The organism is Paenibacillus sp. GCM10012306, from assembly GCF_042649265.1.
Taxonomy (GTDB): domain Bacteria; phylum Bacillota; class Bacilli; order Paenibacillales; family Paenibacillaceae; genus Paenibacillus_AQ.
This window is the reverse complement of sequence record NZ_JBHRYW010000014.1, coordinates 1-57,671: the sequence shown is the minus strand read 5'-3', so window position 1 is coordinate 57,671 and position 57,671 is coordinate 1. Positions and strand designations below refer to the sequence as shown.

Below are 57,671 nucleotides of genomic sequence, written 5' to 3'. Positions count from 1 at the left end.
GGCGATGCTGACTGGCGACCGGGCCGCAACGGCTGAAGCCATCGGGGCGAAGACGGGAGTGGACCTGATTTTTGCGGATCTGCTGCCAGAGGATAAAGTGACTCATGTTAAGGCATTGCGCGAACAATACGGGCATGTGGTTATGGTTGGTGATGGTGTGAATGATGCGCCTGCACTGGCAACGGCCACAGTTGGCCTCGGGATGGGCATGAAGGGCAGCGGGGCTGCGCTGGAGATTGCCGATGTTGTTCTGATGAACGACAATATCGAAGAAATTGCATCGACCATTGCTTTGGCCCGGCGTTCTCAGCGCATTGTGAAGCAAAATATGATTTTTGCCGTAATGGTAATTGCCACACTCGTGATCAGCAACTTGATTCAAGGTATCGCCCTTCCACTGGGCGTCGTGGGCCATGAAGGTAGCACCATTCTGGTTATTCTGAACGGACTGCGGCTGCTGCGCTGAGATCAAGAGTGGATGAGATTTTATAATAAGGATCTTTAATGAGGTCTAAATTAAGGCGCTGCCCCAACATCAGTGCTTGCTTTATGGAGCAACGACCCCAGAGGCTTTATTTCCAACAGATTTCACCGTTTAGGAGGATAAAGGACCGTAGGGACCTTATCGGTAGAATACCAGGTCAAAATCCACGGGTTGGGATTGAAATAGCGTCTCCTGAGTCCATTGCATATTCTAGTGAGCAGCTTCAAGTATCAATAAGGACTATACTGTCCGTTGGCTTTCAAGCGTGAGACCGAGCTTTCTAGTCTGCTGCTTTTGGCAAGTACTGATTCTGACATTAATCCTAAATTGAATTTGTAAAAAGCATAGGAGCGTCTTGTTCAGCCTATTAATTTCTAGAAATTGAATTGTTCACAAAATAGTCCGTGAGGGAGGAGTCTGGCATATTGACAGATTCCTTTTCTTTTATCATAATAAGTACTACATTATAATTATTTTAAATAAGAACTGACGCTAATGCCGTCCGTCATAAGGAGGATATAGTCATGTATAAATCTATTATCGTGGGTACTGGACCTGCCGGATTGACTGCTGCAATTTACCTGGCCCGTGCCAACCTGAACCCATTGGTTATCGAAGGACCGCAACCGGGCGGACAATTAACTACAACTACTGAAGTAGAGAATTTCCCGGGGTTCCCGGAAGGAATTATGGGTCCAGAACTTATGGACAATATGCGCAAGCAGGCTGAACGCTTCGGTGCGGAATTCCGCACTGGCTGGGTGAACAGCGTGGAACTGGGCGAGCGTCCGTTCAAGCTGAATGTGGAAGGGCTGGGCGTTCTGGAGACAGATACCCTGATTCTGTCCACAGGTGCAACAGCTAAGTACCTCGGCATTCCTGGAGAACAGGATAATGTTGGACGGGGCGTTAGCACATGTGCTACTTGTGACGGATTCTTTTTCCGTGGCAAAGAGATCGTGGTTGTCGGCGGCGGCGATTCCGCGCTGGAGGAAGCAGGCTTCCTGACCCGTTTTGCCTCGAAAGTAACGCTGGTGCATCGCCGGAATGAACTGCGTGCCTCCAAAATCATGCAGGATCGTGTCCGCGCTAACTCTAAAGTAGAATGGGCATTGAACCGTAGTCCGCTGGAAGTGACCGCTGGCGACAACGGCGTGAACGGGCTGAAGGTTCTGAACAATGAGACCGGACAAGAAGAGATCATCGAAGCTAGCGGCGTGTTCGTGGCAATTGGCCACCACCCGAATACATCGTTCCTCGGCGGACAGATTACTACGGATAGCAACGGCTATATCGTGACCAACCCTGGTACTTCCGAAACAAACATCCCAGGCGTATTCGCTTGCGGCGATGTACAGGATACACGCTACAGACAAGCCATTACAGCAGCAGGCAGCGGTTGTATGGCAGCGATGGATGCTGAGAAATATATCGAAAGCCTGGAGCACAGCGCAGTAATTCTGTAACTTGGTACATTACGCACTGCGGTGCTACAATAGATGATGCTATATTTGGTATACAAGAGGGCTGACGCCCCATTTTGAACAGGAGGAGATCATACGATGGAAAACGTAATTGTGTACACATCCACCAACTGTCCGCATTGCCGTCAGGTAAAAAGCTTTCTCGGCGAGAAAGGTATTTCCTATGAGGAGCGCAACATCGAGCAAAACGATGATTATGCTCAGCAGGTCTGGGATATGGGGATGAGAGCTGTGCCTGTAACTGTGATTGGCGATTTCAAAATCGTAGGCATGAACAAGCTCCAATTTGACAAGGCCTTGGCAACTTTATAATAGACGGCCATTTGGCCGGAGAAAAAGCCGCTTCCGTTATGGAGGCGGCTTTTTTGCGGGCGATGAAACAGCAGGCGGTGGAGCAGACGCAGCGTGTTTCTTTTACCCTATTAAAAGTTAATGGGCTTCATTAGTTCTTCTTAGTTGTTAAACTAAAAACATAATCACTTGAAAAACCACGTATACGGCAACACCGCCGCCGATTAGCATGAATCCGGATTTTTTTCTGGACTGGAATAGGCGCAACACACCGAGACTGACTAAAGGCGCGATAATGAGCAGAAATAGCAGTACAGTGATGAACATTTGTGCCGAAATATCAGACGTATCCACATAGGTCATAGACGCTCTCTCCATTTCAGAAAAAAGGGTGATGGTGATAAATATCACACCGCGTACCCTTCATTATATAGGATTGACATTGTTTTTACTGCACCTGAGACCAAAATAAATAGGCGATTTTACGTCAATTTACATCTATGCGTTTCGTTCGGCTGCCAATCACGGATCTTGCTCGAAGAGATAGCAAGAGATCTCCTAAAGTGTTACACGAGTGTCTCCGAGAAAATGCATGACAGCGGCAAAAGCTGCGCCAATCATGGCTCCGCGGCTGCCCAGTTCGGAGAATACAATTTGTAGCTGCTGCTTGTGATAGGGCAGTGTTCGTTCCGCTACCACACGCTGCAACGGCTCGATCAGCCAGTCCCGGGCCACGGAGAGTGTCCCCCCGATGACAATCAGCTCCGGGTTGAAGCTGTTGATCACGTTGGTTAATCCAATGCCCAGCGCTTCGCCCATGACATTGAAATGACGCAGGGCATCTTCCTGGCCGCTCTCAGCGTACCGGACCAGTTCCGGCGTTGTCCGCGCCGGAAGGCGGAGATCAGGCTGATCATAGGTTTTCTCCGAAGCGTATAATTCCCAACAGCCGCGATTGCCGCAGCTGCAGGGCTGACCATCTGCCTCGATGGACATATGTCCGGTCTCACCGGCATAACCCCGTGCACCCTTGTACAGCTCGCCGCCGATAATAATCCCGGACCCGATCCCCGCACCAGCACTGATATAGAGGAGATGGCGGATATCTCGTGCCACACCAAAGTTCAGCTCCCCTTGGGCTCCGGCGTTGGCTTCATTGTCGATAGTGACCGGAACGTCAAACTCCTCCTCCAGCAAAGCCCGCAACTCAACCATTTCCCAGCCCAGGTTGGGTGCAAACAGGACAACGCCATTCTCATCGACCATACCAGGAACGCCGGCACCGATGCCGACGATTCCGTAAGGGGTGTCGGGTGCCTTGGCGATCAGGCTGGCGATCATGCCCTTCATCTCGCCAAGCACATGTGGCAGGCGGTGGTTGTCCAAGGGGGTATGGATCTCCTCAAGGATCCCTCCGCCCAGATCGCAGAGCACAGCCGTGATCTGCTTGACGCCCAGCTCAATACCGACAACGCTGCCGGCCATGCTGTTGAAGTGCAGGATCAGCGGCTTGCGGCCACCGCTGGAGATCCCTGGCCCGGCTTCCGTGACTAGCTGTTCGTTGCACAGCTCTGCTACCAGATTAGAAACGGTCGCTTTATTGAGTCCGGTCATTTCCGAGACCTTGGCCCGGGAGATGGGGGAATGCTTGCGAATGGTATGGAGCACAATCGATTTATTTATCTTTTTGACCAACGCCTGGTCACCGGTTACCTTCACGAATCACACTTCCTTCTTAAGAACGTTCCCACGAATAACATGCCATTTAGTCTAAAACGATAGTCGGCAAAATGCAACTTCCACCACGGACCCTAGGTTAGAGGAGTCAAGAAATGCAGTTCAAACAGTTAGCATAGGATGAGATAAACAGCAAAATAAAAACTTTGTTTAACCAATATACAAAGTCTAAAAGGTGTGTTAATATGATGCTGTAAACGCTTGCGAGCGAGCATAATTGATGAGGAGGATTACACAATGGCCTATTTTGAAACCGTGAATAAAATCGTTTATGAAGGAAGCCGTTCCACCAATCCATATGCATTCAAATTCTATAATCCCGAGGAAATCGTAGCCGGCAAAACGATGGAGGAGCACCTGCGCTTTGCTATGGCATACTGGCACACATTGACTGCTGGAGGTTCCGATCCGTTTGGCGCGGAGACCGCTGTGCGGAGCTGGGACAAATTGAACGGTCTGGACAAAGCGAAGGCACGGGTAGAGGCAGCATTTGAATTTTTGGAGAAAATGAATCTGCCGTACTTCTGCTTCCACGATGTGGACATCGCACCAGAAGGGGCTTCCCTGCGGGAATTCTATAGCAATCTGGATATCATTGTAGAACTGATCGACCAGGGTATGAAGTCTTCTGGTAAAAAGCTACTCTGGAACACAGCCAATATGTTCACCAATCCGCGTTATATGCACGGTGCAGGTTCCACCTGTAACGCAGATGTTTTTGCGCATGCGGCGGCCCAGGTGAAGAAGGGGCTGGAGATCGGCAAGCAGCTTGGCGCTGAGAACTATGTCTTCTGGGGCGGACGTGAAGGTTATGAGACGTTGCTGAATACAGACCTGGGTCTTGAATTGGATAATATCGCGCGTTTGTTTGGTTTGGCTGTGGATTATGCCAAGGAGATTGGCTTTGACGCCCAGTTCCTGATTGAGCCGAAGCCGAAGGAGCCTACCAAGCATCAATATGACTTCGATGCGGCGACAACGATTTCTTTCTTGCAAAAATACGGTCTCGATAAGCATTTCAAACTCAACCTGGAAGCGAACCACGCTACACTGGCTGGACATACCTTCGAGCATGAGCTGCGCGTAGCCCGTATCAATGGCATGTTGGGCTCGCTGGACGCCAACCAAGGCGATACCTTGCTGGGCTGGGATACCGATGAATTCCCGGTCAATATCTATGATGCTACATTGACTCTGTATGAAGTATTGAAAAATGGCGGCTTGGGCCGTGGCGGAATTAACTTTGACGCGAAGGTCCGCCGTCCTTCCTTCGAGCCTGAGGATTTGTTCTTGGCGCATATTGCCGGAATGGACACGTATGCCAAGGGTCTGAAGGTAGCCGCCAAGTTGATTGAAGACCGTGTATTCGATGACTTTATCGACAAGCGCTACAGCAGCTTCAAGGAAGGCGTCGGTGCTGATATCGTCTCCGGCAAAGCCACATTGGCTTCACTGGCTGAATACGCTTTGAACAATGAGAACCCGCGTCGCAACGAGTCGGGCCGTCAGGAACTGCTTAAGGCGACCCTGAACCAATACATTTTGGCTGAGTAGGAAGGGTTCGAACTCTAACGAGAGCTTTCTGGTAAAAGGCGAGCAACAGGCCGTACTGGCGAAATGTGAGTACCAACCCATACTGGCAAAAAGCGAGCACCAAACCATACTGTTAAAATGTGAGCATCAAGCCATACTGGCAAAACGAGAGTATCAAGCCATACTGGCGAAATGTGAGCACTAAGTCATACAGGAAAAAGGCGAGCACCAAGCCATATTGGCGAAATGTGAGCACCAAGCCAAACTGGCGAAATGTGAGCATCAAGCCATACTGGCGAAATGTGAGCATCAAGCCATACTGCCAAAGTGCGAGCACACAAGCCATATCGCAACGGAGGTTGCCGAAGGGGCATTCTTCGGCAACCTCTTTTTATACCGTATTTTGATAGAATAAACTTGCCTAATAGCAAACTAGGGGGATTATGATGAAATATGTAATCGGTGTCGACCTCGGGACCAGCGCGGTCAAGACCGTCCTGGTCAACCCGCAGGGAACGGTAGTTTGTGAGCATTCGGAAGCTTACCCGCTGAGCCGACCCCAACCTGGCTGGAGTGAGCAGAGTCCCGAGGATTGGGTACAGGGAACGTTTACTAGTCTACGCCGGTTAATGGAGAAATCGGAGATAGACCCTTTGGCGGTAGAGGGGCTTAGCTTCTCGGGACAAATGCATGGCCTGGTTCTGGTGGATGATGCAGGTCAGGTGCTACGTCCGGCTATTCTGTGGAATGATACTCGAACTACAGCTGAGTGTCGTAGGATTGAAGCAACGTTGGGCGCGCAGTTGACCGAGATTTCAAGAAACCGGGCGCTGGAGGGATTTACGTTGCCGAAGCTGCTCTGGGTGCAGAGCCATGAACCGGAGGTGATGTCCCGGGCTAGCCTGTTCTTGTTGCCGAAGGATTATGTGCGTTATCGGCTGACAGGAAATTATGCGATGGATTATTCGGATGCTGCCGGAACGCTGCTGCTGGATGTAGGTGCAAAAGAATGGAGTGCTGACATCGCTGGAGCCTTCGGTCTGCCGCTGTCACTCTGCCCTAAACTGGTCGAATCCTTTGAGCTGACCGGCACCTTGCTGCCCGAGAGCGCTTCAGCTTGTGGACTTCTGCCCTCGACGAAAGTATTTGCCGGGGGAGCGGACAATGCCTGCGGGGCACTAGGGGCAGGCATTTTGGGTGAGGGGAAGACCATGTGCAGCATCGGAACCTCCGGGGTGGTCCTCTCCTATGAGAGTAACAAGGATTTGAATTTGGAGGGGAAAGTACATTTCTTCAACCATGGGGAAAAGGATGCCTACTACATCATGGGGGTTACCCTTGCGGCGGGCCACAGCCTGACTTGGTTCAAAGAAACTTTTGCCGCAGACCAAAGCTTGGACGAATTGCTGCAAGGAGTAGCCTCCATACCGGCAGGAAGTGGGGGCCTGCTGTTCACACCTTACCTCGTAGGGGAACGGACCCCGCATCCCGATGCTACCATCCGCGGCAGCTTTATCGGTATGGATTCCGGTCATACGCTGGATCATTTTACGCGGGCAGTGCTTGAAGGTATCACCTTCTCGCTGCGCGAGTCCATCGAGATCGTCCGGGACTCTGGGAAGGCAATTACCGAGGTTATTGCTATTGGCGGCGGAGCGAAGAATGAGACATGGCTGCAAATGCAGGCAGACATCTTCGGCGCGGACATCGTGAAGCTGGAGAGCGAGCAAGGACCGGCGATGGGAGCAGCAATGCTGGCCGCTTACGGCAGCGGCTGGTTCGCTACACTTAGTGAATGTGCGGATGTCTTCATTCGCCGGGCGGAGGTGTACACGCCACAGCCACAGCAAGTCGAAACGTATGACGCGTTGTTCGGTCTTTATCAGGAAGTGTACGGGCAGACTCGCGAGCTGAACCGCAGCCTGGCTGCATACCGGCAATAATCGAGTCTAGCAAGTAAAATAAAGTCGGCTATAACAAAGGCCTACCAGTACTCTCCGGTTGACCTAATAAAACGAAGAGAATGTCCTAAGAGCCACAGGCGTAGGGACGTTCTCTTTTTGCATGATTCGCTCTAATGAGATGATGATGTGATTGATGGTTTGTGGGCGGTGATTGGTGAGTTGGTTGGTGATTGATGATTGATGATTTGTGGTTGATGGTTGATGGTTGATGGTTGATGGTTGATGGTTGATGGTTGATGGTTGATGGTTGATGGTTGGTGATTGGTGATTGGTGATTGGTGATTGGTGATTGATGGTTGGTGGTTGGTGGTTGGTGAGTTAATGATTAGTGTTGGTGGCTTGTGCGTCGTGACTGGTAAGTCATCACTAGTAGCTCGAAATCGGCAGTTCGGCAACTTAATTGAGCGTGAAATTACTACATCAGGTAAATAGGCTTATTAAGATACTATATATTCGCTAGTAAATCTTCTTTCAGGTTATATAGAACGCATTAAAATAACAAATAAAGCCTAGAAGTGAGTTCCCAAGTGTAATTAACGGCATTTTTGTACCTTAAATTATCAGTATTCAAGGTGATTTGGAAAATAAGTGCAATATTGTACATTAATTTTCCACAATAGCCCTCTCAGCGTACTTTTTGCAAAAATAAGGTACAGAAATGCTCTTATTCTCCCTATATACCTCAATTTCAGAAATATAAGGTACAAAAATGCTCTTAGTTGAGGAGGTAGGGCTATTTTCATTGGATGGAATGGCTCTTCGGCTCAACCTTGGCTTGAATTAGATGTAGGTTAGCACCTGGAGCGGACGCTCTGCGACCAAGCACCTGGGGATTCCGGTAATTTCTGTTGCACCAGGGACCTGGTGGTCTCTCGGGCGATGGTGAAATCCATGGGTTTGAGCGCAAATTCAACCTCCCCAAGATATCCCCTTGATCCTTTGATCTCCTGAGTTGATAATGAGAAGCAAGGGTTGCATAATCTTTTGTGTACATCGTGGAGATTGCAGTCGTGGAAACGGAGTTTCGGGCATTTAATATATAGTCAGGCTATTGAATTGCGTGCGTGCTCTATTTAAGATTAAAGATATACAAGTAATGAGGCGCGGGGGGCAGGAAAATAGTATGAGGAAGATTCGTATCACATTGGGAAAGGCTATTCTCGGCGGGATCATCATTGCTGCAGCTATACCTCCGGCGATTTATTGGGGCTGGGATTATGCCTACGCGGCTGACAAGCCCGCTGCGCTAGGTTCGATATCCCAAATGACCGAGAGACTAACGGGCGCAATGAACAATCGGAGAGAGACAATCACGTTTACTTACGAAGGCAAGACCTCTAATTTGAAAAATGGGATCCAAACTGCACTGGATCAGGCGATGGGCAGTGATCCTTACCTTTATTATATTGTGGATAGCTATGGCTTCACCTATCGGGGAAGCAGCCGCTCCGCTAATGTTACCGTACAGGTCAAATACCGGGAGACCCTGCAGCAGACCGCATACGTCAATAAACAGGTGGCAGCTGTGCTTAAAGATATCATCAAACCGGGAATGAACAATCATGAGAAGGTGAAGGCGATCCATGACTGGGTAGTACTGTATCTGAAATACGATACCTCTTACACCCGTTATACTGCCTATGAAGCGCTTCAGAGCCGTAATGCAGTCTGCCAGGGCTATTCGCTGTTGACCTACAAGCTGCTAAAAGGGGCCGGTATTCCGAACAAGATCGTGGAGGGAACCGCCAAACCAGAGGGAGGCTCGACCCTGTCGCATGCCTGGAACCTGGTCCAGCTTGATGGACACTGGTATCACCTAGATACCACTTGGGATGATCCGACACCCGACCAGGCAGGGGTAGCTAGCCACACCTATTATATGAGGACGGATGCGCAGATGCGCCGTGACCATACCTGGACGAAGCCTTATCCGGCAGCAACTAAGGGGTACCACAAGACACTTGCGGAGTTGGTTAGCCAAGGCGGGTCGAAAGTCGCTGTATACGAAAAGCTGCAGCAAGAGCTTCACTATGAACTGTATGATGAAGGACGAATCATCCGTTCGGTATCCGATCTGAAGGTGTTGGCTGAGAAGACTGTTGCTTCCGGGGAGCAATCGCTGTTGTTCCGCTACCGAGGCAGTGCCAAATCGCTGACAAACGATCTTCAGGTGCTGTATGCGCTGGGCTTGAGTAATCCTTCCTATTCCAGCAGCAAGTTCGATAATACCAGTGATCTTAGAGTGTATGTGGTTTGGAAGTAGCCTTGTATAAGAAATGGGCCGTCGCGGCATTGGTCACAGAATCATTTAGAGTGGACAGAGTCATGAAGAAGAGCAGGGTAATTCTAATGCTGTCCGCCATTGCTAAAAGAAAAGTGTACATGCATTAGCTGCAAAAAAAGGAAGAGGCGCTCGGGCCTCTTCCTTTTTAATATGTTCGTATTCTTTTATGTTCTTACTCCCTTGCGCTGCTTGAGTGAACGGTCGGGATCTATTTGGCCTCAGTGCTGAGGTCGCATTGATCCAGCGGCACGATGGAGCTCTTGCGGAACCAACGATAACCGATCCAGATCAGCAGGAACAACGGCAAGCTGATGTAGGAGACGAGAATGCCGTACCAGTCGATACGTTCACCTGTGAATGCGCCCATATTCTGACCCAGAATGGCGATCATGCACAGTACAAAGGCGAAGATTGGTCCAAATGGGAACCATTTTGCCCGATAGGGAAGCTCATCAAGTGAATGCCCCTGCGCGACAAAAGCGCGCCGGAAACGATAATGGCAGACAGCGATGCCGAGCCAGTTGATGAAGCCGCACATCCCGGAGGCGTTCAATAGCCAGTTATAGACGGCGCCGTCACCGAAAAAGGAAGCAAGAAAGGCCAGCATCCCAATGGCTGTAGTTACCAACAGGGCACCTACAGGTACACCGCGTCGATTAAGCTTACCCAGCGCACGCGGGGCCATGCCGTCCTTGGCCATGGCGTACAAGACGCGGGTGGAAGCATACATGCCTGAGTTCCCCGCCGATAGTACAGAGCTAAGGATGACGGCATTCATGACCGAAGCGGCAATGGCAAGGCCTGCCTTGTTGAAGACAATCGTGAACGGACTGACACCAATATCATCGATCCCGCCACGAAGAAGATCAGGATTCGTATACGGGATCAGCATTCCGATGACGAAGATGGCCAGAATATAGAAAATCAGGATGCGCCAGAATACTTGACGGATTGCAAGCGGCACATTGCGGCGTGGATTCTCACTCTCACCTGCGGCAACGCCGACAAGCTCAGTACCCTGAAAAGAGAATCCGGCTGCCATAAAGACCCCGACAAAGGCGAAGAATCCGCCATGGAAGGAGGTGCCTCCAAGCTGGAAGTTACTGAAGCCGACAACGGTTCCGTCACCGCCCATGATACCGAAGATCATGAGTACGCCTACAGCCAGAAAGACAACGACGGTAATGATTTTAATAATAGCGAACCAGTATTCTGATTCTCCGTAGCCCTTTGAAGACAGGAAATTCAGGCCGAACATCAGCAACAGGAATACCAAGCTCCATAGTACGGATGGGCTGTCCGGGAACCAGTATTTAATGATGACGGTGGCGGCGGACAGCTCTGCGGCGATCGTCACCGCCCAGTTGTACCAGAAATTCCAGCCGATGGCGAAACCGAAGGCAGGACTGATAAAACGAGTGCCGTATGTGCTGAAGGATCCGGAAGCTGGTAGGTACGTAGCCAGTTCACCCAGGCTAGTCATGAGAAAATAAACCATGATCCCAACAGCACTATAGGCGAGCAGCGCACCACCTGGACCTGAGGCGGCAATGGTGCCGCCGCTGGCGAGGAACAGCCCGGTTCCGATCGACCCGCCCAGTGCAATCATCGTGAGATGTCTGGCTTTGAATGATTTCTTCAGTTCGGTCGCAGGGCCGCTTCCGGTCGGTGAATGACTTGTTTCTTGCATGAAATGAACACTCCTTCTATTCGCATGTTTCTGTTCATGAACGGGGAGTGTGAAGGCCATGCACCGGATAACGGGGCATCTGCGTCAAATTATGAACGCAAAGAAACCGCAGACGGTCGCTGCGGCTTCTGGATAGACAGCTTCCGCATCATACTCCCTGAGAAGATAGCGCAACACAGTGCATTCCCCCATGACTATAGGAAAATGCTCCGTGACAGTTCCGTTCCTTTCGGAAACGGTCCCAGCCTGCGCCGCAGTGAGAGCGGCGGCACAGGCTTCGGCGGATAGTCCTTTCGGCGGCGTGTCATCGACGGCTCTTCAACGTCTCTACGCGCGTACTCTTCCTATCCGCGACCTCTACCTCATCCTAGGTATGATGAGGCTATCTTTACTACTTCATTCGTTTATAAACACAACAGCAATCAGTATAGATCATCTTCCAGCAGCGAGCAATGACAAAATACGGAAGTGTTGGCCTTATGTGCGGCGGCGCTCCGACATTTGTTGCCAGACCGTTCCGGCTGCTTCCTCGCCGGAAGCGATACGCTCCAGCGCCATGCGCGCTTGCAAGCCCACCTCAAACTCGGGGTCTTCTGCCGCAAGGGCCAGCGCATCCTGCGCTTCTGCGGTTCCGACCTCATAGAGGAACCGGGCAGCGCGCCAGCGGACCAGCTTGCTGCTGTCCGTCAGCGCCGCCGTCATGACAGGCGTGGCGGCAGGGTCACCGATGTCGGACAAGGTATCGCCCGCAGTACGCCGTACTGCAGGGGCGCTGTCCTTCATCGCTGCATAGAGCAGCTCCATTGCTTCTGGCGTGCGCAGGTCGCCTAAGTAGACTACCGCAAGCCGGCGAATATGCAGCTTGGGATCGTGCAGCGCCGCGCCCAGCTCCGGAAGCAGCTCTGGCGTTGGCGCTAGGGCTTCCAGCGCGGCGTAGCGGACGCGCCAGTCTTCATTCTTCAGGTCTTGCAGCAGTTCATCCCTGTCCTTGTCGGCCCGCTGCTCGACGAACTCGTCAGCAGTGCCGTGCGCGATGGCCTGCTGGATGAGGGAATTCAGGCGTTCCTGCGGGTACGCCGCCTCCAGTTCCTGCTCCACCTCGCGCGCGATATCGGCGGGCTCACCGTAGCGGACGCCGTAATCTGTGAGCTTGCGCTCCTTGATCATCACGGCGCTAGCCACTGCGGTGACCGCCTCGGTGAAGCGGGAGGACAAGCCAATGCGCTCTTCATTCGCGCCGGTCTTGACGCGGATTTGTATCGGAATGCCGCGGAACATTTGCACGAATACCTGGGCTTCCCCGAAGTGGGCCCCGGCATTCTCGTCGGTTAAACTCCAGTCGTCGGTCAAGCCTTCTCCGCCGCCGAAGCGGGATTGAACCTCCCGGAGAATGGCTGCCCAGTCGGCACTGCCCTTGCGCTCCAGCGCGGCAAAGTCTGCGGCATGATAGATGCTGGTTACACCGGGAATAGTCAGCATTTCCCGCGCCCAGGAAGGGGCGGAACGCTGGCTTTCCGGCGTATAGGTTCTGCGGATGCCCGCTTCGAGACTTTCGTCCAGATGAAGCTTCATCGTATTTGGACTTGGCGTCGGTTCAATAAAAGTAATCTTCATACGTAGCTCCCCCTCAAACGGATAGTGTCCTATTGACATTTTACATCATTTCTCCCGTTGAACACAAAGCGTATCAACCTTTCAGGGCAAGCTTAGTCTGTAGCAGGAATGGGTAAAATGAGTAGAATCAAGCTTGAACAGGAAAAGCCCGACAAGTGATCTTTCGAATAAAAGGGCGCACGCTTGTGCTGCAAACTGGATATTTTGCAAATATGTCTGTCAAAACCTATAGTTAATATATATTAGCTTGCCACGGAGTTTGCCCGGCAAACCTGTGAAGGAGAGAGAACCGCGATGGCTAAAAAAATTCGCTACAACAATATTGATAACGTCAGCACCGACAAAAAGCTTAAAGAATTTCGTCAATGGCGGGAAGAACGCCGTCGAAAGATCAAAGATTACTCTTATGTAGTGCCGAATGTTCCCCCTAGATTATCCTATCTGGCGGAGAACCGTCTGGAGACCACGATCACCTGGATTGGGCATTCTACCTTTTTGATTCAATATGAAGGCATGAACATTATTACCGATCCGATCTGGGCCCGGCGGCTTGGTTTTGAGAAACGGCTGGGAGAACCCGGCATGAGTCTGCAGGATGTGCCTCCGATCGATCTGATCCTCATCTCGCATTCCCATTATGATCATTTGCATATTGCTTCTATTCGCAAGCTCTACGGTGCAGGAACGACCATTGTTGTACCTGTCGGATTGAAGCGGAAGATGGTTCGCAAAGGTTTTCGCAGTTGTGTGGAAATGCAGTGGTGGCAGGAGCTCACCATTGGTAATATCAAGCTGTCCTTTGTGCCCACCCAGCACTGGACACGGCGCACTCCGTTTGACACGAATACTTCACATTGGGGAGGGTTCATTCTGGAACCGGCGCAGCCAGAGAAGCATCCTTCTGAAGGTGGCGTTAAGCGTGAACTGCCGCCCAATCTGTATTTTGCCGGGGACAGTGGTTATTTTCCAGGTTTCAAGGAGATTGGCAGGCGCTTCAAAATCCATATTGCCCTTATGCCGATTGGCGCTTATGAGCCGGAGTGGTTCATGACCTCACAGCATGTTAATCCCGAGGAAGCGATGCAGGCTTTTATTGATGTGGGTGCGGAAACGATGATTCCGATGCATTATGGCACCTTCCGGCTGGCTGATGATACGGCCAGAGAGGCTCTCGACCGGATGGAGGAAGCAAGAAAGGCGCATGGTATTTCGCAGGAACGAGTGCAGGTCCTCAGCCATGGAGAGACGCTTGTCGTGAAGCCGGAGGCCCGGACAGTGAAGCAATGAGCACGAAAGTGCATTTTTGGTGTAAACTTCCCGCTGGATACGCCACTTTGACGGGTTATTATAATGGTTTTTATGCTATAATGAGCCGGAAGCCTATGTGAAAAGGATGGTAATGCTTAATGATTAGTACAAGCGGCGTAACACTCCGCTACGGAAAACGCGCACTATTTGAAGATGTAAACATAAAATTCACTCCTGGTAACTGCTACGGCCTGATCGGCGCCAACGGGGCAGGTAAGTCTACCTTTCTGAAAATTCTGTCCGGCGAGATTGAAGCAAACACCGGGGATGTGCATATCACTCCCGGCGAGCGTCTGGCGGTTCTGAAGCAGAACCATTTCGAGTACGATGAATTCCCGGTACTTGAGACGGTAATCATGGGTCACACTCGCCTGTACGAGATTATGAAAGAGAAGGATGCTCTCTACGCGAAGTCCGATTTCTCGGAAGCTGACGGTCTGCGTGCCGGTGAGCTGGAAGGCGAATTCGCGGAGCTGAACGGCTGGGACGCTGAGCCGGATGCGGCAGCAATGCTGATCGGTCTGGGCATCATGCGTGAACTGCATGACAAGAACATGGCCGAACTTAGCGGCAATGAGAAGGTTCGCGTGCTCCTGGCGCAGGCCCTGTTCGGTCGTCCGAACAACCTGTTGCTCGATGAGCCTACCAACCACTTGGATCTCGAATCCATTGGCTGGCTGGAGAACTTCCTTATGGATTATGAAGGCACCGTAATCGTGGTATCTCACGACCGTCACTTCTTGAATAAGGTGTGTACGCATATCGCGGATATCGACTTTGGTAAAATCCAGATGTATGTCGGCAACTACGACTTCTGGTATGAGAGCAGTCAGTTGGCACAGACTTTGCAGCGTGATGCCAACAAGAAGAAGGAAGACAAGATCAAGGAGCTTCAAGCCTTTATTCAGCGCTTCTCGGCGAATGCCTCCAAGTCCAAGCAAGCGACATCCCGGAAGAAGCAACTGGAGAAGATTACACTGGATGACATTCGTCCTTCCAACCGTAAATATCCTTTCCTTAACTTCAAACCAGAGCGTGAAGCTGGCAAGCAACTGTTAACCATCAGCGGATTGTCTAAATCGCTTGACGGTGAGAAGCTGCTGGATGAGCTTAGCATTGTAGTTAACAAAGGCGACAAGATTGCTTTCGTAGGTCCGTATTCCCAACCAAAATCGCTGCTGTTCGATGTGATTATGGGCGAGAAGGAAACCGATGCCGGTGAATATACTTGGGGGGTTACCACCACTCAAGCTTATTTCCCGAAAGACAACTCCAACTATTTTGATGGTGTGGACATGAACCTTGTGGAATGGCTGCGCCAGTACTCCAAGGATCAGGATGAGACCTTCCTGCGCGGTTTCTTGGGCCGGATGCTATTCTCCGGAGAGGAAGCACTGAAGAAGGCGAGTGTGCTGTCCGGGGGAGAGAAGGTTCGCTGTATGTTGGCGAAAATGATGCTGAACGGGGCGAACGTGCTGGTCTTTGACGAGCCTACGAACCACTTGGATCTCGAATCCATTACAGCGCTGAACAACGGGCTGATCGACTTTGACGGCACGATCCTGTTCACTTCGCATGACCATCAGTTCATTCAGACGATTGCTAACCGGATCATTGAGATCACACCGGCTGGCGTTATCGATCGTACCATGAGTTATGACGAGTATCTGGAGAGCGATGAGATCAAGGACCTGCGTAAGCGTATGTATCCTGTAGAAGTTTAATATCATATTGCTGTTCCCCGCCCCAGCGGGGAGTGCTCAAGACGAGGTAGCCTGATCAAATCCCGAGGGATTGAACAGGCTGCCTTTTTTTGAATTTCGGGAAGCAGCAAAAACGGCTGCATGCTCCCAGAAGAGAGTACGCAGCCGTTTGGCTGTAACCTATGTACCTGCCCCTTGAATCAGGCCGAGCATTGACATTGCCCGTGAATCTGATAGGGGATCAGGAGCCCCTAGGACCCGCCAGTGCGACGGCGCTGATTGTTGGGCTTTTTGTTGTTCTGGCTTTTTAAGGGTTTGGCCGAACCTGCCTGGAATGAAGATCCCGGCTTGGCGGAAGATTGCTGCTTCTTCTGCTCAAGTTTTTTGCGGATCGCATCGGCAAGATTGATTTTTCCTTTTTCGGTGTTTTCGCTCATAGTGCTAACCTCCTTGGGAGCAAGTCCTTCACTTTATTTTAATGGTTTTTAAATGCTGCTACAAGGGCGAGAATAGTTGAAGGAATTCTCTACGTACGTTGATGGAGCAGCAGGGGGCGGCAGATATCTGCGGGATATTTATGACGATATACGTCAGGGTAACATGGGGCCTCGCTCAGCATTACAACCCATCTTATTCTGCCGACTATTGAACACATTCTGGACTAGTGGCTCATTGAGGAGCGCATGTACAACCTGCGTAATATTATCCATAGGAAGGTCACTTGGAACCTTAAGCCTAGGTAAGAATCAGCTTTACCTAATACATTCCATCTTCCACCAAATCCAAGGAGAAATCGCGACTATAGACCTGTATCTTACCATAAAGTGGCATACTTATTTATGAAATTTGGGGCATGTTCTAAATCCCGGTCAAGCCTATAATGAGGGCAGAAAGCAACAAATGTAGCGCGCACACTTGTTGGTTCTTATTTTAATGAACCGGAGGAACGGAATGATCAAGTCACACAAACAGCTTACATCTACATTATTGGTTTCTGCTGCACTTGCGTTGACGCTTGGGGTTGTTAGCCCTCAGCAGGTGTCCGCCCAATCCGAATCGCTAAATTCATCAATGGTTGTGGCTGCTGCCGGACAGTCCGCCAAAATTGAATCCAGTGTTCGTCTGCGTACCGCCCCATCTGTAAACAGCAATGTGCTGAAGTATTTGCAGAAGGGTGAAATCGTCTCGATTTTGGAAGTGACGAACAGTTATTTCTATAAAGTACAGTCTGCTACTGGTGAGGTCGGGTATGTCAGTTCGGGGAGTCAGTATATCTCTTTGACCAGCGCTGGCAGTGCTGGGGCTAAGCCTGCACCAACCCCTGCACCAACTCCAGCTCCCGTTGTTCCCAATCCGAGCAACGCAGTAGAACGGGTAATCAGTGCGGGCATGGGATATTTGGGCACGCCATACGAGTTCGGCTCCAGCCGCAATAATACAGATACCTTCGATTGCTCTGATTTTATCCGCCAGATTTTCATGGATGCAGGTGTTGTGAAGCTGCCCGCAGATTCTCGTCAGCAAGGGGATTGGGTGAAGCAGAACAGTACTGTTGTTAAGAATATCTCTGGTTTAAAACGCGGAGATCTGATGTTCTTTATGAGTTACCGCGGCAATTCCGCATCGGCCTACGCCGGTGTCAACAAGTTGACTGAAAAAATCACACATGTTGCCATCTACTTGGGCGACAACAAAGTACTGCACACTTACTCCGTTGCTTCCGGCGGGGTTAGAGTGGATAATTTAAGCGCTTCTTGGATGAACCGTTTCCTGTACGGAGGATCGGTCATCCGCTGATATAGATAAGTCGATCAAGGCACAGAAGCGGCAGCAAGCAGCAAGAGTATGTGACGGGTGAACGCAAAGCGGGTACAAGGAAGAGGCTATTCCTTCAGTAGAAGTTCTACTGTGGGGATAGCCTCTTCTTTTCATATAGGAAATTCAATAAAGTATAGGGTTCGCTTTGATTTTGCCGAGACTATTCATGCTTCTGGAATAAAAACCATGGACAGCCACCATTTGCTGGGGCTATGGTAGAGTTATGGTATAAATACATACGCTGAAGCAAGGATGTTAATCCAGACTTTGCCCAGCCAGGTATTGGTTTGGAGATTTTTTATTATCGCTGATTGTTGCTATTCAAGTAAACCCAAAGGAGGCCGGTTGAATCAAACGCTTAGGAATAGCGGGTGGTTACATTGATCTTCCTCTGCGTCCGGTAAAGAGCGAGATGACGAAGAGAACAAGAAAGATATAGAACAGGACTTTGGCGATGCCTGCTGCTGCGGCTACCAGATTGAAGAAACCGAAGATTCCGGAAATCAAGGCAATTACTAGCAGGATTACAGACCATTTTAGCATGATGACTTCACCCTTTCGTTGTGTCGATAGTCATTGTATAAACAGTGAGGTAGGCCATTGAAACAAAGGGCTTGTGAATAGTCTTTTGGACGCTTGACATGTTGTTTCGGCTTTTTGGGGAAGGGGTAACTATGCAGTATTAAGGCAGGTTAGCCATCATTCATTTATGATTTTGGAAGGGGTTTTTGGATATGATTATTGAACTTAGCGTAGCCCTTGTGGCTGTCGCATTCGCTGTACTTGTCTTCTTTTTAATCAAAACCTTGCGTTCGGCCAAGGATTCTCTCGATAATGTCAGCCAGACGCTGCAGGAGGTCCAAAAGACCATTGATGAGCTTACGTATGAAGTGAAAACCACAGTCCGGCACGCGAATGATATTACTGTAGATGTACAGAATCAGCTTCAGAAGATCGATCCTATTATGGATTCGGTGAAGAATCTGGGAGAGGTCATGAATGAACTGACGCTAACCGCAAAGCAAGTATCTGTGACCGTCATTGAGAAATACCGTAAATCTCGTGAGTTGAAGGAAAAGAGTAAGGCAGTATCCATTGATTCTATTCCGTTAACCTCATCTGAGGAGCGTACGGTGAAGTCTAATGAGGACACCAATGCTAAAAAAGAAGGGGGCAAAGTCTCCGCCGTCCTGAAGGGTGTGGATGTGGCCGCGACTCTCTGGAAGAAGTTCCGACCTTAGGTACGACGTAAAGGGCAAGACGGAAACGGATCAGAGAGGTGGAACAACAAGATGAATATGATCATTCTATTGCTTAGTCTCCTTTCTCCGATGTTGGATGCGGGTCCGCAGAAGCCGGACTCCGCAGCTGCCTTGGCGCCGCAGGCGCAGGTGATTTCGTCGCTACTATATGCTGCCCGTCCTACAACTTACCTGGACAGCTTTGATTCCTTGGCAGGTGTTTCTTTGGATGCTACAGCGGAAGAACTGCTGCAGATCAAGGGGACACCGCTTCACATTGCACAAGATCCTTGGCCTGACTGTCTGGAGTATCAATATGCAGACATGTCAGCAGGAGTGTATGAGGGAAAAGTGGTCTATGTTCACGTTGCCCCCGAACAAGCGCGGCTATATGGTCTGCTAATTAACGGGGTGAAGATTGAGCCGGAGAAGGATGTTTTACATGAGTTGCTGGGAGCCCCGTATTTTTTGGCTGAGGATGGCGACGTATATATGAGGGGACATGTAGCGCTCAAGATTTATCGTAATCCGGCTACCGGAACGTGGGATGGCATTGACTTGTTCGATGGCAATTCTTCCTAACCGTTTCAATAGGGGGGGATTGCGGTTAATGAAGGTTCAGTTGTCTTTTTGTTACAGTGACCCTTTGTATAAGGAGTGTCCAATAACGTAACCTCCAGAACCACTAGGTGTAGTGGGGCTGGAGGTTACTTTGTTGAATTCCGAAGGCAGACCTACTTCCTAGTATAATAAGGTTGTGAATGGAACCGTCTTAACAAGTATCGTATGATTATGAAGATACAGGTTGTACAGGATGTTACGGTCGATATACTACTCATGCGAGGTGAAGATAATGAGAATTCTAATCGTGGATGATAATCCGACTAATGTGATCATTATCCGTGAGATCCTGAAGAAAGAAGACTACCGGAATTTCATCACGGCCTCTTCTGCAAAGGAGATGCTGGAGCTTCTGGGCATAGACCAGAATAATCCGGAAGAACGCCCCCGTCCCTCGGACATTGATCTGATTCTGCTAGATATGATGATGCCGGAGATGGACGGGATTGAAGCTTGCCGTGTAGTTCAGCAGTACGAGCATCTCAAGGATATTCCAATTATTATGGTTACTGCTGTAGGCGATTCCAAAAAGCTGGCTGAAGCGCTGGACGCTGGGGCAGTAGACTATGTTACGAAGCCAATCAACAAGGTGGAGCTGATGGCTAGAATCCGCTTGGCACTACGTTTAAAGCAGGAGAAGGATTGGCATAAAGAGCGGGATCAGCGAATACAGGATGAACTGAAGCTCGCAGCGCTTGTGCAGAACGCTGTGCTTAGCCTGCCGATTGAGGAGGCGGATTTTGAAGTCCATGCTATTTATCAGCCGTCCTTTGAACTGGCGGGAGATTTATATGCCTGGTACGCCTTAGGGGATGGTCGCTACGGCGTCATTCTTTTGGATATGATGGGTCACGGAATCTCATCGTCACTCTTTTGTATGTTTATTGCCTCCGTGCTGAAAGACACGGTCACGACCTATGTAGAGCCGGAGAAAGTCGTGCAAGAACTGAACCGGCGTTTTAACCAGCTATATATTGAAAAATCGCTCGTGCAGTATTATTTCACAGCAATTTATATGGTTGTGGACACACGTATGCGCCGTATTGATTATGTCAATGCAGGCCATCCGCCGGCGCTTTTCTTCGAAGGCGATAGCAAGGAACCGGTGCTGCTGAAGAGCAACTGTCATCCGGTCGGTCTGTTTGATCGTATGGATGCAGAGCCGCAAAGCCTCAGCTTTGAGAAAGAAGGTCATCTCGTACTGTATACCGATGGGCTCTTGGAGATGGCAGAGGGTGAACAGGAGGACCAGTTGGACTTTATGATCGGACACCTGAGAGGTGGACATGGTTGGCGGGAAGAAGAGATGCAGGCTGCGTTCTTTAATGAAAAGCTGAATCGGGAACGCGATGATGACAAGTGCCTGGTCTGGATCTCACTGAAAAAGGAGCCGGAGAAGGAATGAAGATCAAAGCCAAACTTCTTATCGGTTTCAGTGCGTTGCTGGCAATTATGTTTGCCCTCACTCTTATTGGATATGACCGGTTAAATTATATGAACCACCAGTTAGACAGCTATCAGGACCGGTATCAGAAGGGGCGTAATTCTTCCGGAATGCGCGGAGAAGTAAATGATATGGCGCGTATATTGACAACCTCGATGTTGAATTCAGATTCCATGGCTATCGAGTCGCAAAAGAGCGAGATTAACGAGAAACTTGCCAAGGTGGATCAATATTTGGGCAACATCAAGGAATCGATGACTAGTGCGGAAGAACTTCAGATCGTCAAAAGAATCGAGAACGCCTATTCCGCTTATAAGGATTATCAGGAACGGGCGATGGTAATGCTTGCCGCTGGCGATATCCAAAGCGCCAATGCCTACCGCAATGCCAAAGGTCAGGATGTGCAGAACGAGGTGCTTGAGAGCCTGAACAACTTGTCTGACTATAACTATTATAAGCAGAATGAACAAGCTAATCAGGCGGAGCAGGCCTACCAAAGCTCCATCCAGATGGTTACCCTGATCATGATTACGGGTCTGCTGCTTGGGTTGGGAGTGATTCTGTGGGTCATTCCCAGCATTACGCGCGGCCTGAATGTGATATCGATGATGATCAGCAGCTTCGGCAACGGTAAGCTCAGGGCGATCCGCCGGATCAGAGTTACCTCCAAGGATGAGATCGGCGAAGTGGCTCGGGTGTTCAAGGAAATGGCCGAAGATATCGAGCAGAAGCAGGAGATGGAACAAGCTTACACTCAGGCACAGACCGATCAATCCTGGCTCAATGCTAATGTTGCCCAGGTCACCGAACTACTGCGTGGAGTTAGCTCGCTGGACGGAATCGCCCAGACTTTTATCAATGAATTCACCCCTATACTAAGCGCTCAGTACGGAGCGCTCTATTTGAAGGACCCCAATAATCCAGAGTCCCTGCGCAGTAGCGGCAGCTACGCCGCCGACGGCGAGAAGGAGCCGAAGGGAAGCTTCGTCATCGGCCAGGGGCTTGTCGGGCAGTGTGCTCTGGACAAGAAGCCAATCAAACTCGAACAGGCACCGGATGATTACATCAAGGTGGCCTCCGGTTTCGGTTATGCCCAGCCTGGCTACATTTCCATTCATCCTGTGTTGTTCGAGGATGAACTGCTAGGAGTATTGGAATTTGCTTCGTTTGAACCGTTTACGGCTCTGCAGACGGAACTGCTGCGCCAACTCGCGAACAACCTGGGCATTATTCTCAATAATGTGACACGTCGAATTGTTGTAGAGGAACTGCTCCGTGAATCGCAGGCGATGACAGAAGAGCTGCAATGCCAGTCGGAGGAATTGCAGACCCAGCAGGAGGAGTTGCGTCGCTCTAATGAGAATTTGGAGGAGCAGACGGAGGCACTCAAGCGCTCCGAAGAGCTGCTGCAGCGCCAGCAGGAGGAGCTGGAACATTACAATACGGAGTTGATTGCCAAGACCCGCGCCTTGGAGGAACAGGTGCAGGCAGTCGAGGAGAAGAAGAACGAGATTGAGCATGCCCGTGGTCAACTGGAGAAGCAGGCGATGCAGCTGGCTGTGACCAGCAAATACAAGTCGGAATTCCTGGCGAATATGTCCCACGAGCTGCGGACTCCACTGAACAGTCTGCTGATTCTTTCGCAGCTGCTCACGGAGAACAAGGAAGGTAATCTTAACGATAAGCAGGTTGAATTTGCACACACCATCTATATGTCAGGCGCGGATCTGCTGAAGATGATCGACGAGATTCTTGATTTGTCCAAGGTCGATGCTGGCAAAATGGAACTGAACCACGAAGAGATCCGGCTGAATGATCTGAACAGCTTCGTGAAGCAGAATTTCGGTCCGCAGGCCCTCAAGAAAGGTCTGTCCCTGCGCACAAACTTCAATGATCCGCTGCCGGAGATCATTATTGCCGACAGCCACCGATTGAAGCAGATTTTGCGGAATTTGCTCTCCAATGCTTTCAAGTTCACAAGTGAAGGATTTGTCGAGTTTTCTGTAAGCCCAGTAACAGGGGACCTGCCTCTCTATTTACCTACTGAAGCCGAATACATCGCTCTGGCTGTGAAGGACAGCGGCATCGGTATTCCGGCGGATAAGACGGACCTCGTGTTCGAAGCGTTCCAGCAAGTGGACGGAACGACCAGTCGCAAATATGGCGGCACGGGCCTTGGCTTGTCTATCAGCCGCGAGTTGGCTCGTTTGATGGGCGGGGCGATCGTGTTGGATTCCCGGGAAGGGCAGGGCAGCACATTCACCCTATACCTGCCGGTCCAAGCGAATTACAGCCAGCTAATGGGGGCATCAGAGGCCGCCGCAGCGAGTGAAGCAGCGACGCTGGCCGGCTATGTCGAAGATCTGCTGCCAGTCAAGACCACCAATGCTTTTACTGTCTCAGAGGTTCAGGAGATGGTCGTTGTAGAGGATGATCGGGAGGATCTCAATACCAGTGATAAAGTGCTGCTGATCATTGAAGATGATGAGAGCTTTGCGAAGATACTGCTCGGTATGGCCCGTGGCCGTGGTTTTAAAGGGTTGGTGGCTCTTCAGGGAGATACCGGGATGGGGATGGCCAAGTCCTACTTGCCAGATGCCATTATTCTCGATATCCAGTTGCCGGTTATGGATGGCTGGTCAATCTTGCGGGAGCTGAAAAGTTCCTCACAGACCCGCCATATCCCTGTTCATGTCATCTCCGTCAGCGACGAGGTGAAGCAGGGACTCATGATGGGCGCGATGGCCTATCTTCGCAAGCCCTCTTCCCGCGAGGCACTGGAGCGGGCATTCTCGCAAATCGAGAACTATACATCCAGTACACTCAAGCATCTCCTGATTGTGGAGGATGATGAGATTCAGCGCCTCTCCATCATGGAGCTGATAGGCCATGATGATGTCGCCATCACCGCGGTATCTAGCGGCGGTGAAGCGCTGGCTGAGCTGCGCAAGCAGAAATACGACTGCATGGTGCTGGATCTCATGCTTGAGGATATGAATGGCTTTGAGCTGCTGGATCAGATTCGCGATGATGAGGAACTGAATGATCTGCCGATCATCATCTACACCGGCAAGGATCTCGACAGCAAGGAAGAGATGCGGCTGCGCAAATACGCGGAGTCGATCATCATCAAGGATGTCCGCTCCCCGGAGCGGCTGCTGGATGAGACTACGCTGTTCCTGCATCGGGTGGAGGCTAATTTACCGGAAGACAAGCGTATGATCTTACAGAAGCTTCATAACAAAGAAGAACTATTCGACGGCAAAAAAATACTGCTCGTTGATGACGATATACGGAATGTATTTGCCCTGTCCAGTGTACTGGAAGGCTACAATATGGAAGTTAAATTCGCTGAGAACGGCCGTGAAGCATTGGACCTGCTCGTGGAGCAAGAGGATTTCGACCTGATCCTGATGGATATGATGATGCCGGAGATGGACGGATATGAGGCCATGCGCCGGATTCGTGAGATGCCGCAGTATCAGAAGCTGCCGATTATCTCGCTTACAGCGAAAGCTATGAAAGAGGATCGGGCTAAATGCATAGAGGCCGGCGCCTCCGATTATATCAAGAAACCGATCGAGACAGATCAGCTTCTTTCATTAATGCGGGTGTGGTTGTATTCGTAGCCACGATTTTGGGGTAATAGTTGTAAAGATTAATAAACAGACCATCTCTGGATGGTGCAGTAGCAAGGAGTCAGGATAATCATGACCGCAATGGATCACGGATATGAGAGCCAACCTGCATTGACCGGGGGCAAGAACGAATTAGAGCAAATTGAGATTGAACTGCTCCTCGACGGGGTACATCGTTTATACGGATATGATTTTCGTAATTATGCGCTGCCTTCCTTGAAGCGGCGGATTTGGCATCATGTCCATGCAGAGAATCTATCGAGCATATCCGCTTTGCAGGAGAGAGTGCTGCATGACCGGTCCTGTTTTGAACGTTTTGTCTACAGTCTTTCTATTCCCGTAACGGAAATGTTCAGGGACCCAGGGCTGTTTCTCACCTTTCGTCAGAAAGTCATTCCGCTCCTGCGAACCTACCCTTACATTCGCATTTGGCATGCTGGCTGCTCTACAGGCGAAGAAGTATACTCCATGGCGATTTTGCTGCATGAGGAGGGGCTGTATGACAAGGCGCGCATCTACGCGACGGACATGAATGACCGGTCCTTGCAGCAGGCCAAGGAAGGCGTATACGAAATCAGCAAAATGCAGCAGTATACCAAGAATTATCTCGAGGCGGGCGGGACCCGCGCATTTTCAGAGTACTATACAGCAAAATACAACTCGGTGATTTTGCAGCCTTATTTGCGCAAAAATATTATTTTTGCCGAACATAATCTGGCTACAGATACTTCATTTAACGAATTCAATGTTATTTTCTGCAGAAATGTAATGATCTACTTCAATGATGAGCTACGAGACCATGTGCACGGGTTGTTTAATGAAAGCCTTGGCCGATTCGGCGTGCTCGTGCTTGGCTCGAAGGAATCCATTCATTTCACCAGGTACAGCGATAGTTACGAACCCCTGGACAGGGTAGAGAAAATCTATCGGAAGATCAAATAGTGTGCGTAGGAGGGTCCCATGGGGTTTCAAGAGCCGATTCATATACTGCTGGTAGACGACCGTCCTGAAAATTTGCTGGCGCTGGAGGCAGTGCTTGAGAGCCAGCAATATAAGCTTGTCAAAGCCACCTCCGGCGAGGAAGCGCTGCGGTGTTTATTGAAGTATGAGTTCGCAGTTATTGTACTGGACGTACAGATGCCGGGTATGGATGGCATTGAGACCGCCAAGATGATCAAGGCCAGAGATAAGACCAAGGATATCCCGATTATTTTCGTTTCAGCTAACAGTAGAGAGGCGGAGCATCTGTTTGCCGGATACTCCGCCGGGGCTATTGACTATATGGTGAAGCCGTTCATTCCGCAGATTTTGAAATCCAAGATTGAGGGCTTTGTCGATATGTATTTAACGAGTAAGAAGCATCAGACCCAAACCATGCTGCTGCAGCAGAAGACCCAGGAACTGGAGCGGATCAACGGGGAATTGATCAAGGCCAAGGAAGAGGCGGAGATCGCGGCCAAAGCCAAGACAGAATTCCTGGCCATGATGAGCCATGAGATCCGTACGCCGATGAACGGTGTCGTGGGCATGATCGACCTGCTGATGGAGACAGAGCTTGAGCCAGAGCAGAAGGAATATACCGAAATAATCCGCAAGAGTGCCGACACATTGATTACCGTTATTAACGATATTCTTGATTTCACGAAGATGGAGTCCGGCAAAATGGAGATGGAGGAGCAACTCTTTGAGTTGCGAACCTGTATACAGGAGGTCTTCAACCTGTTCGCGATGGAAGCCGGGAAGAAGAACCTGGAGTTGGCCTATTTCATTGACTACAAGCTTCCAAGATTGTTGTACGGTGATATGGCGCGCCTGCGCCAGGTGCTTATCAATTTGGTGGCGAATGCCGTCAAGTTCACCAATCAGGGTGGAGTGTATCTGGTTGCGTCTGCTGTGCAAAGCAAGGATAATAAAGTTGTAGTAGAATTTACGGTTAAGGACACGGGCATCGGGATTTCCCCGGAGAAATGCGACCGGCTATTCCAGCCGTTCTCGCAGCTTGATTCCTCCATGACACGCAAATATGGGGGAACCGGTCTAGGTCTCGCCATCTGCAAGTCCCTTGTAGGGATGATGGGCGGCGATATTCGAGTCGAATCGATGGAGGAGAAGGGTGCTACGTTTGTCTTTACCATTCAGGCAACGTTACCCGAAGGGGAATTGATAGGCAACGGAGAGAAGGAAGCAGCAGCCCATACCTTCCCAAGTGAGGCGGAGCGGAGCAGGGTACTTATTGTGGATGACCACCCCATCAATCAGAGGCTGATGGTCAGTATGTTGCACAAGCTGGGCTTTGAGGCTGATGTCGCCGAAGACGGCAGACAGGCCGTGTCCCTGGCGCTGAAGCATACTTATGAGTTTATCTTTATGGACCTGCAAATGCCGGTGATGGACGGCCTGGAGGCTACTGCTGAGATCCGGCGTGGAAGCGGACCGTCTGCTGGAACAGCTATTATTGTTGCGATGACAGCCAATGTCATGGAGGGCATACAGAATCGCTGCCAGGCTTCCGGAATGAATGATTACATCAGCAAGCCGCTCAAGATGGGTAGTATCAAACAAATCATTTCACGGTATTCCCGAAAGGATGCTCTGATGAATGAGCATGGGACGTCCATTAATCATGCGTAATTCAGCAAATGCTAGAGTCTGAATAACCGTTTTTTTGTTTCAAAAGTATGCCTTTAGGGTTATTGGTAAAGAAATCATATATCAGGAGAGAATGTCTATGAATACACATAAAAGCGAGAAATTTCATGCAAAGACAAAGACCGAAGGCAGTGTATGTACAGTTTTCCTAAGCGGGGAACTCGATTTGTCGGTTGCTCCTGATTTTCGTCTTGTCATGGAGCCGCTTGTGGGTGAAGCTGGGCTGGACCTCGTCATTAATCTTAAAGAATTAAGATATATCGACAGCACGGGCATCGGAATTCTGCTCTCGATCCTGAAAGCCAGACATGGTATGGATGTTAAATTCATGGTGGAGGAAGTTCCTCCGCAAATTCAGAAGCTGTTTGATATGACTGGTATTGCCAAGTTTTTTGCTCCCCAAGAGAATTCCCACTAGGAAAGGACCGAACAAAGAATGAGTGATGATGTGCAAAGAGTAGTTCTCCAGTTGCCGGCCAGCGCAGAATATGTCGATATCGTCAGATTAAATCTATATGGTATTGCTTCGAAAATGGGTTTTACGTACGAGGACATTGAAGATATGAAAGTTGCCGTATCGGAAGCGTGTAATAACTCCGTGCTGTATGCCTACGGACAGGATGACGGATTGGTGGATGTGATTTTCGAAGTTGGAGCAGATGCACTGTCCATTACAGTCAAAGATGAAGGGGAGAGCTTTGACGGCGTGGATTCGGCTGCTGAGCGCACGACACTGCACGATAAAGAGCTGAGTGACGTTCAGGTCGGAGGTCTGGGATTCTACCTGATGCAGGCATTGATGGACGATGTCAGCGTAGTAAGCGAAGCGGGGAAAGGGACGGTGGTTACCTTGACCAAGCGGCTTCATTTTAGTGAGGAGAAAGTATGAATGAAAAAGCGACTCCCCCCGAGTCCATGAATGAAGCAGTGAACCTGATCTCGGAATACCAGCAAAGCAAAGATAATGAAATAGCCACCACATTGATTCAAAAATACGAGCCTATGGTCAAAATGGCTGCTGGTAAAATCGCCCGCAATCGTCCCGACCTTTATGAGGATCTGTACCAGGTCGGCCAGATGGCGCTGATCCGGCTACTGCAGCAATATGATATCAGTTTGGGAATTCCTTTCGAACCCTATGCCATGAAAAGTATGATCGGGCATATGAAGAATTTCCTGCGCGATAAATCCTGGTACATACAAGTTCCGAGACGGATCAAGGAGAAGGGCGCTCTCGTTCAGCAAGCGATCGACGAATTGACGATCCGGCTAGAGCGTTCGCCTGCAGTGGATGAAATCGCCCACTATCTCGACCTGTCTGTGGAGGAAACAGTAGAAGTACTGGCGGGCAGGGAATGTTATCACTATGTGTCGCTGGATTCACCGCTTTCTCAAGAGGAGACTGGCGCTACACTTGGCGAGCTGATCAGTTCGGAAGCCAACGATTTCGAAACGGTGGAGAAACGCATGGATTTGCAGCAAGCACTCGGCCAATTAAAGGAGCAAGAGCAGCAAGTGCTGCTATTGGCCTTCCAGGATGGGCAATCCCAGCGGGCTATCGCGCAGAAGCTGGGTGTTTCGCAGATGAGTGTCTCGCGGATTCAGAAGCGGGCCACCGAGAAACTGAAGCAAATCATGTCCAATTCTTTCTATTGAACAAGAAGCGGATATTACTTATGATGAATAGAATCGATGACGCCGTCTGCACGCTATTGCTGAAAGAATGATAGGGTATGCTATTCTCCGGAGTGGAGAGAAGCATACCCTTTGTTGTGTCAACATATGAAGGCCATCTGCGAACACCATTTATCGTAACAATTCTTGAAGGAAGTTCAGGCACAGACAGCAGGGGCGTTAATTGTTGGCATCAATATATTTTTTGATCTCGGCCAGGTAATCTCCGATAACTGGTACATTAATGAACAAACTGGCTATATAACCAAGCAGACCAAGGATGATGAATGTTCCTAGTGAAAGTCCGAGTCCCCGGGAAACGCCAGCCATCAGGTTGGTGATAATTCGTTTTTTCGGGTTAGAATAGTTTTCGAGAATATCTTTGATTTCTGATCGTTCCAGCGAATTAGCAATTTGGTCGAGCCGTGTATTTAGCCGTTTGACCTCATGCCTTAGCTCAAAGGGATGCTCGTCCAATTCATAGGTTTTGCTTCTGTTCATTGAATCTCCCATATTGCTTCCCTGCTTTCTTTAGCGGCAATATTTTAAGTTCAATCTATCCTGAAGACATGGCAATAGCCAGCTACGGTGAGCTGGCTATTGAATCAATGGAGCATAGCTGGTTTTCACCGTCGTTCCATTAGGAGGATTTAGAAGCATCTTGCACATCCGAGGCCACGCTGGCGGAAGCTTCGCTAACCGTATCGCCGATCTTTCTTCCAGTGTCCTGCAGAGTGGCTGCGATTTGCTGTTTACTGTCACTGACGGTAGTATAAATGTCGGAGGCTTTGGTCGAGACCGTGCTGGCAAGGTCAGAAGCCTTTTCGCCTACGGAAGTTGCCAGCGCTTTGGTCTTATCCGTCACGGCCCCTGCTACCTCCTTGGTCTTGTCTGTGGCAAGCGATAGCTTGTCCGACAAATCGCTGCGGATCTCGCGGCCAGGCTTGGGGGCGAACAGTAGGGCGGCTGCCGCGCCGATCAATCCACCAATAAAGACACCTTTTAGGAAGTTGCTACCGTTCTCTGTTTCATGCTCTACGTTACTCATCACCGATCACTCCTTATCAGAATAGGGTATTCCAGATCGGAAGACGAACAATTGCCGTCTCCTGCATCGGAATCTCAGGGGAACCTGAAGTTATCTTACTTGGTATATAAACGTTAGTGTATAAGCTGAAACAGCAAATCAGCAAGGGAACGATTAACGGAGAAATCCGCAGATTGGACGCTACAGAACGACTCTTAAGCACATAAACGGCTGTTTTTGCGGCTTTACAAACAACCCGGAAAGCCGAAAGATTATATAGTTTCTTGGGATTAAATATGAATTATTTTATAGAAGTTTTTAGAAAAGAGGAGAGACATCATGGAAACAGTGTTGGTGCGAGAATACCGGTCGGATTTGCTGGAGTGTGTTCATAGTGGACATATCGCCATCGTCGGTGAGGGGGGGCAATTAAAGGGATACGCTGGAGATCCCGGTTTTGTTTCCTTTACCCGTTCAGCAGCAAAACCTATGCAGGCCATTCCCGGTATCCGTGGTGGAATCGCTGAGCATTATGGCCTCACACCGCCGGAAATTGCACTTATGACGGCTTCCCACCGGGGCGAAAGCTATCATGTGTCTACACTGGAGAGCATCTCGGCTAAGGTCGGCATTGAGGAATCTACTATGATTTGCGCGACTAGCTATCCGCTGGACCGCAGCAGTCGGGAAGAAGCCATCCGTGGCTATAACAAGCGAAAAATTTATCACAACTGTGCCGGTAAGCATATGGGTATTCTGTCCTACAGCAAGCTGAAGGGCTTGCCGCTGGATGAATACGACCAGCCGAGTCATCCGGTTCAACGTGAAATTATAGATACAATTGCAGACTTGGCGGACATAGCTTCGGAGAGCATTGGGCTCGGAACGGATGGCTGTGGCTTGCCCGTATTTGCCCTCCCTCTGACGGCACTCGCTAATGCCTACCTGAAGATGGCCTGTCCCGATCTTATTGACGACGAACCAACCCGTGAGGCGGTCAAGGTCATTACTTCGGCTATGAATGCTCATCCAGAGATGGTGGCTGGTCATGGACGGCTGGATTCTATTCTGCTGGCAGATGATAATATCATTGCCAAAGGTGGCTTCAAGGGGGTCTATTGCTTCGCGCTACGCCGGGAGCGGCTGGGGATCTCGTTCAAGATTCTCGATGGTTCTGAGGAAGAGTGGGGCCTGATCGTCTATAGCATTTTGGAACAACTGGGATACAGCGAGCAGACTACGATGGAAAAGCTCCGTGCAGCCTTCACAGGAATGATTTATAATGACGGCGGAACAAGAGTCGGGCATGCAGAGACGGTGTTCAAACTACAGTCTAATCTCGATTAATGCATGATTGACAGCGAATTACAGTGAACTTTGCTTTGTTTAATTGAAAAAAAGCCCCTTGTCTTCATGGCTCATTCGCGGAATGGACCAGAACAAGGGGCTTTTGTCTACGCTGTTACTTGCGGCGAAGACGACCAAGCTCGGACACCAGCGCCTCTACTTGGGAAATGCTGAGTCTGTCGCTACCCATAGCGACTTCATACACATCGAAAATATCCTCATAGTTATCTACCGAGAACGCGGAAGCCTGCATCGCGGCTGCGCTGGCCATTTTCAGCTTATCCTTGATAGCTTCAATCATATATTCAACATTTTCCTGACTTGGCTGTGTCAAATCCATTGGGTTTATTACATCCTCTCTGACCATTGATCCATGTATTTTACCATGTTTGCAGGGGGCACCACCATTTTTTTGTCCAGGAGGATGAAATCGTGTAGAATGATAAAAGCATTTTGGAATAACGGAGCAAGAGAACAAGGAGGTGGGGCAGATGGGAATCAGGGAGCAAGAGGATGGACGCCGCTATAAAAAGGACGCGGAAGGGCTGACCGCTTTCTTTCGCGAAATTGCAGCTCTTCATAGTATGGAACAGGTAACCTTTCTCTGTATTGGAACGGATCGCTCCACCGGAGATGCGCTTGGCCCGTTAACAGGCAGTAGGCTGCTGGAATATGGCTTTCCGCATGTAATCGGCACATTGCCAAAGCCCTGTGATGCAGATAATTTGGCTGCACGGGTGGCTTCGATCCCACCAGAACAGATTATTATTGCTGTAGATGCCTGTCTGGGGACGCTGCTCACACGGGGGAGTTATCTCGCTGCGGTGGGACCCTTGCAGCCAGCACAGTCGGTCGGTCTGAAGCTTCCGGCTGTTGGGCATTACAGTATAGCGGCTATTGTGGATGTTAACGGCCCCAAGCCCTATCATACTTTGCAGACCACGCCGCTGCACCGGGTGATGATCATGGCAGAGCAGATTGCGGAAGCGGCTGCCACAGGTTTCGGTCTGGAAGCTTATGGGCGTTTCAAGGGAAGTAGTTTGGCTTAAATATATATATCTAACGTGCTTCATAATCTTCTACATAGAAAGAAGGAGCAGCCATGGAAAAAGTTCGATATGAAGGAAGCACGATCTGCTACAGTGATCAGGGTAAGGGTGAAGTCATTGTTCTGCTGCACGGATTTTGCGGCAGCGCTGAATATTGGGAGAAGGTGATCCCTCGTCTAAGCAGCAGTTATCGCGTCATCACACCTGACCTGCGCGGACATGGTGAATCGGATGCTCCGCTAGGAGCGTACACAATTGAGAGTATGGCGGACGATGTGCTTGCGCTGCTGGATGCCCTGGAGTTGTCCAAGGTGACACTGCTTGGTCATTCGCTGGGCGGTTATGTTGCGCTGTCCTTTGCCCAGCGGCATGCGTCCCGGTTGACAGGCTTTGGACTGATCCATTCGACAGCCTATCCGGATACGGAAGAGGCGAAGGAGAAACGGCTGAAGAGTGTAAGCACCATTCAGAATGAAGGAATTAACGTGTTTGTAGACGGGCTTGTACCAGGTCTATTCGCCCCCGGTACAGTGGAGTCTTCGCCGCATCTGCTAGAGCGTGCGAAGGAAATCGGTTATAGAACACCTCCACAGGGAGCCGCGGGAGTGGCTCTGGCGATGCGCGAGCGCCCGGATCGCCGGGATGTACTCTCGGCCAGCGAGCTGCCTATTCTACTGGTGGCCGGTGCGGAGGACAGATTGGTTCCTGCGGAGCGAACCTTTACATCAGACAAGCCGAACGTCACACAGGCTACGATTGCAGGCGCGGGTCATATGAGTATGATGGAAGACCCCGAGCGGTTGTCGGAGATTATCGCGGATTTTGTGGACAAGGCTGTGGCTATAAATTAATATCTGATCTCCAAGAAGGCAAAGAGGCAGCACCCGCAGATTTGCGGAGCGCTGCCTCTTTGCCGTTCATCTACCATGCAGTCCGTCCGATCGAGTGTTTTTTGTCAAGCCGTTGTCCATCGTATAAGATGGAAGCAGAAGCACACAGCTGAGCAAGAAAGAGGCAGCGTGGCGGCTGGGAGTTTGTAATCGCGGCTGCGGCAATAGAAAGGAGTGTAGGGTATGTTCCGGAGAGATTATATTGTTCGCATGATTGAGGATATGACAACGATGGTGGCAAAGGTCCTTACGTTGAAGCAGGAACGAAAGACGACGGAAGCCTTATGGGAAGTCGATGAATTACTGAACAGGCATTTCCGGCTCAATTCCCGCCTTTTAAATTCATTGTCTGTGGAGGATGTTATTGAGATGTTCCGTTTAGGCGGCATCATTGAATCCGATAAACTTCAGGGAGTAGCCAGACTGCTCAAAGAGGAGAGCGGAATCTACACGGCTGCAGGCAACAGGGAAGAAGCGCTATTCCGGTCTATGCGGGCACTACATCTGTACTTGTACGCCGATATGCATGGTGCTGACCGGAGCCTTTTATCGATGACAGAGGAAATTGATGAACTCCTGCAAGAGGTCCAGGGCTATCGGATCCCAGCCAAGACAGAGCGGCTTCTGCTGCCCTATCTGGAATCCCAAGGCCGTTATAGTAAAGCGGAGGACAGCCTGTACCGGTTGAGAGAGCAAGGGGAGAATGTAGCTGCTGAAGGGAAGGCTTGGTATGAACGGCTGCTGCTTAAGGACCCCGAAGAACTGGAGAGGGGACAGTTGCCCCTTGAGGAAGTCAAGCAAGGATTGCAGGAATGGAATCGACTGACTGCCCGGGAAAAGGAGTGGGAGCTGCAATGAGCCTGCCTTTATTCATTGTTGATGCATTTGCAGATCAAGCTTACTCTGGCAATCCGGCCGCCGTATGCCTACTGAAGGGCCCTGCCGGAGAGGACTTTATGCAACAGACCGCCGCAGAAATGAATCTGTCAGAGACAGCCTTTCTCTGGCCGGAAGCCGGTGCATATCGGCTGCGCTGGTTCACACCAGTTACGGAAGTGAAGCTATGCGGACATGCTACGCTGGCGAGTGCACATATACTGTGGGAGACTGGAGTGTTGGCTCCCGGTGAGGAGGCTAGGTTCCATACATTAAGCGGACTCCTGGTAGCAAGACGGGAGGCTGAAAAGATCAGCCTCTATTTTCCGCCCTATGAACTTACACCGGTGCGGGAGGTACCGGGACTGACAACTGCACTCGGTATACCAGAGAGACATGTCTCACAGATCATGCAGTACGCTGACAATCTACTGGTTCATGTGGATCAGGAATCCATGGTTCGGGAACTGAAGCCTGACTTTACGCTGCTGGCTGGACTTGCTGTAAGGGCTGTTTCGGTTACAGCTGAGAGTAAGGAAGAAGGCATTGATTTCGTCTCGCGCTTCTTTGCCCCTAAAATGGGTGTGAATGAAGATCCTGTAACCGGCTCTGCACATACCGCACTCGGTCCTTATTGGGCCGCGAGATTGAATCGTTCCCGTCTGAATGCCTATCAGGCCTCCCCACGCGGCGGTTATCTGCTGTTAGATGTCGACACGGATACGATCACCCTAACTGGTCATGCCATCACAATACTCAAAGGGCAATTACAAGTAGAGCCGGTCGGTTTATAACCAGTATTGTTATGACATGCTATAATAGATGAACTATCAGGAGAACATGGTTCTCCATTTTTAATACCGAAAGCGAGATGTGCCCTGTGGAATCTTTGAAAGCTCTTATTGAACAAGTGATCAGTGACCGTACGTTAATTACGGCGACGCTGAGTCAACTGCGCAGCAAAGGCGAAGTCGCCTACAACAAGGTGGTAATCAAACCTGTTGAGTTAAAAGGCAAGCTGCATTATCAGTTCGCCTACTATATTGGACCAAAGGTGGAGCATCGCAACATCCCGGCCGAAGAGGCTGCCGAAGAGATGACTCTGCTACTCCGAGAGACCTTCCGCCAAGGGCTGATCTGTACCATAGAAGCCGATTATCAAGTGCTGATTAGCAAGAAGTACAAGGTCTCCATTCTGACGAAGTCCCCAACCAAGCAGGAAAAGCCGGACCTGGCCCATAACCGCCGCAAGCGTTATGTCCTGGAGGACGGGAAGCCGGTACCATTCCTCGTCGAGCTGGGGATCATGAACAGTGAAGGCAAGGTGTTGGCGAAAAAATACGACAAGTTCCGGCAGATCAATCGCTTCCTGGAAATGGTGGAGGATGTACTGGCCGATCTGCCAACCGGACGTCCGCTGACAATCGTGGATTTTGGCTGCGGCAAATCATATTTGACCTTCGCGTTATATCATTATTTGAAGGTGCGCGAGAAACGCGAGCTGAACATTGTTGGTCTGGATCTGAAAGTCGATGTTATCGCACATTGCAGCGAGCTTGCTGCAAAGCTGGGATACGATCAGCTTCGTTTCCTGGTAGGCGATATCGCCAAGTACGACGAACTAGAACAAGTCGATATGGTCGTCACACTCCATGCCTGTGATACCGCGACGGATGCTGCGCTTGAAAAAGCTGTTCGTTGGGGCGCTTCAGTCATCCTCTCCGTACCTTGCTGCCAGCATGAGCTGTTCGCACAGGTCGAGAATGAAGTGCTGAATCCGCTGCTGTCGCACGGCATTCTGAAGGAACGATTCTCTGCGCTGGCGACAGATGCTATTCGTGCCAAACTGCTGGACCTTCTCGGCTACCGGAGTCAGCTTTTGGAGTTTATCGACCTGGAGCATACGCCGAAGAACATCTTGATCCGTGCTGTCCGCAGTGCTGGAGGCGATAATGCTGCCAAATGGCGCGAGTATACCGCCTTCCGCGATTTCCTTGGCGCCAAGCCGTATCTGGAACGCGCATGTGCAGATTTGCTGCCGTCAGAGGCGTAGGAAGCTGCGTCTCCAAGTCGTAATAGTTGACAATGACGGACTACCTCTTGCCAAGATCATAAGTTCGAATGATATCGTTTTGAAAATGGACGGGCCGTACACTATAGATTACAGCGACATTGTGTTGAGCGTTAACGGGGCAAATGCCATAAGGTTCAACGATATTGTGTTGAAATAAAGTGACCATAGACCATAAGCTCCAACGAAATTGTGTTGAGCATAAAACTGGTCACACCATAAGTTCCAGCGACATTTCGTTGAGCATAAACAGTCTCAATCGTGTCCGCAATCGTTGAGCTCAACCTAAAAATGACCTCAGAATCCACGCTTCAGTGGAGGACGAGGTCATTTTTTGTAGCAAAATTCCGGCTCAATGTTATAATCAGCGCCAGCTAAAGCAACTTCAAATAAGCAACTTCATCATAGAGCTTCATCAGAACAACTTCATGGAGTTAACTTTATGGAACTAACCATATAGTAGGTTGGAGCTCATTAATGAGAGCTACCGGACTGTATAGCCGTTATTTGCCGCATAAAGTTGCTTTGGAGATGTAGTGGACTCAGATGACGCTATTTCCTTCTAGACAGCGGTATTTGGACAGTATTTCTCGCCATAGCGCCTTTGGAGTCCGTTAGCTTCCTGATTGGTTGGATCTATAAGCAATAAGGTCTCTGGAGTCCGTTTCTTGACGAAGCAAGCACTGATTATGAGAGGAATCCCAGATTCCAAAACAAAAAAATCTATCGAATATAAAATTTATATCGAAAGGATTGCGATATCCCTTTTGTATAAAAGCTAGGCTGGGAATACTGGTGAGCATCATGTAGTACAGGGGACTTTCCAAATGTTCAATAATCAACACAAAATTTCAGTGCAAACCACGTTCTTATATCTGTGTGCAGCAATGGTCGTAGCTGCAGGAATAGCAGCATGTCTGCTACGAGGATTTTTTTTCACGCGAGAAATCTATTTTTTTCTGACCGTATGGTTTGTGTTGTGCTGCTTGCTTCTTTTGCTGAAGCTAGTGTTATTAGAGAGAGGTAGGAGCAGAGCCAATAATCGGGCAATGATCTACATTGTGCTTTCCAGCCCTATTATTATTCTTTGCCTTTACGTCATTCATTGGCTGCGTGGTCCGTTGTCGGCACAGGCCAATCTTGATGAAATACTGCGCTGGGCGCTGTACGGTAGTTTTGCTCTGATTGCCTACAACAGCGCGGACAGCAAGGGCGCTACCCAGATTTTGACTGCTGGTTGGCATGGACTTGGTTTGACACTATGTCTTAGCGCATTGCTCCCACTATGCACTAGCTTGACGCTTCCCTTTAATGTAGCCTATACCAGCACCCCGGATGTCAGTGTAACAGGTGCACGGCTCGCTGGCCTGCTGCAATATCCCAACACCTTTGGTGCGGTCATGGCAGTTTTTTTGCTGGAGCGACTCTTTGCAGTCGCGGGGGGGTATGGAAGTGCAGAAAGTGGAGAGGCGCTACTAAGGCAGCAGCGGCGGCTGTGGCAACTCCCGTGTACCGCCAAGTTGCAGCGCCAGTGGGGGCAATTCTCGCATGCCCCCAAGTTGCGGCGTCAACGTCAGCAATTCCCGTACGCCGCCAGGTTGCTGCGCCAGCTGCCGCTATTCCCGTACGCCGCCGCGCTGCTGCTCAGCGAGTCGCGCGGCGCATGGCTGGCGGCGGCTTGCGCATGCGCCGCCGCTCTGGCATTGAAGCGGCGGCTGATCGCGCCGCTTCTGCTCACAGGCGCCGCGCCCGTGGCTAGCGCGGCGCTGTTCTACCGCCAATTGGCCGCTGCCGGCCTGGCGGTAAAGCCCTTGCCCGGCCTGCTGCTGCTGGCCGGGTGCTGGGCCGGCGCTGTGCTAGCCGGCCTGTGGCTGGAGCGCCGCTGGCACAGCGCGGCGCAAGGGACCCGGGCCGCGCTGCTGGCACTCGCGGCCGCGGGCTGGACGGCGGGGGGAACCGCCGTCCTGACGTACATGAGCGCGCGTATCACCGGACCGTCGTCCACGGTCGCCGCGCGCGGCCTGTTGTACCGCGATGCCCTGCGCCTCGCGGGTGAAGCCCCTTGGCTGGGGCGCGGGGGCGGAACGTGGCGAAATATGTATCTCGCCATTCAGTCCCGTCCCTATGTTGGCAGCCAGACCCATAACGGCTACCTGGATCTACTGCTGAACCTAGGCGTTGTCGGTTTGGCAGTGGTTCTGGTCATGCTGCTGGCTGCTGCATATTCTCTAAGAGCGGCACCGCATCTGCTGGCACCATTTCTGGTCCTGGTTCTGCACAGTGCCGTTGATTTTGACTGGAGCTATGGCTTGGTCTGGCTGCTGCTCTTCTGGTTGCTGGCGTTGGCTGTTTCCCCAAGAAGAGAACCGGCCGCCTCGTTGTGTCCAATGTCATACAGCCCGATTCAAAGGCATTCCCGCTGGATAGCAGGGGGATTAGTGTGTATTTTGCTCTTGATATTAGGAGTCAGCTCATTCCGGGCAGACCGGGGCGCATTATTATATCGTGCAGCGCTCAACGCGCCTGGGCCTGCGGAGAAGGTCAGCCTGTTGAAACGATCCATGAACTGGAACCCGTGGTCTTCCGAGACGTGGCTTGAGCTTTCAAGGCTGGTACCAGATGGACAGCGCGAAGCTGTATTACAAGCGGGTCTCCAGGGATCACAGCACCATGCAGGATTGAACTGGGAAATGGCAGAGCTATACATGAGGAGAAGTCAGCCGCGAACTGCGGTATATTGGATTCGCAAAGCCCTGGGGACGGATACGTATAACTATTTCAAATGGACTAAGGCTGTAGAAGGAGTATGGGAGTTGGGACGTAACAGATTTCAGTCCGGGGACAAAGAAGAAGCTGTCCGGATCGCCAACTCCGGTATGGAATTGCTGCGGGAATACAGATTGCTTGAATTGAATAGTGGAGGAAAGGGGAATGATCGACATTTCCGAATGACCGCGCAAGCTGAGGTGGCAGGTCAGAAGCTGCAATGGCTGTTGACAAAAGGTCAGCAAGTCGCTCGGAAGAACCCTCTGTATCCGTAATCGACTAGTTTAGCGTCAACACTCGGATTTTATCCTGTGATGCAGAAAAGAAGCAAAAGCAGCAACAATCCTAAAGGGTAGACGTACAATTCACATCTTGGATCGCTGCTGCTTTGAATTTTTGTTTACACGCTATATAAGACTATATATGAGGAAATTAAGATCTAAATGTAAGGACTGGATTTAGGGATCGGTTGTCACTATGGTGATTGACTGGACTTCCAGACGATTTAGGCCTTCAGCCGCTGCGCCATCATCCACGAATAAACGACGGGAACGAGAGTGGACAGCACCAAAGCTATCACAATCACTACTGTGTTCCATATTCCCCCCGTAAATATGGATCCAATCATCAGAAGTCCGCCAATCATCCAGAGACCGCCTGCGAAACGATGTGTTTTGCGCCATACCTCGGGATTATGCAGTGTCCATGGGGTGCGAATGCCAATGAAGTAGTTATCTTTGACCTGGGGCATATAATTTCCTATAACGATAAAGAGAACCCCGATCGCACCTACTGCAATTTTGCCTACAGGAAGATTGATGTTGAGCCCGTACATGATGACCAGGACAAAAATAAAATCGAACAATAGGGCCATGGCCAGACGTGTCATAGCATAGGCATTTTCAAATTTTGCATAATTTTCTCTTCGCGGATCAATGCTGCGTATAAAATGCATTAGCAGTGGAAAGAGCAAGCCCAGCGCCCCCAGGCAGGCTATAGCCGAATTCTTGCTCCAATATCGGTTAACCTCTCCCGTAACTCCGAATTGGGCCGGAAGCTGGTCCGGCAGGGCATTGTAATTGAATAGGGCAAAACCAATTGAGGCTAGACCCAACACTACAATAAGGGTATCCTGCCATTTCCATTTGATGTTTCTCATCTTCCATCCTCCTTAGTAGCGTGATTACTCTTGCTTCTTGGATTTTTGTCGGATTTCTGTGCGTTTTCCTGCTTGCCCGTCCCCGTCATCTCCAGCAGCCAGCCAACCACCTCATCGAGAACAGTGGTGTTCAGACTATACAGAATGAATTGGCCCTGGCGCTCATCCTGCACGAGCCCAGCGTGTTTAAGGGCGTTAAGATGATGCGAGATGCTGGGCTTCGAGACGTTAAAATAATCGGCTATCTCACCGGCTGTCCTATTCTTCTCCCGCAACAGCCGAATGATTTGGCGGCGGGTAGGATCGGCCAGTGCTTTGAAGGATTCATTCATGTCTACCCAACCTTTCGATATTTAAATAATTATCTAAATATATAATAGCAATAAATTTCCTGTTCCGTCAATGATCCTATCGTCTATTTTGCAGAATTCCCCGTCATGTCCATAATGTATTGTGGAGATACATTTTCCTGTAAGTAGAAGTTGTATCCTTCCATATGCTAGAATAGGCTAAGAGAAGACTGGCTACATAGAGCATAGCGACGCAGTGAGCCCTGCCGCCTATGCAAATAAACGGAGGAGGAGCGCCTACATGCATTACATCTCTGAGCTGATCTCGAATCTTTTTGAATGGATCCAGAGTCTTGGCTATTTCGGGATTATGATCGGCTTAATGATGGAAGTTATTCCTAGTGAAATTGTTCTAGCTTACGGAGGATATCTTGTTTGGACAGGGGATATTAATTATTTCGGTGCAGTGGTATTCGGAACAATCGGGGGCGTTATTGCCCAGATTTTCGTATACTGGATCGGTCGTTACGGCGGCAGACCTGTACTGGAGAAGTACGGAAAGTACATTTTTATCTCCAAAAAGCACATTGATCACTCCGAAGAGTGGTTCAACAAATATGGGACAGGCGTTATTTTCACAGCTCGGTTCATTCCGGTTGTACGTCATGCCATATCCGTACCTGCCGGAATCACCCGGATGCCACTGGGCAAGTTCACCCTGCTTACTACACTTGCCGTTATCCCATGGAGTGCATTATTCGTGTACTTAGGTATGACTTTAGGTGACAAGTGGAAGAACATTGATGAAGTGGCTTCGAAGTATACTCACGAAATTATTCTAGGCGCTATTGCCCTTATTGTTATTTATTTTGTAATCAAGTGGTACCAATCCAAGAAGAAGAGAGGGAATGCAGCATGAAGCAAAATGTAGCTCCTAAATTTGGTCAAGGACTCACGCCCCGTCAATTCGTTGAGGGCATGACCCGCAATCAGCAGGATTTCGAAGCCTGGTATGAGAAGTTTACCTGGGAAGACGAGAGCGACCGGGAATTTTTCGAGAGCCTCAATCACCGTGATGATTTGCGTGTACTCATTCTGGCAGCGGACTGGTGCGGCGATGTTGTGCGCAATGTTCCAGTTGTATTCCATATCCTTGAGACCGCAGGAATCAAGACAGAAGTGCTTATTTTAGAAGAAAATCAGGATTTGATGGACAACTTCCTGACCATGGGCGGTCGTTCGGTTCCAATCGTTATCTTCGCCGATACCGGCGGCTATGTACTTGGACATTGGGGACCTCGTCCTGAGCATGTACAACGTCTGATGAGAGAGTTTAAGCAGGAGAATCCTGACCGCGAAGCTGCTGATTATGACAGCAAAATCGGGGATGTCCGCAAGGCAATGGGTCAAGCCTACGGGGAAGGAACGGAATCCCACGCCATTATCGCTAAAGAGCTGCGTGGCCTGATTTCCGGTTTCTAAGAGTCATGCTTAATATTCGTTCATTTACGCTTGGCCCGCTTCAGACCAATGCTTATCTGCTTACGGGGGCTGATCCAGCACGGGGCATCATTATCGACCCTGGTATGAATCCTGCTGCACTGGTGCGAAGCATAGAGGGGATGGAGATTGAAGCCATTCTGCTGACACATGCCCATTTTGACCATATGGGCGGTGTGGATGAAATCCGCAAGCTGAAGAACTGCCCAGTCTATCTGCATCCTCTGGAGAGTCAGTGGCTGGAGAGTCCCAAGCTGAACGGTTCCCTGATGTGGCCGAATCTGTCCGCTCCTTTAACTACAGCTCCGGCGGAATATGATCTTGGTGAAGGCCAAGTTTTGGACTTTATTGGACATACTTTCCGTGTCTTCCACACCCCGGGGCATTCTCCCGGCAGCGTTAGCTTCCTGTGTGGAGATGACCTGTTCTCCGGTGATGTGCTGTTCAAGCTGGGAGTAGGGCGTACGGATCTAACCGGTGGCCGGGAACGGGATTTGTTTGATTCTATTCGGGGCAAGCTCTACCGGCTGGATGGAGAGGTTAAGGTCTATCCGGGTCACGGCTCACGGACAACAATCGGGTTCGAGCGCGAGCACAACCCATACGTATCTTTATAGTCTACCGTCCCAGAAGTACCGACAAAAATCGGGGAAATACAGATGGACAAGGGACTACAAAGTTGGTACAATATTGTTAATTAAATGTAATATTTACCTCGCGAAGCACGCAGACTGTGGAATAATCCCGGTTTGCGTGTTTTTTTGTCTACATATGGATTTGAATTTCATTTACATGCTAGGGAGGACTTGGAGTGAAGGATGATATATCGGGGCACTTGGATTACGGATCCACCCAATCTCAAGGTACATACGAGCACTTATGCAGCAAGAATTGCCGCTTTTTTTCGGAGTGTCCGGAGAAAGGCGGCTTTTGTTCATTTATGGAGTACAGACAGCATGTAGGGGAAGAAAAGGCTGTTGTTATGCCTGAGGATTTGGTTAGGGAGGCCTGTTTGAGTAGAAGCTACGAAAGTGCTCATGGAGGAAATCTTACGGATCGTCGTCGTGGGAGAGAAACGTTATTCTGGTGTTTTCCTGCCGGGAAAGGCTCCATCCAGCCTTGGCGGCGCAAGCTTTGGGAGTACCAGAATAAAATATGAATCGCTGATTGAACGATGTCTCCTAGATAATCGTATTATACATGAATCAATTTCATAATGCGGATTTCAATCCGATTAGGTGCGATATCTAGTTATACCTAAACCATGTATAACTAGATATCCATGATTAGACGCTCACTTATGGATTTATGAAAATGATTCACTTGCTGACAACTTTTATGGAGGGAAGGGCCCATGGACGATCCAATGAAGGAAAGGGTACGGCAGGCTCAGCAGGGTGATGTTTCATCACTGGCGGTGCTTCTCCGTGAACATTATACCTTTCTTTACAAGTATTTGATCAAAGTGACCATGGACCCTTTGCTGGCGGAGGAAATTGCTCAGGATACCATGGTCAGATGCATGGAGAAAATCCGGGCTTACAATGGCTCCTCATCCTTTTCCTCCTGGCTGATTACGATTGCGACTCGGCTGTATATTGACCGAAAACGACGCTGGAAACGTGAGGAGCAATGGAAGCGGGAGGAGCAGGGTATTCGCTCCATTCGCTGGCAGTTTGAGAGCAAGGATGAGGAATGGAGTGACGTGCTGGATGCATTATCCAGACTGCCTTCCGCTCAGCGGATAGCGGTCCTGCTGAAACATTATTACGGTTACAGTTATGAGGAGATCGGAGAGATTTTGCAGATTCCTGCTGGCACAGTCAAATCACGGGTAGCTTATGGCCTGAATCAATTACGGAAGGAGCTGAGAGAAGACAATGAATAAGGATGCCGGGCAGGAGGAGGCGCTATTGCACAAACTTACTGAGGAGATGGATCGCCTGGATGAGCAGTATGATATTCCCCTTCCATCCCTCAGAGCGCTGGAATCTTTAATTGTGGCAGAGGAACAATCAAGACGAAAGAAGGCTCGCAAGGAAAGGTTGCTATTCTGCATCGTCTCAGTGATTCTGCTCAGCTCTACATTAACTTTACTTGGCTATGTGCCAGTAATCTATCTGACTCTTCAAGGAATTATACCGCTAGCCGCATTAGTAGTTCTGACTGTATCACGCTTCCGGCGCTGGAAAGAAGGTGCCAGGGAATGAACGAACTGCAGGATGTGCCGTTATGGGTATGGATCGTTATCGCCATTTGTTTATTTTTGCAAGGGAACTTGTTGTTTCGGGATGCAAAACGAAGAGGCAAGAAGGCCTGGTTCTGGGGATTATGGGGGATTACCGGGTTTCCCACGCCCACGGTTGTTTATCTGCTGTTCGTTATTTTGCCTGAATCCAGAAGACGAAGAGCCAATAGAAAGTAACAATGAAGGAGAGTGGGTTATGGAGAATGTGAATTGGGGGCTTATACTACCGCTTGTGGTGCTGCAAGTCCTACTTGCGGTCATCGGTTTAATTTCACTTTGGAAGGCGGAGAGTGTCCGGGGGCCCAAATGGCTCTGGATCATCATTCTTGTAGCCGGGAGTTTGTTCGGCAGTATAGCCTATTTCACGGTCGGTAGGAGGGAGGCATGATGCAGCCGTTGCTTCAAGTCTCTAATTTGCAAAAAAACTACGGCAGCCACCTCTCTGTTGGCGGGATCAGCTTTGAGATTGCCCAAGGAAGCTGTGTCGCGCTGCTCGGACCCAATGGTGCCGGGAAGACAACGACGCTGCGCATGATAGCCGGACTGCTCCCGCCATCAGCGGGAAGCATTGCCTTTGCAGGGAGTTACCAAGGAGGAGATTTTCGGCGGGAACTGGGATATCTACCCCAATCGCCAGCTTTTTATGGCTGGATGAGTGGGCAGGAATACGTTGTTTTTGCTGCTAAGCTCAGTGGAATGAACGGGAAGGAAGCCGTAAGCAAGGCTAAGACGGCCTTGGAACGGGTGGGGCTGACAGCCGCCGCACGCCGCCGCATCGCCGGGTACTCTGGTGGGATGAAGCAGCGCTTGGGTTTGGCACAGGCGCTTGTGCACCATCCCCGCCTACTGCTGCTAGATGAGCCGGTATCGGCACTTGATCCCATTGGTCGACGGGAGGTCATGGAACTGCTGCGTGAAATTCGGGAAGAGACAACCATCGTTTTTTCCACACATGTGCTACACGACGCAGAAGAAGTGTGCGATGAAATTATAGTGATGAAGGACGGATTGATTGCAGAGCAGGGGGCATTGTCCATGCTGCGTTCCAAGTACAGTCAGCCAGTCATTACGGTTCGTACAGAGAAGAATGCAGAGGCTATCCAGTGGTTAAACTCTGTTGCCTCTAAGCCCTTTATATTAGAGGCACGGCTTAATGGAGAACACGCTGTGTTCAATGTGGACAATTTGGAGCAAGCACGCGGTGCCATTCTGAAGGAAGCTGCCTCTTTGGATATCCCTCTTCTGCAATTCGAAGCAGGTTCTTCCACGCTTGAGGATATGTTCATGAAGGTGGTCGGGGGATGAGAAATACCTGGATTGTTTATCAAAAAGAAATGTTGGAAGCAGTTCGGACTTATAAACTAATCTGGATACCTGTGGTCTTTATTCTGCTGGGAGCCATGCAGCCTATAATAACCTACTATATGCCGGATATTTTGCAGGCATCGAACAATGTCCCTCAAGGGATTTTGGAAGGCTATGTCATGCCAGGTGCAGGTGCGGTGATGTCCCAGGCGCTGGGGCAATACAGTACGATCGGAATCCTGGTACTGGTACTGGCGGCCATGAACAGCTTGTCCGGAGAACGGTACAACGGAAGTGTTGAGCTTGTGTTATCCAGACCTTTGTCACCTACTGGATTTGTAATTGCCAAGTGGATTGGGTTGTTTACACTACTGTTGCTTGCGCTTGGCCTGGGTGTAGCTAGTGCACTCTATTATACTGAGCAGTTGATAGGGACTCTCCCCTGGATGGATGTCGTGGCTGCAACAGCACTTTATGGACTATGGCTGTTATGTGCCCTTTCACTCACCTTGCTGTTCAGTGCTTTTTTGCGTGCATCTGCCGCTGCATTCCTGTCACTTCTGTCGTCCGCAGGAATGGCGCTTGCCAACAGCCTGATGCCATCATGGTTTGATTGGACGCCAGCGGCTCTCCCCGGACTGTCTACCCAGCTTCTTTCTGCAGGAAGGAAAGCCACTACGGTGGACTTAAGTCCTTGTTTGTCAGCAGTGCTGCTCATTCTCCTTTGCTTTGCTGGTGCTTCCATATTGATGGGGAGGAATAAATTGCCGAAATGAAGGTGAAGCCACTTTATCCGCGACTTTTTTCCAATCCCGAAGCATATTATGGAAAAAGAGCTTGAACGCTTCCTCCTTCCGCTAGACAGCTCTATTATTTTTTAGTAGACTGTTGAAATAAGTAAAATCATCATAGATTTTGGGCCAGGAGGTAGGGCGATGCTGCGTTTAGGAGAGAAGATTGTCATTGTCGCGGACGCTTTCGAGCAGGGTCTTCCTATCGGGGACTACGGCTACCTGATTGCTTACGATCGCAATCCCGATAATGCGTTTGATTATGTCATTCGAGTTCCCCAGGCGAACAGGAATTTTTATGTTCCGGCAGAGGACATTGAAGCAGAAGAAGTTTTGCTGACCGTCGAAGCCGAGCGGGCGACGCATGAAGCGTTGATCGATTATGCCTTGTCCACGCACAATGAGAAGCTGTTCCATTATTTAATGAACGGCGATGTGGCCGATGCGGAAGAGATAGAGACTACAACCAAAGAGAGTCTGTCCCAGGCGGAATTCATTAAGCAAGTGAATCTCCGGGCTTGGATTTAAGAAGGGCCGGCGCAAGCCGGCTTTTTTAACATGCCTGAGGCACAGTACAAGCACATTGAATTGTCCAGGCTTCTACAATATAATTAAAAACGTTATCCGGGCGCTTTAGCCCTTTAATCAGGAGGGATGTTTGTTATGAGCATTACTGTCAAAGATGTGCAGCATGTGGCCAAGCTGGCTCGCCTGCAGTTAAGCCCGGAAGAAGAGGCAACCTTTACCGAACAAATGAATGCCATTTTACAATATGCAGAGAAACTCAATGAGTTGGATACAGAAAATGTACACCCAACCACTCACGTGCTTCAGGTAAGCAATGTCATGCGTGATGATGTTGTGAAGGAGAGTTTGTCTCAGGAAGAGGCGCTGCTTAATGCGCCAGATCAGGAAGACGGACAATTCAAAGTACCAGCCGTACTGGAATAACTACACCTATTTAAGAAGGAGGAAGAATCTTGAGCCTGTTTCAATATCGTTTGCCCGAAGTACATAACATGCTGAACAACAAAGAGATCTCTGTCAGTGAGCTGACTGAAGAATCGTTGTCCGCCATCGCTGAGCGTGATGCGCGCGTGCATGCTTTTTTGACGTTAAATGAAGAGGGGGCACGTGCTGCAGCACGCTCTCTGGATGACAAACTAGCTTCCGGGGCGGCACGTGGTCTGCTGTTTGGTCTCCCTGCGGGGATTAAGGACAACATTTCTACCAAGGGATTGCGTACAACTTGTGCCAGCCAATTCCTGAACAATTTCCAACCGGTCTATGATGCTACAGTAGCCGACAAACTGCGTCAGGCTGATGCTGTAACCATCGGCAAGCTGAACATGGACGAGTTCGCTATGGGCGGCTCCAATGAGAACTCAAGCTTTGGTGCTGTACGCAATCCGTGGGATCTTGAGCGTGTTCCTGGCGGTTCCAGCGGTGGCTCCGCAGCTGCTGTTGCAGCTGGCGAAGTATTCTTCGCGCTGGGCTCCGACACTGGTGGTTCCATCCGCCAACCCGCTTCTTATTGCGGCGTAGTGGGTCTTAAACCGACCTATGGCCTCGTATCCCGGTATGGCTTGGTGGCTTTCGCCTCCTCGCTGGATCAGATTGGCCCGATTACTCGCAATGTGGAGGATTCCGCATATGTGCTGCAAGCTATCGCTGGCTATGATGCCAAGGATTCCACATCCGCCAAAGTAGATATTCCAGATTATTTAAGCGCGCTTACTGGCGATGTATCCGGACTGCGTATTGCAGTACCGAAGGAGTATCTGGGTGAAGGCGTTGATGCTTCTGTTCGCGAGCCGGTTTTGGCAGCACTCAAAGTGTTGGAAAGCTTGGGAGCTACCTGGGATGAAGTATCCTTGCCGCATACCGAATATGCGGTTGCTACCTATTATCTGCTGGCTTCGTCGGAGGCATCCTCCAACCTGGCCCGTTTTGACGGTGTCCGTTATGGTGTTCGTGCGGATGATGGCAGCGGCCTGCTCGACCTTTACCACAACTCGCGTAGCCTTGGCTTTGGACCAGAGGTGAAGCGCCGGATTATGCTGGGTACCTATGCGCTCAGTTCAGGTTACTACGATGCTTATTATCTGAAAGCTCAGAAGGTAAGAACTCTGATTAAACAAGACTTCGATGAAATCTTCCAGAAATACGATGTTGTGATTGGGCCAACTGCGCCTACAACAGCCTTTAAGCTGGGTTCGCAGACCGAAGATCCACTGACTATGTATTTGAACGATATTTTGACTATTCCTGTAAGTCTGGCTGGTATTCCGGCTGTCAGCGTTCCTTGCGGTTTTGCTGAAGGACTCCCAGTGGGTCTGCAAATTATCGGTAAGGAATTTGATGAAAGCACTGTACTGCGTGTCGCACACGCATTTGAACAAAATACAGATCATCATAAGCAGCGTCCACAGCTTTAATCGGATTTTGAAGCTAGATTGGACTTGAAAATATACAAGAAGGGGAAAGTGGCGTAGGGGAATTTTGGAACTGTAGGAGCGAGAGCGTCCGCCTTTGTCTGCGGATTTCTACCGCTAATAGCGGTTAAAATCAAGAAATCTGCAGACAACAGCGGCCGAAAGTCCAAACATTCTCTGGAGTCACGGCTCATCCCATAGTAGAAAAATCACAAGTTCAATCTATATAGTGAAGAATAGGCTCACAAAACTTTTAAGGGAATGAGATAACTTATGTCTAAATATGAAACGGTTATCGGGCTGGAAGTCCATGTGGAGCTTCATACAAAGTCCAAAATCTTTTGCGGCTGTTCCACTGAATTCGGTGCTCCGCCTAATACACACACATGCCCAGTCTGCCTGGGCCATCCCGGTGTTCTGCCGGTACTGAACCGCCAAGCGGTGGAATATGCAATGAAGGCGGCAATGGCGCTGAATTGTACCATCGGTGACGTTAGCAAGTTTGACCGCAAAAACTATTTTTATCCTGATTCGCCGAAGGCTTATCAGATTTCCCAGTTCGATCAGCCAATCGGTCTGAACGGCTGGATTGATATTGAAGTGAACGGGGAGACCAAGCGGATTGGCATCACCCGTCTGCATCTGGAGGAAGACGCTGGTAAGCTGACACACGTAGATGGCGGTTATGCTTCATTGGTCGATTTCAACCGGGTCGGTACGCCGCTGATTGAAATTGTCTCTGAGCCGGAGCTAAGATCGCCGGAAGAAGCACGAGCTTATCTAGAGAAGATTCGGGCGATCATGCAATACTGCGATGTATCCGATGTGAAGATGGAAGAGGGCTCGATGCGTTGTGATGCGAATATCAGCTTGCGTCCATACGGACAAGCTGAGTTTGGTATCCGGGCCGAGCTGAAGAACATGAACTCCTTCCGTGGTGTACTGCGTGGATTGGAGTATGAGGAATACCGTCAGGCTGAGATTCTCGACGACGGCGGTGTGGTTGTACAGGAGACGCGTCGTTGGGATGAAGCACAAGGCAAGACCTTGTCCATGCGTGGTAAGGAAGAGGCGCATGATTACCGCTACTTCCCAGACCCGGATCTAATTGTGCTGCACATTGATGAGGAATGGAGAGAATCCATCCGCGCGGGTATCCCGGAGCTTCCCGATGCACGGAAAGTCCGTTACAGTGAGGAATTTGGACTCCCGGCTTACGATGCTGGTGTGATCACTTCATCCAAGCTGCTGGCTGATTTCTTTGAGGGAAGTCTGGCCTATACCCAGGATGCCAAGGCTGTAGCCAACTGGATCATGGGTGACTTGCTGGCTTATTTGAACAGCAACAATCTGGAGCTGTCCCAAGTGAAGATCACCCCTCAGGGGCTCGGCGAGATGATTGGCCTCATTGCGGCTGGAACTATCAGCAGCAAGATTGCCAAGACTGTCTTCAAGGAGATGCTGGAATCCGGCAAATTGCCAGGCGTTATCGTTGAAGAGAAGGGTCTTGTGCAGATCAGCGATGAGGGAGCCATTAAAGGAATCGTCGAAGCCGTTGTTGCAGCCAATCCGCAGTCCGTAGAGGATTACAAGGCGGGCAAGCAAAAAGCGATCGGCTTCCTGGTTGGCCAGGTAATGAAAGAAAGTAAAGGCAAAGCGAATCCGGGCCTTGTTAACAAATTGCTGGCTGAGGTTTTGAATAACTAATGTACTTGTAGCGATATATAACTTGGGGCTTGTCGGCAACGGCAGGCCCTTCGCGGCATATAAGGGGACGGCGGGAATGAATATAACAAGACTTGATCTTCAGGATGAGATGACTGTTGATGATCTGTGGAGCCTCCAGCACAAGGCTTACCGTTTGGAAGCGGAGCTTATCGGGTTTCACGAAATTCCTCCACTAATGGAGACGAGGGAGATGCTTAGACGCTCCCCGGAGGTTTTTTACGGCTGTCATGACCATGCCTATGAGCTGATGGGTGCAGTTGCTGTTGAAGAAGAATCACCTGGCAAGCTGACGATTACCCGGATGATGGTGAACCCGGGGCATTTCCGTAAGGGAGTTGCCGGTGCGCTTTTAGAGTACGTATTTGGAAAATACAGCGAGATGGAGCAGTTCATCGTCTCCACTGGCAAACTGAACTTTCCTGCAGTTGCTTTGTATACGAAGCATGGATTTGTTCAGGTGGGAGTAGAAGAAGTGGTTCCCGGTGTTGAACTGGTCGAATTTTATCGGAGGGGTCACGTTTGAAGTGGGACAAGCAATCTTGGCGAGAGGAGGAGCCTGGAATGACAGACAAGCCGGAGTTCGTGCCCGAAGAAGAGCAGGGCGAAATGGATATGCAAGAGTCACTTCAGGATGATGATCAGCCTAAAATAATTCCGCCGCGGCCCAAACGGCGCAGACGTAAGCTTAAGTTTATTGCGGGCTTGCTGGCGGCGATTATTCCTGGGTCCGGGCATATCTATTTCGGGCTGCTCCGTAAAGGGATTTCGTTTATTTTTGCTATTCTTTTAGATATCTCTGCACTAATATACTTCTCCTCAATAGGCATGCAGATTAATGTGCCGTTGCTTATCCTGCTGGGGCTACTGATCCCTGTTCTTTATTTCTATAATGTATACGATGTGCTGCAATCTGCAGATCGGATTTTACGATTTCCGGTAGAACAAGACCCCGGACTTGCCCCAGTACCATCCAAACGCCGGACCTTTGTTACCGAACCGGGCCTATCCTTTGGCCTGATGCTGTTATTCGGCGGGGCACTACTCTTCCTTTTCCGACAGAAACCCCCATGGTTACAGTATTTCATTGAGCATTATGCGGAGGCTACTATCGCTATAGTTTTAGTAGGCGCAGGCTTGCTGATGGGGATTAGGGAGATTGCCAATGGCACTGATCGGTGGAGACGGAAGGAGCGCCGCAAGCGTCGTGTCGGAAGATATACAGCTGTCGCTCTGCTTGTTAGTGTCGGTATCCTTCTTTTCCTCGACTGGAAAGAAGGGACGGAACGGATGCTGCTTCTGCTGAAGTGGTGGCCGCTGATCCCTGTACTTTGGGGTGTGGAGTACCTGGTGATATATGTTGTTGCCCGCCGTGTGAACGCTGAGCATGCTGCAAGAGCGAGGCTTGATCTTAGAGGCTTGTTGTCTGCCATTGTACTGGCGGCGAGTGTCTTTCTTGTAGCGGAGCAGGGTCATTATCTGCATCTATGGAACCGTGTAAGCTTAAATTTGACCGCTGCTGCCGTTGATTACGGGGAAGCAGAAGGAAGGCAATTTGAGAAGCCAACGCTAATTGTACCGGTTGAACTTAATACCGCGAAAATTTCTATAGACGGGATCAACGGAGATATTCTATTGCACCGTGCACCAGTCCAGAATATTGAGATCAATACTACTGTATGGGTGGATCAATTGGAAGGCGCAGTGGCTGAAGCAATATCCGAGCAGTCCTTTGTGGATGTAGCGGTAGGCCCCAACATCAAAATCACCCCCAAAAGCAAAGCATACGGCGATTCGGGAAAACGTCAACCGCGGATGAACCTGGACATATCACTTCCTGAGGACCGGCGGTTTGACATCGAAGTCCGCACCATGAACGGTGGCATAACGCTCCAGAATGTAGAAGCGATCAAGGACATTTCCCTGGAGACGGGCAACGGTCAATTGATTCTTCACCGAATCTACGGCGATGTCAAAGGGAAAACGCTGAATGGCGCGGTCCGTGCCAGAGGGGTGCAGGGCAGCGTGGATTTGACGACGAACGGTGGCGACATGAATGCCTGGGATGTGAATGGGGCCTTGAAGCTGTCGACGGTAGTTGGTAACATCAGCGCCATGAACAGTAATGACAATATTGATCTTACCAGCAAGAACGGAAATCTGGAGATTGATGGTGCACCGCTGAAGCTGCATGCAGAATCCCTGAATGGAGGTATCATTGTCCGTTCACCTTTGGTTGGCGGGGACTGGGATATTTACAGCGCAGTGGGTGATATCAGCTTGTATCTCCCCGAGTCTGGAGATTACCAGCTGAGTGGCTCCAGCGGTTATGGAGATATCATCTCGGATTTGCCAGGACTGGTTATAGACAAGAAAACAATCTCCGGAGAAGCGGGAATGGCAGAATTCAAGCTGCATGTGGAAGGAAACAGCAATCTAAATGTGAGGAAATATTGAATTAAGTAATTTTTCTTATATAATAATAAATATAATGTACAGACCACATTGACAATATTGAAAGAGCGGTCTTACAATTGTAAATATACTTTTACAGAAGTTTTTTAATTTAAAGGCGGTGGCAATTATGGGTAGTGGCGTACAACATGCATTGGAACAATTAAAAACAACCGGTGTCCGTATTACACCCCAGCGACATGCAATACTTACGTATTTGATGGAAGCGATGAATCATCCGACGGCGGACGATATTTATCGGGCGCTGGAGCCTAAGTTTCCAAGCATGAGCGTGGCAACCGTATATAATAATCTCAAAATGTTTATGGAAGCCGGCATGGTTCGTGAATTGACCTACGGCGATAATTCCAGCAGGTTCGATGCCAATGTCTCCGATCATTATCATGTGATCTGTCAGACATGCGGCAAGATAGAGGATTTCAGTTATCCGCCGCTTCATGATGTGGAGCATCGTGCAGCAGAGGAGACGGGATTCAGAATTACAGGACTGCGTATGGAGCTTTATGGAGTATGTGAAGAGTGTAATGACAAGAAGATCCAGCAATAGAATTACAGGCAGCTGAATAGTAAAAGGCGGGAAAGCATGGCGCTTCGGATGATCCGGGAGACCTATGGCCTGTCTGTTCATAACGTGTGGAGTCCGGTCAACGGAAGCTGCACGTTTTATTTTTTATATCATTTTTACAGAATGAGGGAGGTATGCCAGCAGTTTTTGAAACAAAACAGGCATTTAACGCGTATACTTAAAGGCAGTGTTAACCGTATTTATCAATAATTCAAAAATGCTATAGTTGGAGGATGCATCTTGGACAGAAGACATGGACAAAGACATGTTAAAAAACGCGGAAGCCTTTTTCGCCGCTTACTTGGGCTCTTGATTGTCGTGGCTGCAGCTTACTGGGTGATCTTTTATATAATGCCGAACCGGCAGCATGTTGACCCTGATTGGAAGGGGCTGGAGAGACCTGTATTCGTCAAAGGAGAGCTGACAGGATACTCTGCCACTGGAACTGGAGATGGCCTTCTTTTACCGCTGCCGCTGCTTCAGGAGTATGTAGATTCGTCTATCCGCTATGAAGCGGCCACGAAATCAGTGATCCTTTCCACAGGTAATGAACTTCTTTATATGCAGGAGAATAAGACAGATGCCAGTCTCAATAACAAGCCCCTGCAGCTTCGGCTCGCCCCGGAAGTGAAGGATGGTGTGACCTATCTGCCAACGACTACACTTGAGGATCTGTACGGGTTTGAAGTTCAGGAGGACAAGGATACCGGTGCTGTCTTGTTGATGAGTGCAGGAGAATCGGTTCCGCTTGGAAAAGTGAAGGGTAAAGTAGGGGGCAAAACAGTTGCCATGCGTACGGAAGCCACGATTCACGCCCCAATTGTAGCGGACATGCCTCCCGGCACTTCGGTGAGAATCTGGAAAGAAGCCGAGGAGGGCTGGCTGTATGTGCAGCTGGACAGCGGCTATTCGGGGTATGCCAAGACGAGCGACATTATCCCTGATGGTGATAAAACCGTTGAGCTGAAGCCCGTAGTTCCTTCAAGAGCCGAGCGTAGCTGGAAGGGTAAGCCTGTTAACCTCATCTGGGAAGCTGTCTATGAACGCAAGCCAGACCCGAATGCAATCGGCAAGCTGCCGGGAGTAAATGTGGTCAGTCCAACATGGTTCCGGATTGTGGATACTGATGGCAATGTTCGCAGTCAGGCGGATAGCGCGTATGTACAGTGGGCTCATGCTCAGGGGATGGAGGTATGGGGACTGCTCAGCAATAGCTTTGAGGCTGATCTGACAACGGAGGCTTTGTCCACTTATGAGAAGCGGATGAGGACGATCGTGCAGATGCTGGAATATGCAGATCTATACAATCTTGACGGGATCAATATTGATTTTGAGAATGTGTATACGAAGGACGGAGAGAACGTTACGCAGTTTATGCGCGAACTGAAGCCGATGGCGCAAGCCAAAAATCTCATCGTATCTATAGACGTCACCCCCAAATCGAATAGTGAAATGTGGTCGTTGTTCCTCGATCGCCGAGCCCTGGGGCCGCTTACGGATTTCCTGATCGTGATGGCGTATGATGAACATTGGGCAGCCAGTCCCAAAGCAGGATCTGTAGCTTCACTTCCATGGGTCAAGAATGCGATGAATCGTATTATCAATGAAGATGAGGTACCTCCTGAGAAGCTGATTCTTGGGGTGCCTCTGTATACACGTATCTGGACCGAGAAACCGGTTGATGGCAAGACGAAGGTTAGTTCCAAGGCAGTGAGCATGAATACAGTGGACAAGATCATTAATGAAAAGAAGTTGAAACCAACCCTGGATGCGAGTGCAGGGCAGAATTATGTAGAGTACAAGGAGGAAGGCGTTCTGCGCAAAATATGGATCGAGGATAAGACTTCGTTGCAGGCTAGAGTGGAACTTGCCCAGTCCCTCGGACTTGGAGGCATTGGTTCTTGGAACCGCAGCTTTGCTAATCAGTCGGCCTGGGAAGCTTTGCAAGGAATTCATAAGTAATATTTTATAAAAATGATCTAAAAAGGGACTCCGCTTTTTCGGAAGTCCCTTTTTCTATGCATATCTAGTTGGAGTATCGTTCAGATGAGCCTTCACGCATTTCTAATTCTGATTAAGCTGCTGTTGCTTAAGCTGTTCTGCAGTAATATTCGCCTGGTTTGGGTCCAGCGTGAGAATGGTGTGACAGAACATACAGCGGTCGGTTTTGCCGAGCATTTTGGTGAGCTTATGACATTCCGGGCATTCTAGCTGCACAGCGCTTGTAGAGAGCATGCCAGCCCAGAAATAGATGGCCATACTGGCCACCATCGAAATTAAACCGATTACAAGCCCAATTCCGGCAAATACTTTACCGGCAGGGCCCCAGAATACAATTCCGGCAGTCCCCAAAATCATTAGTCCCATTCCAAGCATTGTGAGCAAAAGTCCCCATGTACGGAAAGCGTTGATTTTGGCCGATTTGAATTTCATGAGTATTAACTCCTAACCTAAATATAGTTCGGTTGACCAGAAGGAACTAACTTGGATATGTAGAATTACATTACTAAGTAAATTATACCTGAATTATAACTGAATTGACGCAAAATCGCCAAATTTGATGGAGGGAAGTATGGAACTGTCCAATTTGACTTTGTTAAGTGGAGAAACGTTTGATGATAGTGTTCTCGGCGCTGTGGCATTTCGGCGGAAGGGGAATGCTCCTTTTCAGAGCGCGCTGCTTCACGATTTTGATATGGTCGTGCTTATGCTACATGAAGGGCAGGAGAAGGAACGTCTGGTTAGTCAGACAATTGCCGGTGAGAGACGCACCCATTCGCTCCACGTAGGTATGTCTGCTCTCGAACGGGCGGTTATGGCGGGCGATAACAATGAACTGCTTACTAGTCTAATGTCGGGAGAGATAATCTGGGATCCGAAGGGTATCCTTGAGGATATGCGTCAGGAAATCACTCGATTTTCGGCACCACTTAAGGATCGGGTACTGTTAATGGAGTTCGCCCGCTTTTTGCATATGTATGTGAAGGCCAAGCGCTATATGGATGCTGCATGTATTATGGATGCTTACAATTGCATATTGATGGCTTTGTATCATTGGGCACGCATTGAAGTGAGCGAAAGTGGCAGTTTTCCCGAGCCTGCTGTATGGGATCAGGTCAAAAAAATGAACACACCTGTTCATAAGCTGTATGAGGAACTCACTGTAAGCACAGAGACGCTGGAACAAAGAGTGGAGCTGATCTTGTTAGCTTGTGATTTCTCAATTATGTCGAAGATGGTGGATTGTTGTAGTCTACTCCTCTCCATTTTGCAGAGTCGCAAGGAGCCATGGGGCATCGCGGAACTCCTTCAGCAGTCAGGACTGAAACCACTGGAAGCTGAACTTCCGCTTGTTCTACGTAAACTAGCCTCCCGTTCACTCCTTCGAGAGATCACCTCCTGGGGTGAAGCTAATCCTGGGGAAGGTCATGCTGTTCGCTATACTGTATAGAGATAAGAAGAAGCACACCGCTACAACATACTATAGATAAAAGCTGTGGGTAGGGAGAGGCGAAGCACTCTCTTTTTTTGTTTGGTTGTAGCTTATAAATGGGAAATACGAAGTAAGAGAAAATTTATAGTTGACTCATCGTATGAAGATGTGATAAATTATAACTCGTCCCTCTGAGACAGAGATTTGTTGAAAAACAATCGATGAACAACCTGAAAAAAGAAATTAAAAAAAGGGTTGACGAAAACGAGGACAGCATGGTATAGTATAAGAGTTGCTGCTGAGACATTAAGCGGACAACGAGAACAGCTTGATCTTTGAAAACTGAACAACGAGTGAGTATCGAATTCACGCAAGTGAATTCACAAATGAGAATTTAATTCTCGTCAGATGTTTCAAAATGAGCAATCGCTCTTTCTAAATACCAATTTGGAGAGTTTGATCCTGGCTCAGGACGAACGCTGGCGGCGTGCCTAATACATGCAAGTCGAGCGGGGTTGATTTGAAAGCTTGCTTTCAAATCA

At 49.7% G+C, this 57,671-nt stretch carries 57 protein-coding genes, 1 rRNA gene and 1 riboswitch (1 of these 59 running past the window's edge); of the genes, 46 read left to right on the top strand and 12 right to left on the bottom strand.

Annotated elements, in window-relative coordinates; genetic code table 11:
• The 4 genes from ACFORK_RS24660 to ACFORK_RS24645 all read left to right on the top strand — a co-directional run.
• Positions 1–466: the end of a heavy metal translocating P-type ATPase gene (locus ACFORK_RS24660; RefSeq protein ID WP_379204101.1), read on the top strand. 1,502 nt of this gene lie to the left of the window's left edge; 466 of the gene's 1,968 nt are visible here — the last part of the coding sequence; the start codon falls outside the window, past its left edge; it ends in the stop codon at positions 464–466.
• A gap of 542 nt (positions 467–1,008) precedes the next feature.
• On the top strand, positions 1,009–1,950 hold the full coding sequence (trxB, locus tag ACFORK_RS24655; protein ID WP_379204099.1) for a thioredoxin-disulfide reductase: 942 nt from the start codon (positions 1,009–1,011) through the stop codon (positions 1,948–1,950).
• Between the two features lie 96 nt (positions 1,951–2,046).
• Complete coding sequence (locus ACFORK_RS24650; protein WP_379204097.1) at positions 2,047–2,280, top strand: glutaredoxin family protein; 234 nt, start codon at positions 2,047–2,049, stop codon at positions 2,278–2,280.
• Between the two features lie 11 nt (positions 2,281–2,291).
• Complete coding sequence (locus ACFORK_RS24645) at positions 2,292–2,414, top strand: hypothetical protein (RefSeq protein WP_379204095.1); 123 nt, start codon at positions 2,292–2,294, stop codon at positions 2,412–2,414.
• A 13-nt stretch (positions 2,415–2,427) separates the two neighbouring features.
• Here the strand turns inward: ACFORK_RS24645 and ACFORK_RS24640 are convergent, their stop codons facing one another.
• Positions 2,428–2,622 (bottom strand): hypothetical protein, encoded by a 195-nt coding sequence (locus tag ACFORK_RS24640; protein WP_379204093.1) that lies wholly within the window; start codon positions 2,620–2,622, stop codon positions 2,428–2,430.
• Positions 2,623–2,817: 195 nt separating this feature from the next.
• Entirely contained in the window at positions 2,818–3,978 is a 1,161-nt protein-coding gene (locus ACFORK_RS24635) for an ROK family protein (RefSeq protein ID WP_379204091.1), read from the bottom strand.
• 255 nt (positions 3,979–4,233) lie between these two features.
• Between ACFORK_RS24635 and xylA the strand changes: the two genes are divergently transcribed.
• The 3 genes from xylA to ACFORK_RS24620 all read left to right on the top strand — a co-directional run bounded on the left by xylA (position 4,234) and on the right by ACFORK_RS24620 (position 9,756).
• Positions 4,234–5,550: a xylose isomerase gene (gene xylA / locus ACFORK_RS24630; RefSeq protein WP_379204089.1), complete on the top strand. Its 1,317-nt coding sequence runs from the start codon at positions 4,234–4,236 to the stop codon at positions 5,548–5,550.
• Between the two features lie 425 nt (positions 5,551–5,975).
• Entirely contained in the window at positions 5,976–7,472 is a 1,497-nt protein-coding gene (gene xylB / locus ACFORK_RS24625; RefSeq protein WP_379204087.1) for a xylulokinase, read from the top strand.
• Between the two features lie 1,144 nt (positions 7,473–8,616).
• Positions 8,617–9,756 (top strand): transglutaminase domain-containing protein, encoded by a 1,140-nt coding sequence (locus tag ACFORK_RS24620; RefSeq protein WP_379204084.1) that lies wholly within the window; start codon positions 8,617–8,619, stop codon positions 9,754–9,756.
• 229 nt (positions 9,757–9,985) lie between these two features.
• Here ACFORK_RS24620 and ACFORK_RS24615 read toward each other — a convergent pair whose 3' ends face one another.
• On the bottom strand, positions 9,986–11,467 hold the full coding sequence (locus ACFORK_RS24615) for an amino acid permease (protein WP_379204082.1): 1,482 nt from the start codon (positions 11,465–11,467) through the stop codon (positions 9,986–9,988).
• A 158-nt stretch (positions 11,468–11,625) separates the two neighbouring features.
• Positions 11,626–11,835: riboswitch (Lysine riboswitch) on the bottom strand.
• 109 nt (positions 11,836–11,944) lie between these two features.
• A complete protein-coding gene (locus tag ACFORK_RS24610; RefSeq protein WP_379204080.1) occupies positions 11,945–13,081 on the bottom strand; it encodes a virulence factor in 1,137 nt (378 codons plus the stop codon).
• Between the two features lie 294 nt (positions 13,082–13,375).
• Here ACFORK_RS24610 and ACFORK_RS24605 point away from each other — a divergent pair, with 294 nt between their 5' ends.
• Together ACFORK_RS24605 and ACFORK_RS24600 are read left to right on the top strand one after the other, a co-directional pair.
• Positions 13,376–14,368, top strand: coding sequence for an MBL fold metallo-hydrolase (locus tag ACFORK_RS24605; protein ID WP_379204078.1), 993 nt, complete (start codon positions 13,376–13,378; stop codon positions 14,366–14,368).
• 119 nt (positions 14,369–14,487) lie between these two features.
• Entirely contained in the window at positions 14,488–16,113 is a 1,626-nt protein-coding gene (locus ACFORK_RS24600; RefSeq protein WP_379204076.1) for an ABC-F family ATP-binding cassette domain-containing protein, read from the top strand.
• 230 nt (positions 16,114–16,343) lie between these two features.
• On the opposite strand, the gene ACFORK_RS24595 is transcribed toward ACFORK_RS24600, so the two are convergent.
• Positions 16,344–16,529 carry a hypothetical protein gene (locus ACFORK_RS24595; protein ID WP_175371737.1) on the bottom strand — a complete coding sequence of 62 codons (186 nt, stop codon included), beginning with the start codon at positions 16,527–16,529 and terminating at the stop codon, positions 16,344–16,346.
• Positions 16,530–17,043: 514 nt separating this feature from the next.
• On the opposite strand from ACFORK_RS24595, the gene ACFORK_RS24590 reads away from it, so the two are divergent.
• Entirely contained in the window at positions 17,044–17,889 is an 846-nt protein-coding gene (locus ACFORK_RS24590) for a C40 family peptidase (protein WP_379204074.1), read from the top strand.
• Positions 17,890–18,285: 396 nt separating this feature from the next.
• On the opposite strand, the gene ACFORK_RS24585 is transcribed toward ACFORK_RS24590, so the two are convergent.
• Positions 18,286–18,453 carry a DUF1328 domain-containing protein gene (locus ACFORK_RS24585; RefSeq protein WP_379204072.1) on the bottom strand — a complete coding sequence of 56 codons (168 nt, stop codon included), beginning with the start codon at positions 18,451–18,453 and terminating at the stop codon, positions 18,286–18,288.
• A gap of 191 nt (positions 18,454–18,644) precedes the next feature.
• On the opposite strand from ACFORK_RS24585, the gene ACFORK_RS24580 reads away from it, so the two are divergent.
• The 9 genes from ACFORK_RS24580 (at position 18,645) to ACFORK_RS24540 (ending at position 29,159) form a co-directional block, all read left to right on the top strand.
• The gene (locus ACFORK_RS24580) at positions 18,645–19,151 is read left to right on the top strand and encodes a DUF948 domain-containing protein (RefSeq protein ID WP_379204070.1); all 507 of its coding nucleotides are present in this window, start codon (positions 18,645–18,647) and stop codon (positions 19,149–19,151) included.
• Positions 19,152–19,202: 51 nt separating this feature from the next.
• A complete protein-coding gene (locus ACFORK_RS24575; protein WP_379204068.1) occupies positions 19,203–19,733 on the top strand; it encodes a hypothetical protein in 531 nt (176 codons plus the stop codon).
• Between the two features lie 271 nt (positions 19,734–20,004).
• Entirely contained in the window at positions 20,005–21,177 is a 1,173-nt protein-coding gene (locus ACFORK_RS24570; RefSeq protein WP_379204066.1) for a SpoIIE family protein phosphatase, read from the top strand.
• Positions 21,174–24,845 (top strand): response regulator, encoded by a 3,672-nt coding sequence (locus ACFORK_RS24565; protein ID WP_379204064.1) that lies wholly within the window; start codon positions 21,174–21,176, stop codon positions 24,843–24,845. Before ACFORK_RS24570 ends, ACFORK_RS24565 begins: the two co-directional genes overlap by 4 nt.
• Positions 24,846–24,926: 81 nt before the next feature.
• The gene (locus ACFORK_RS24560) at positions 24,927–25,796 is read left to right on the top strand and encodes a CheR family methyltransferase (RefSeq protein WP_379204061.1); all 870 of its coding nucleotides are present in this window, start codon (positions 24,927–24,929) and stop codon (positions 25,794–25,796) included.
• An 18-nt stretch (positions 25,797–25,814) separates the two neighbouring features.
• The gene (locus ACFORK_RS24555; protein WP_379204059.1) at positions 25,815–27,485 is read left to right on the top strand and encodes a response regulator; all 1,671 of its coding nucleotides are present in this window, start codon (positions 25,815–25,817) and stop codon (positions 27,483–27,485) included.
• A 97-nt stretch (positions 27,486–27,582) separates the two neighbouring features.
• Positions 27,583–27,921 (top strand): STAS domain-containing protein, encoded by a 339-nt coding sequence (locus ACFORK_RS24550; RefSeq protein WP_379204057.1) that lies wholly within the window; start codon positions 27,583–27,585, stop codon positions 27,919–27,921.
• A gap of 18 nt (positions 27,922–27,939) precedes the next feature.
• Complete coding sequence (gene rsbW, locus ACFORK_RS24545; protein WP_379204055.1) at positions 27,940–28,392, top strand: anti-sigma B factor RsbW; 453 nt, start codon at positions 27,940–27,942, stop codon at positions 28,390–28,392.
• On the top strand, positions 28,389–29,159 hold the full coding sequence (locus tag ACFORK_RS24540) for a sigma-70 family RNA polymerase sigma factor (RefSeq protein ID WP_379204053.1): 771 nt from the start codon (positions 28,389–28,391) through the stop codon (positions 29,157–29,159). Before rsbW ends, ACFORK_RS24540 begins: the two co-directional genes overlap by 4 nt.
• A 198-nt stretch (positions 29,160–29,357) precedes the next feature.
• Here the strand turns inward: ACFORK_RS24540 and ACFORK_RS24535 are convergent, their stop codons facing one another.
• Positions 29,358–29,678 (bottom strand): DUF5665 domain-containing protein, encoded by a 321-nt coding sequence (locus tag ACFORK_RS24535; RefSeq protein ID WP_379204051.1) that lies wholly within the window; start codon positions 29,676–29,678, stop codon positions 29,358–29,360.
• 139 nt (positions 29,679–29,817) lie between these two features.
• Entirely contained in the window at positions 29,818–30,225 is a 408-nt protein-coding gene (locus ACFORK_RS24530; protein ID WP_379204049.1) for a YtxH domain-containing protein, read from the bottom strand.
• A 318-nt stretch (positions 30,226–30,543) separates the two neighbouring features.
• Here ACFORK_RS24530 and ACFORK_RS24525 point away from each other — a divergent pair, with 318 nt between their 5' ends.
• Entirely contained in the window at positions 30,544–31,551 is a 1,008-nt protein-coding gene (locus ACFORK_RS24525; protein ID WP_379204047.1) for an asparaginase, read from the top strand.
• Positions 31,552–31,666: 115 nt separating this feature from the next.
• Here the strand turns inward: ACFORK_RS24525 and ACFORK_RS24520 are convergent, their stop codons facing one another.
• Positions 31,667–31,891: a DUF1128 domain-containing protein gene (locus ACFORK_RS24520; protein ID WP_379204045.1), complete on the bottom strand. Its 225-nt coding sequence runs from the start codon at positions 31,889–31,891 to the stop codon at positions 31,667–31,669.
• A 151-nt stretch (positions 31,892–32,042) separates the two neighbouring features.
• On the opposite strand from ACFORK_RS24520, the gene yyaC reads away from it, so the two are divergent.
• The 6 genes from yyaC (at position 32,043) to ACFORK_RS24490 (ending at position 39,478) form a co-directional block, all read left to right on the top strand.
• Positions 32,043–32,600: a spore protease YyaC gene (gene yyaC, locus ACFORK_RS24515; RefSeq protein WP_379204043.1), complete on the top strand. Its 558-nt coding sequence runs from the start codon at positions 32,043–32,045 to the stop codon at positions 32,598–32,600.
• A 53-nt stretch (positions 32,601–32,653) separates the two neighbouring features.
• Positions 32,654–33,451: an alpha/beta fold hydrolase gene (locus ACFORK_RS24510; protein WP_379204041.1), complete on the top strand. Its 798-nt coding sequence runs from the start codon at positions 32,654–32,656 to the stop codon at positions 33,449–33,451.
• 222 nt (positions 33,452–33,673) lie between these two features.
• Positions 33,674–34,348 carry a DUF6483 family protein gene (locus tag ACFORK_RS24505; RefSeq protein ID WP_379204039.1) on the top strand — a complete coding sequence of 225 codons (675 nt, stop codon included), beginning with the start codon at positions 33,674–33,676 and terminating at the stop codon, positions 34,346–34,348.
• On the top strand, positions 34,345–35,160 hold the full coding sequence (locus ACFORK_RS24500; RefSeq protein ID WP_379204037.1) for a PhzF family phenazine biosynthesis protein: 816 nt from the start codon (positions 34,345–34,347) through the stop codon (positions 35,158–35,160). Before ACFORK_RS24505 ends, ACFORK_RS24500 begins: the two co-directional genes overlap by 4 nt.
• Positions 35,161–35,237: 77 nt before the next feature.
• Positions 35,238–36,419 (top strand): class I SAM-dependent methyltransferase, encoded by a 1,182-nt coding sequence (locus ACFORK_RS24495; RefSeq protein WP_379204035.1) that lies wholly within the window; start codon positions 35,238–35,240, stop codon positions 36,417–36,419.
• 1,067 nt (positions 36,420–37,486) lie between these two features.
• Positions 37,487–39,478: an O-antigen ligase family protein gene (locus ACFORK_RS24490; protein ID WP_379204033.1), complete on the top strand. Its 1,992-nt coding sequence runs from the start codon at positions 37,487–37,489 to the stop codon at positions 39,476–39,478.
• A gap of 230 nt (positions 39,479–39,708) precedes the next feature.
• Here ACFORK_RS24490 and ACFORK_RS24485 read toward each other — a convergent pair whose 3' ends face one another.
• Positions 39,709–40,362 carry an SdpI family protein gene (locus ACFORK_RS24485; RefSeq protein WP_379204031.1) on the bottom strand — a complete coding sequence of 218 codons (654 nt, stop codon included), beginning with the start codon at positions 40,360–40,362 and terminating at the stop codon, positions 39,709–39,711.
• Complete coding sequence (locus tag ACFORK_RS24480) at positions 40,359–40,694, bottom strand: autorepressor SdpR family transcription factor (RefSeq protein WP_379204029.1); 336 nt, start codon at positions 40,692–40,694, stop codon at positions 40,359–40,361. The genes ACFORK_RS24485 and ACFORK_RS24480 overlap by 4 nt, the downstream gene beginning before the upstream one ends.
• A 259-nt stretch (positions 40,695–40,953) precedes the next feature.
• Between ACFORK_RS24480 and uptA the strand changes: the two genes are divergently transcribed.
• The 18 genes from uptA (at position 40,954) to ACFORK_RS24390 (ending at position 55,658) form a co-directional block, all read left to right on the top strand.
• The gene (uptA, locus tag ACFORK_RS24475) at positions 40,954–41,571 is read left to right on the top strand and encodes an undecaprenyl phosphate transporter UptA (protein WP_379204027.1); all 618 of its coding nucleotides are present in this window, start codon (positions 40,954–40,956) and stop codon (positions 41,569–41,571) included.
• Entirely contained in the window at positions 41,568–42,134 is a 567-nt protein-coding gene (locus ACFORK_RS24470; protein ID WP_379204025.1) for a thioredoxin family protein, read from the top strand. The genes uptA and ACFORK_RS24470 overlap by 4 nt, the downstream gene beginning before the upstream one ends.
• 5 nt (positions 42,135–42,139) lie before the next feature.
• The gene (locus ACFORK_RS24465) at positions 42,140–42,769 is read left to right on the top strand and encodes an MBL fold metallo-hydrolase (RefSeq protein WP_379204022.1); all 630 of its coding nucleotides are present in this window, start codon (positions 42,140–42,142) and stop codon (positions 42,767–42,769) included.
• A gap of 395 nt (positions 42,770–43,164) precedes the next feature.
• Positions 43,165–43,311 carry a hypothetical protein gene (locus tag ACFORK_RS24460; protein ID WP_379204020.1) on the top strand — a complete coding sequence of 49 codons (147 nt, stop codon included), beginning with the start codon at positions 43,165–43,167 and terminating at the stop codon, positions 43,309–43,311.
• Between the two features lie 195 nt (positions 43,312–43,506).
• Positions 43,507–44,040, top strand: a complete 534-nt coding sequence (gene sigY / locus ACFORK_RS24455) for an RNA polymerase sigma factor SigY (protein WP_379204018.1) — start codon at positions 43,507–43,509, stop codon at positions 44,038–44,040.
• A 25-nt stretch (positions 44,041–44,065) separates the two neighbouring features.
• Complete coding sequence (locus tag ACFORK_RS24450) at positions 44,066–44,362, top strand: YxlC family protein (RefSeq protein WP_379204016.1); 297 nt, start codon at positions 44,066–44,068, stop codon at positions 44,360–44,362.
• Positions 44,359–44,577, top strand: coding sequence for a hypothetical protein (locus ACFORK_RS24445; RefSeq protein WP_379204014.1), 219 nt, complete (start codon positions 44,359–44,361; stop codon positions 44,575–44,577). The genes ACFORK_RS24450 and ACFORK_RS24445 overlap by 4 nt, the downstream gene beginning before the upstream one ends.
• Before the next feature lie 19 nt (positions 44,578–44,596).
• On the top strand, positions 44,597–44,788 hold the full coding sequence (locus ACFORK_RS24440) for a PLDc N-terminal domain-containing protein (protein WP_379204012.1): 192 nt from the start codon (positions 44,597–44,599) through the stop codon (positions 44,786–44,788).
• Positions 44,785–45,705, top strand: a complete 921-nt coding sequence (locus ACFORK_RS24435; RefSeq protein WP_379204010.1) for an ABC transporter ATP-binding protein — start codon at positions 44,785–44,787, stop codon at positions 45,703–45,705. Before ACFORK_RS24440 ends, ACFORK_RS24435 begins: the two co-directional genes overlap by 4 nt.
• Entirely contained in the window at positions 45,702–46,481 is a 780-nt protein-coding gene (locus ACFORK_RS24430) for an ABC transporter permease subunit (RefSeq protein ID WP_379204008.1), read from the top strand. Before ACFORK_RS24435 ends, ACFORK_RS24430 begins: the two co-directional genes overlap by 4 nt.
• A 159-nt stretch (positions 46,482–46,640) precedes the next feature.
• Entirely contained in the window at positions 46,641–47,024 is a 384-nt protein-coding gene (locus tag ACFORK_RS24425; RefSeq protein ID WP_379204006.1) for an ATPase, read from the top strand.
• A 135-nt stretch (positions 47,025–47,159) separates the two neighbouring features.
• Positions 47,160–47,447 (top strand): Asp-tRNA(Asn)/Glu-tRNA(Gln) amidotransferase subunit GatC, encoded by a 288-nt coding sequence (gatC, locus tag ACFORK_RS24420; protein WP_379204004.1) that lies wholly within the window; start codon positions 47,160–47,162, stop codon positions 47,445–47,447.
• A 29-nt stretch (positions 47,448–47,476) separates the two neighbouring features.
• Entirely contained in the window at positions 47,477–48,934 is a 1,458-nt protein-coding gene (gene gatA, locus ACFORK_RS24415) for an Asp-tRNA(Asn)/Glu-tRNA(Gln) amidotransferase subunit GatA (protein ID WP_379204002.1), read from the top strand.
• A 270-nt stretch (positions 48,935–49,204) separates the two neighbouring features.
• Positions 49,205–50,638, top strand: coding sequence for an Asp-tRNA(Asn)/Glu-tRNA(Gln) amidotransferase subunit GatB (gatB, locus tag ACFORK_RS24410; RefSeq protein WP_379204000.1), 1,434 nt, complete (start codon positions 49,205–49,207; stop codon positions 50,636–50,638).
• Between the two features lie 76 nt (positions 50,639–50,714).
• Positions 50,715–51,182: a GNAT family N-acetyltransferase gene (locus tag ACFORK_RS24405; RefSeq protein WP_379203998.1), complete on the top strand. Its 468-nt coding sequence runs from the start codon at positions 50,715–50,717 to the stop codon at positions 51,180–51,182.
• A gap of 38 nt (positions 51,183–51,220) precedes the next feature.
• Positions 51,221–53,113 carry a DUF4097 family beta strand repeat-containing protein gene (locus tag ACFORK_RS24400; protein ID WP_379203996.1) on the top strand — a complete coding sequence of 631 codons (1,893 nt, stop codon included), beginning with the start codon at positions 51,221–51,223 and terminating at the stop codon, positions 53,111–53,113.
• Between the two features lie 127 nt (positions 53,114–53,240).
• Positions 53,241–53,678, top strand: coding sequence for a peroxide-responsive transcriptional repressor PerR (gene perR, locus ACFORK_RS24395; RefSeq protein WP_066365765.1), 438 nt, complete (start codon positions 53,241–53,243; stop codon positions 53,676–53,678).
• A 258-nt stretch (positions 53,679–53,936) separates the two neighbouring features.
• A complete protein-coding gene (locus ACFORK_RS24390; RefSeq protein WP_379203993.1) occupies positions 53,937–55,658 on the top strand; it encodes a glycosyl hydrolase family 18 protein in 1,722 nt (573 codons plus the stop codon).
• A 102-nt stretch (positions 55,659–55,760) separates the two neighbouring features.
• Here the strand turns inward: ACFORK_RS24390 and ACFORK_RS24385 are convergent, their stop codons facing one another.
• Positions 55,761–56,129 carry a DUF2614 family zinc ribbon-containing protein gene (locus ACFORK_RS24385; RefSeq protein ID WP_379203991.1) on the bottom strand — a complete coding sequence of 123 codons (369 nt, stop codon included), beginning with the start codon at positions 56,127–56,129 and terminating at the stop codon, positions 55,761–55,763.
• A gap of 139 nt (positions 56,130–56,268) precedes the next feature.
• Here ACFORK_RS24385 and ACFORK_RS24380 point away from each other — a divergent pair, with 139 nt between their 5' ends.
• Together ACFORK_RS24380 and ACFORK_RS24375 are read left to right on the top strand one after the other, a co-directional pair.
• Positions 56,269–57,147 carry a nucleotidyltransferase-like protein gene (locus tag ACFORK_RS24380; protein ID WP_379203989.1) on the top strand — a complete coding sequence of 293 codons (879 nt, stop codon included), beginning with the start codon at positions 56,269–56,271 and terminating at the stop codon, positions 57,145–57,147.
• Between the two features lie 426 nt (positions 57,148–57,573).
• Positions 57,574–57,671, top strand: a 16S ribosomal RNA gene (locus tag ACFORK_RS24375); the annotation flags it as partial.

Coding starts and splice junctions, on each gene's coding strand:
- ACFORK_RS24500 (WP_379204037.1), top strand. CDS start 34,345: ATGAGCCTGCCTTTATTCATTGTTGATGCATTTGCAGATCAAGCTTAC.
- ACFORK_RS24490 (WP_379204033.1), top strand. CDS start 37,487: ATGATCTACATTGTGCTTTCCAGCCCTATTATTATTCTTTGCCTTTAC.
- ACFORK_RS24405 (WP_379203998.1), top strand. CDS start 50,715: ATGAATATAACAAGACTTGATCTTCAGGATGAGATGACTGTTGATGAT.
- gatB (WP_379204000.1), top strand. CDS start 49,205: ATGTCTAAATATGAAACGGTTATCGGGCTGGAAGTCCATGTGGAGCTT.
- ACFORK_RS24530 (WP_379204049.1), bottom strand. CDS start 30,225: ATGAGTAACGTAGAGCATGAAACAGAGAACGGTAGCAACTTCCTAAAA.
- ACFORK_RS24605 (WP_379204078.1), top strand. CDS start 13,376: ATGGCTAAAAAAATTCGCTACAACAATATTGATAACGTCAGCACCGAC.
- ACFORK_RS24430 (WP_379204008.1), top strand. CDS start 45,702: ATGAGAAATACCTGGATTGTTTATCAAAAAGAAATGTTGGAAGCAGTT.
- ACFORK_RS24485 (WP_379204031.1), bottom strand. CDS start 40,362: ATGAGAAACATCAAATGGAAATGGCAGGATACCCTTATTGTAGTGTTG.
- yyaC (WP_379204043.1), top strand. CDS start 32,043: ATGGGAATCAGGGAGCAAGAGGATGGACGCCGCTATAAAAAGGACGCG.
- ACFORK_RS24480 (WP_379204029.1), bottom strand. CDS start 40,694: ATGAATGAATCCTTCAAAGCACTGGCCGATCCTACCCGCCGCCAAATC.
- ACFORK_RS24610 (WP_379204080.1), bottom strand. CDS start 13,081: ATGAAGATTACTTTTATTGAACCGACGCCAAGTCCAAATACGATGAAG.
- ACFORK_RS24520 (WP_379204045.1), bottom strand. CDS start 31,891: ATGGATTTGACACAGCCAAGTCAGGAAAATGTTGAATATATGATTGAA.
- ACFORK_RS24615 (WP_379204082.1), bottom strand. CDS start 11,467: ATGCAAGAAACAAGTCATTCACCGACCGGAAGCGGCCCTGCGACCGAA.
- ACFORK_RS24620 (WP_379204084.1), top strand. CDS start 8,617: ATGAGGAAGATTCGTATCACATTGGGAAAGGCTATTCTCGGCGGGATC.
- ACFORK_RS24570 (WP_379204066.1), top strand. CDS start 20,005: ATGAGAATTCTAATCGTGGATGATAATCCGACTAATGTGATCATTATC.
- ACFORK_RS24425 (WP_379204006.1), top strand. CDS start 46,641: ATGCTGCGTTTAGGAGAGAAGATTGTCATTGTCGCGGACGCTTTCGAG.
- ACFORK_RS24440 (WP_379204012.1), top strand. CDS start 44,597: ATGGAGAATGTGAATTGGGGGCTTATACTACCGCTTGTGGTGCTGCAA.
- ACFORK_RS24575 (WP_379204068.1), top strand. CDS start 19,203: ATGAATATGATCATTCTATTGCTTAGTCTCCTTTCTCCGATGTTGGAT.
- ACFORK_RS24505 (WP_379204039.1), top strand. CDS start 33,674: ATGTTCCGGAGAGATTATATTGTTCGCATGATTGAGGATATGACAACG.
- ACFORK_RS24465 (WP_379204022.1), top strand. CDS start 42,140: ATGCTTAATATTCGTTCATTTACGCTTGGCCCGCTTCAGACCAATGCT.
- ACFORK_RS24510 (WP_379204041.1), top strand. CDS start 32,654: ATGGAAAAAGTTCGATATGAAGGAAGCACGATCTGCTACAGTGATCAG.
- ACFORK_RS24565 (WP_379204064.1), top strand. CDS start 21,174: ATGAAGATCAAAGCCAAACTTCTTATCGGTTTCAGTGCGTTGCTGGCA.
- ACFORK_RS24380 (WP_379203989.1), top strand. CDS start 56,269: ATGGAACTGTCCAATTTGACTTTGTTAAGTGGAGAAACGTTTGATGAT.
- xylA (WP_379204089.1), top strand. CDS start 4,234: ATGGCCTATTTTGAAACCGTGAATAAAATCGTTTATGAAGGAAGCCGT.
- ACFORK_RS24385 (WP_379203991.1), bottom strand. CDS start 56,129: ATGAAATTCAAATCGGCCAAAATCAACGCTTTCCGTACATGGGGACTT.
- ACFORK_RS24470 (WP_379204025.1), top strand. CDS start 41,568: ATGAAGCAAAATGTAGCTCCTAAATTTGGTCAAGGACTCACGCCCCGT.
- uptA (WP_379204027.1), top strand. CDS start 40,954: ATGCATTACATCTCTGAGCTGATCTCGAATCTTTTTGAATGGATCCAG.
- perR (WP_066365765.1), top strand. CDS start 53,241: ATGGGTAGTGGCGTACAACATGCATTGGAACAATTAAAAACAACCGGT.
- ACFORK_RS24585 (WP_379204072.1), bottom strand. CDS start 18,453: ATGCTAAAATGGTCTGTAATCCTGCTAGTAATTGCCTTGATTTCCGGA.
- ACFORK_RS24650 (WP_379204097.1), top strand. CDS start 2,047: ATGGAAAACGTAATTGTGTACACATCCACCAACTGTCCGCATTGCCGT.
- ACFORK_RS24640 (WP_379204093.1), bottom strand. CDS start 2,622: ATGACCTATGTGGATACGTCTGATATTTCGGCACAAATGTTCATCACT.
- ACFORK_RS24600 (WP_379204076.1), top strand. CDS start 14,488: ATGATTAGTACAAGCGGCGTAACACTCCGCTACGGAAAACGCGCACTA.
- ACFORK_RS24495 (WP_379204035.1), top strand. CDS start 35,238: ATGTGCCCTGTGGAATCTTTGAAAGCTCTTATTGAACAAGTGATCAGT.
- ACFORK_RS24550 (WP_379204057.1), top strand. CDS start 27,583: ATGAATACACATAAAAGCGAGAAATTTCATGCAAAGACAAAGACCGAA.
- ACFORK_RS24435 (WP_379204010.1), top strand. CDS start 44,785: ATGATGCAGCCGTTGCTTCAAGTCTCTAATTTGCAAAAAAACTACGGC.
- ACFORK_RS24400 (WP_379203996.1), top strand. CDS start 51,221: ATGACAGACAAGCCGGAGTTCGTGCCCGAAGAAGAGCAGGGCGAAATG.
- ACFORK_RS24540 (WP_379204053.1), top strand. CDS start 28,389: ATGAATGAAAAAGCGACTCCCCCCGAGTCCATGAATGAAGCAGTGAAC.
- ACFORK_RS24580 (WP_379204070.1), top strand. CDS start 18,645: ATGATTATTGAACTTAGCGTAGCCCTTGTGGCTGTCGCATTCGCTGTA.
- ACFORK_RS24525 (WP_379204047.1), top strand. CDS start 30,544: ATGGAAACAGTGTTGGTGCGAGAATACCGGTCGGATTTGCTGGAGTGT.
- ACFORK_RS24590 (WP_379204074.1), top strand. CDS start 17,044: ATGATCAAGTCACACAAACAGCTTACATCTACATTATTGGTTTCTGCT.
- ACFORK_RS24555 (WP_379204059.1), top strand. CDS start 25,815: ATGGGGTTTCAAGAGCCGATTCATATACTGCTGGTAGACGACCGTCCT.
- ACFORK_RS24535 (WP_379204051.1), bottom strand. CDS start 29,678: ATGAACAGAAGCAAAACCTATGAATTGGACGAGCATCCCTTTGAGCTA.
- ACFORK_RS24445 (WP_379204014.1), top strand. CDS start 44,359: ATGAACGAACTGCAGGATGTGCCGTTATGGGTATGGATCGTTATCGCC.
- ACFORK_RS24595 (WP_175371737.1), bottom strand. CDS start 16,529: ATGAGCGAAAACACCGAAAAAGGAAAAATCAATCTTGCCGATGCGATC.
- rsbW (WP_379204055.1), top strand. CDS start 27,940: ATGAGTGATGATGTGCAAAGAGTAGTTCTCCAGTTGCCGGCCAGCGCA.
- trxB (WP_379204099.1), top strand. CDS start 1,009: ATGTATAAATCTATTATCGTGGGTACTGGACCTGCCGGATTGACTGCT.
- ACFORK_RS24560 (WP_379204061.1), top strand. CDS start 24,927: ATGACCGCAATGGATCACGGATATGAGAGCCAACCTGCATTGACCGGG.
- gatC (WP_379204004.1), top strand. CDS start 47,160: ATGAGCATTACTGTCAAAGATGTGCAGCATGTGGCCAAGCTGGCTCGC.
- sigY (WP_379204018.1), top strand. CDS start 43,507: ATGGACGATCCAATGAAGGAAAGGGTACGGCAGGCTCAGCAGGGTGAT.
- xylB (WP_379204087.1), top strand. CDS start 5,976: ATGAAATATGTAATCGGTGTCGACCTCGGGACCAGCGCGGTCAAGACC.